The sequence below is a fragment of the Kineococcus aridisoli genome (assembly GCF_050871885.1).
Lineage (GTDB): Bacteria > Actinomycetota > Actinomycetes > Actinomycetales > Kineococcaceae > Kineococcus.
The window spans coordinates 1-46,433 of sequence record NZ_JBJLSF010000033.1; the positions used below are offsets into that span (position 1 = coordinate 1).

A 46,433-nucleotide genomic window follows, 5' to 3' on the forward strand; every position below is an offset into this window, starting at 1 on the left:
GGGGGGGGGGGGCGGGGCCCCGCGGGGCCCCGGCGCGCGGCGCGCGGTGCGGCGCGGCTCAGTGCAGCGCGACGCTCGGCAGCAGCTCGGGGCGCTCGCGGTCGAGCGCGGTGAGGTCGATGACGCCCGGCACGGCCGGCCGGTCCCCGTCGGCCTCGGCCGAGTCGGCCGCCCCGACCAGCAGCTCCAGCACTCGCCGCACGAGGAAGGGCTCCTCGGTGTCGGTGACCTGCAGGCGCTCCAGCAGCACCGGGTCGGAGACCACGACGTGCTCGGTGCGCCGGCCGCCGGCCGTCGTCAGGACCGCCGCGTAGCGGTGCTCACCGTCGGCGCTCACGTCCACGTTCCCCATGGGCGGCACTCTGTCGCCTGGCCGCTCAGAGCGCCAGTCCGAGCGCCAGCAGCGCCCCCGCCACCAGCTCCAGCTGCCCGGTGTCCTTGAGCACGGGGACGAGGTCGCGGCCGGTGGCGCCGCCCAGGACCGTGCGCAGCGGCCGCCGGGCCAGGACGCCGGCGAGCAGCACGAGCAGCACCCACGGGTGCCGCGGGGCCGGGGCCAGGGCCGCGGTGAAGGCGCCGGCGAGCAGGGCGGCGAACAGCCACCGCGTCCGGCGCTCGCCCAGGCGCACCGCCAGGGTGCGCTTGCCGGCGAGCGCGTCGGTCGGCACGTCGCGCAGGTTGTTGGCCACGAGGATCGCGCAGGCCAGGAAGCCCACGCTGAAGGCGCCCGCCACCGAGGTGCCGTCGACGCGGCCGGCCTGCACGTAGGTGGTGCCCATCACGGCGACCAGGCCGAAGAAGACGAAGACGAAGACCTCGCCGAGGCCGGCGTAGCCGTAGGGCCGCTTCCCGCCCGTGTAGCACCAGGCCGCCGCGACCGCGGCCGCGCCGACGAGCAGCAGCCACCACGCCCCGGACAGCGCCACGACGACCAGCCCGGCCAGCGCCGCCGCGGTGAAGCAGGCGAAGGCGGCGTCGCGCACGTGCCGCGGTTCGGCCGCGCCGGAGCCGACGAGGCGGAAGGGGCCGACGCGGTCGGCGTCGGTGCCGCGGATGCCGTCGGAGTAGTCGTTGGCGTAGTTGACGCCCACCTGCAGGGCCAGCGAGACGAGCAGCGCGAGCACCGCCGCGACCCAGGAGACGCCGTCGAGCGCGGCCGCCGAGCCGGTGCCCACGAGCACCGGGGTGATCGCCGCCGGCAGCGTGCGGGGGCGGGCGGCGGACACCCACTGCCGGGGCGTCGCGCGCCGTCCCGGCGGCGGGGAGGAGGGCAGCAGCAGCGGGTCGGCGGGGCGGTCGGCGGGGCGGTCGGCGGGGCGTTCAGCGGGGTCGGACACGAGCGTCCATCGTGCCAACCCCGCCGGTGCGCGGCCGCGGGAGGGGGGTCACAGGCCGCGCAGGAAGTCGTCGTCGTCGTCGGGACCGCGGGGGGTCTGCGGGCGGGGCCGGCCACCGGGACCGCGGCCGGCGCCCCGGGCACCGGCGCCCAACGGGCGGCCGGCGATGACGTAGGCCAGGCCGCCGGCGAGCGGGAAGAAGAGGACCAGCAGGATCCACGCCCACTTCGGCAGGCTGCGCACCTCGTCGTCGGGGGACTGGACCACGCTCACCAGGCAGTAGACCGTGAACGCGAGCAGCAGCAGGGTCGGCAGCACTCGCACCATGCCCCATCTTCTCACCGCGCGCGCTCACCGCGCGCGCTCACCGCGCGGGCGGCACCCCCTCGGCGAGCGCGCGCAGCCGCGCCCGGTCCGGCTTGCCGGGTCCGCGCAGCGGCAGCGCGTCGAGCACGAGCAGCTGGCGGGGAGCGGCGTGCCGGGCGAGCAGGGCGCCGACGTGCGCGCGCACCTGCTCCAGCGTCGGCGCGCGCGGGCCCGCGGGGACGACGGCGGCCACCACGCGCTGACCCCACTGCGGGTCGTCGACGCCGACGACGGCGACCTCGGCGACGCCCGGCAGGCTCGCGACGGCCTCCTCGACGAGGGCTGGCGCCACCTTCAGCCCGCCGGTGCTCACGAGGTCGTCGACCCGGCCGAGCACGCGCACCGGCGCGCCGCCGGGGCCGGGGCCGAGGGCGGCGGTGTCGTCGGTGCGGAAGCGGCGCAGCGCACCCGCGCCGCCCGGGCCGGGTGCGGTGCCGAAGGCGGGGTGGCCGGGCGCCCCCCGGTAGCCGCGGGCGACGACCGGCCCGGTCACCACCAGCCGCTCGTCCTCCAGGCTGCACCCGACCCCGCTCAGCGGGACGCCGTCGTAGACGCAGCCGCCGCACGTCTCCGAGGAGCCGTAGGTGGTGACGACGCGCACCCCGGCGGCGCGGGCGCGGGCCAGCAGCGGGGCAGGGGTGGCCGCCGCGCCGACGAGCACGGCCGCGTGGGCGCGCAGCGCGTCGACGGCCTCCCCGCCGGCGTCGAGCAGGCGCACCAGCTGGGTGGGCACCAGGGAGGTCAGCAGGCGCGGAGCGGTGGCGGCGGCGGTGGCGGCGGCGAAGGCGGCGGCCTCGAAGGGGCCGGCGGGCAGGACGACGGGCTCGGTGCCCGCCCGCACCGAGCGCAGCAGGACCTGCAGGCCGGCGACGTGGTGGGCCGGCAGCGCCAGCACCCACTGCTCCCGCGCCGCGCCGTCCGCCGCCCCGTCCGCCGCGCCGTCCGCCGCGCCGTCCACCGCACCGTCCACCGCGCCGTCCCGCGCACCGCCGAGCCGCTGCGCGGTGGCGGCGGCCGAGGCCCGCAGCGCCCCGGCGGGCAGCAGCGCGCCCTTGGGCGTGCCGGTCGAGCCGGAGGTGGCCACGACGAAGGCCGTCGGGTCGTCCTCGTCGTCCTCGCCGTCCCCGAGCGCCGCGCCGGTGCGCAGCGCGGGGTGGGGGGCCTCGTCGGCGGCGTGCGGGTGCCAGGCGGCCTCGGCGCGGCCGGCGAGGGCGGTGGCGAGCAGGGGCAGCAGGCCGAGGACCGCCTCGCCGCGGGGGACGGGCAGGGGCAGCAGGCGGCGGGCGGCGGGCACGCACGCAGCGTAGGTGTCGAGCAGTGGCCTCTAGAAACTACGATGTGTCGCAGGCGGTGGACGGAGAGCAAGTCATCGCTGGTCACGGACTCGGCTGCCACTGCTCCGAGCGAGCGACGTCACCCTCAATCTCCTGATCGAGCGTGACCACTCAGTCTCGGAGTGTCAGGATGTGCCGGACATCCAGGGGGAGGTGCCGATGAGCGGAGGCGTTCGCGAGCGTCGTCCGCTCGCCAGCGTGCTGTACGACGGGGCGGTGACGGCCGCTGCGCTCGTCACCGTCGTCGTGGCCGCCGCGCAGTTCACCGGCCAGGCGGACGGGAACGCCTGGCGGGAGCTGCTGGTCAGCGTGGTCATCGGCTTCCCGCTGATGCAGCTGCTGACCCGCTTCCCCTTCCAGCTGAACACCCGGCACGCCGGCATCGAGGTCCAGTTCGACATCGGCGTCCTCGTCTTCCTGCTGTGCTTCGCCCGCCCGGCGGTGGCCGCCCTCGCCTGGTGCGTGTGCGTCGTGCCGACCAACCTGCTGCAGCGCAAGAGCTGGGTCAGCCGCGTCTACAACGCCAGCATCGGCGTCCTCTTCCTGCCGGTCGCGCTCGCCGTGCTCACCGCCCTCGGCACACCCGGGCCCACCCCCGAGGGCTGGCGGGCCATCGGGCTGCGCCCGAGCGTGCCCGAGGTGCTCGCCGTCGGCGTCGCCGTCGTCGCCGTCCTCGCCGTCGACGTGCTCGTCTCCGCCGTCTCCGTCGCGGTGCAGGAGCGCACCTCGGTGCGCGCCGAGCTGCTGCACTCCGGCGCCTGGCTGGCGGTCGGCACGAGCGTCGCCGTCGGCGGCCTGGGCTACCTCGGCGGCCTCGTGGAGGCGAAGCTCCCGCAGTGGACGGCGCTGCTGCTCGTCATCCCGATGGTCGTCACCATGCTCGCCACCCGGGCCATGCGCACCACCCGCGACGTCGCCCGCCGCAGCGAGGCCCTGTTCGAGGCCGCCACCGCCCTGCACACCCAGGGCCGGCGCGCCGACCTCGCGCGCGCCCTGCAGAAGCACGCCCGGATGGTCGTGGGCACCCCCGCGGCGATGGTCCGCTCGGTCGGCCCCGGCGAGGACGAGATCGGCGTGCCCGTCGTCGCCGGCGACGGCGTCGTGCTGCACATCACCGCCCCCCGCCGCCGCCAGCCCGCCCAGCGCGCCGCCGACGAGAAGGCCCTGGAGGCGCTCGCCAGCGTCGGCGAGGCCGCCTTCTTCCGCGTCAGCGCCAGCGAGGAGATGCACGGCCTGGCCCGCCGCGACGTCGTCACCGGCCTGCCCAACCGCCTGCAGTTCTCCGAGCGGCTGGCCGCCGAGCTCGAGCGCGCCCGCGAGGCCGGGCGCCTGGACCGCCTCGTCGTCCTCTACCTCGACCTCGACGGCTTCAAGGGCGTCAACGACCGCTTCGGCCACGAGGCCGGCGACGAGCTGCTGCGGCTGGTGGGTTCCCGCCTGCGCGACACCCTGCGCGGCGGCAGCACCGTCGCCCGCCTGGGCGGCGACGAGTTCGCCGTGCTGCTGCCGGAGTGCCTGGACGTGGAGGGGCTGTGCCGGCGGGTGCTCGTCGCGCTGCGCGTGGAGGTCCGCATGCGCGGCCACGTCCTGCGCGTGCAGGGCAGCATCGGCCTCTCGCGCGCCCGCCCCGGCGACGACGTGGGCACCCTGCTGCGCAACGCCGACACCGCCATGTACCGGGCCAAGGCGACCGGCAAGAACCGCTGGGTGGAGTTCCGCCCCGAGCTGCTGGAGGAGGAGATCGCCCGCCTGCAGGTCATCGAGGACCTCCAGCAGGCGCCCGCCGAGGCCTTCGTCGTGCACTACCAGCCCATCGTCGACCTGCAGTCCGACGACCCGGGCACGCCGGTCGTGGGCCTGGAGGCGCTGGTGCGCTGGCGCCGCGACCGCGGCGGCGAGGTGGAGCCGCTGGTGGGCCCGGAGGAGTTCATCGGCCTGGCCGAGCGCTCCGGCACCGTCATCGGCATCGGCGACTCCGTGATGCGCCAGGTCGCCCGCGACGCCGCCGTCGTCCAGCAGCACGCCGGCCGCCGCCTGGACCTCATGGTCAACGTCTCGCCCGTGCAGCTGCGCCACCCGGACTTCACCGAGCGGGTCGCCGCCGCGGTGCGCCAGACCGCCGCCAGCGGCTGCCGGCTGCACCTGGAGATGACCGAGAGCGTCATGATCGACGACGGCAGCGCCGACCGGCTGCGCGACCTCGCCGAGACCGGCGCCCAGCTGACCATCGACGACTTCGGCACCGGCTTCTCCTCCCTGGGCTACCTGCGGCACCGGCCGTTCTCCTCCTTCAAGATCGACCGCAGCTTCGTGCGCGACATCGCCACCGAGCCCACGGCCCGCGCCCTCGTGGAGGGCATGGTGAAGATGGGCCAGGCGCTGGGGCTGACCGTCGTCGCCGAGGGCGTCGAGCACGTGGAGCAGGCCGAGATCCTGCGCGCCATGGGCTGCCAGCTCGCCCAGGGCCACCTCTACTGCCGCCCGCGGGCCCTGGAGGACATCGCCGACGTCCTCGCCGGTCCCGTCGCGCGACCGCTGAGCGCCTGAGGGGCCCCGGGTGCGCCCGGCCGTGCTCCTCGCCGGGTCCGCCCTGGCCGCTCCCGCCGCCGCCGGCTGGCTGGCCTGGCGGCTGCACCGGGAGCGGCGGCAGCTGCGCGCCTGGCGCGCGGCCGCCGAGGACGCCGGCCGGCGGGCCGAGCGGACCCGCGAGCAGCTGGCCGCGGTGGTCGCGGCCGACCCGGTCACCGGCCTGCCCACCCCGGCCGCCTGCACCGCCCTCCTGCACGCCGCGCAGCGCACCGCCGCCCGCGAGGAGCGGCAGGTCGCGCTCCTGCACGTGGCCCTGGACGGCTTCCGGGCCTTCAACGCCGGGCACGGGCGCGCCGCCGGCGACGCCGTCCTGGCCGAGGTCGCCCGCCGGCTGCGCCGGGCCGTGCGCGGCAGCGACGAGGTGGGCCGCCTCGGCGGCGACGAGTTCGCCGTCCTCGTCACCGACCCCGCGGCGGCCGTGGACGTCGCCGTGCGGCTGCTGGCCGTGCTCGCCGAGCCCCACGACGTCGGTGCCCTGCCGGTGCGGATCGCCGCGAGCATCGGCGTCGCGCACCCGCTGCCCGGTGCCGCGCCGCAGGAGCTGCTGCTGGCCGCCGAGCAGGCCGCCGGCGAGGCCAAGGCCGCCGGCGGCGGCTGCGTGCGGGTCTTCGACGCCCTGCCCGCCCTGCGCGGCGAGGCCGAGCGCGCCGCCGCCCGGCGGCTGCGGCGCGCGCTCGCCGCGGACCCCGCGGACCCCGCGGGCCCCGGCGGGCCCGACGGCCGCGTCGAGGTGCACTACCAGCCCAGCGTCGACGTCGACTCCCGCGTCGTCAGCGGCGTGGAGTGCCTGGTGCGCTGGCGGCGCGACGGCCGCCTCGTGGGCCCCGACGAGTTCATCGGCCTCGCCGAGCGGCACGGGGTGGTCGCCGAGCTGGGCCGGGCGGTGCTGGCCCGGGCCGTGCGGGACGCACCCGCGCTGGCCGCCGCGGCCGGGCGCGACCTCGTCGTCGCCGTCAACGTCTCCGCCCCCCAGCTGGAGGACCCGCTGCTGCTGCCCGCGGTGCGCGCCGCCGTCGCCGCGCTCGGCGGCTGCCCGCTGGTGCTGGAGATGACCGAGGGCATGCTCGTCGCCGAGGACCGCGGCACCCAGGACGCCCTCGACGCCCTCGCGGCCACCGGGGCGCACCTGGCCGTCGACGACTTCGGCACCGGCTGCGCGACGCTGGCCTACCTGCGCCGCCGCCCGTTCACCGCCTTCAAGGTCGACCGCTCCTACGTGCGCGACCTGGAGACCGACAGCCGCACCCGCGCCCTCGTCGAGGGACTGGTGCTGCTGGCCGCCACGACCGGCATGGGCCTGGTCGTCGAGGGCGTCGAGACGCCCGGGCAGGCGCGGCTGCTGCAGGCGATGGGGGCCCCGACCCAGCAGGGGTTCCTGCACGCGCGCCCCGGACCGCTGGAGCAGGCGGTCGCCACGATCGCCCGGCTGCGCGAGCGGCTGGGCGCCGCCCGCGCGACCGGGGACCCGCCGCTCAGACCGCGGTGAGCTCGCGGTGCAGCGGTGCGAGCCGGCCGGCGAAGCCGGAGACCTCCTCGTAGGCGGCCGCCACCCCGCAGACGACGTCCTCCTCGAAGGGCCGCCCCATGATCTGCACGCCCATCGGCAGCCCCGCCGCGTCGAGCCCGGTGGGCACGGTGATGGACGGCAGGCCGGTGACGTTGGCCGGCTGGGAGAACCGGACGTACGTCGTCGTCGGCGCCTCGCGCAAGCCGTCCGGCCACACCACCTCGGTCTGGCCGGCGAGCGTCGCGGTGCAGGTCAGCGTGGGCGCCGCGAGGACGTCGATCCGGCTGAAGAGGTCCCGCCAGGCCGCCTGCACCAGCGTGCGGACCCGTTGCGCCTTGAGGTAGTCGGTCGCCAGGACGAACTCGCCGACCTCGAGCAGGGCCCGCGTCTCCTCGGTGAACAGCTCGGGCGTCGCCCGCAGCGCCTCCTGGTGGTAGGCGGTGGCCTCCGGCAGCATCAGCCCCCACTCCACCGCGGCGATCTGCGAGGCCATCGGGATCTCCACCTGCACCAGCGTCGCTCCGAGGGCGCCGAGCGCGGCCACCGCCGCGGCGACGGAGTCGCGGACCTCCTCCTGCAGGTGGTCGGTGAAGTAGTCGGTGGGCACCCCCACGCGGACACCGGTGAGGTCCATGCCGATCCGGCGGGTGAAGTCGACGACCGGGACGTCGACCGACCCGGGGTCTGCCCTGTCGTACCCGGCGATGGCGTTGAGGGTCAGCGCGGCGTCGCGGACCGTGCGCGTCAGGGGCCCGACGTGGTCCAGGCTCCAGGACAGCGAGGCGACCCCGCGGCGCGAGACCCGCCCGTAGGTGGGCTTGAGGCCGACCACCCCGCACAGCGCGGCCGGGATGCGGATCGAGCCGCCGGTGTCGCTGCCCATCCCGACCATGCACTCGCCCGCGGCGACGGCTGCGCCCGAGCCCCCGCTCGAACCGCCCGGGATCCGGTCGACGTCCCAGGGGTTGCGCGTCGTCGGCGTGGTCGCCCCGTAGGCGAACTCGTGGGTGTGGGTCTTGCCGACCAGCACCGCTCCGGCCTGCGCGAAGCGTTCGGCCACCGCGCTGTCGGCGGTGGGGACGTGCTGGGCACGGACCTGCGAGCTGGAGGTCGTGAGGATGCCGGCCGTGTCGTACAGGTCCTTCAACGCGATCGGGATGCCGTGCAGCGGACCCCGGTACGCCCCGCGGGCGATCTCCTCCGCGGCCACTGCGGCCTGGGCCCGTGCGACCTCCTCGGTGACGGTGACGAAGGCGGTCAGGTCCCCTTCGACCGTGTCGATGCGCGCGAGCACCGAGTCGGTGAGCTCGACCGGGGACAGCGCCCCGGTGGCAATCTCGGTGGCGGCGTCGCTGAGGGTCAGCTCGTACGGTTCCACGGTCACTCCCAGGTGGCGGAGAAGGCGGCGGCGGGCGGGGTCTCGCCGAGGGCGACCTCGTCGAGCGGGGCGAGGGTGACCATGGCTGCGGTGAAGGCGGCCAGCGTCGCCTCCGAACGCGCGGCAGGCAAGCCCAGGCCGGTGAGGGAGTCGAGGCCGGCGAAGGTGGCGGCGTCGAGGGATCTGCTCATCGTGTCTCCGGATCGTCTCGGGGCGTGCGGATGACGGGACGCTACGAGGGCCCGGGCACCGGACGGCATCGGTCGATCGACGTATCCGCGGTCACGACGGGCCCGTCGTGTTTCACCGAGGTTTCCGGTGCGAGGCACCGGTGTTTCCGTCGCCGGTCAGCCCTCCGAAATACGTCGACCGACGTATTCAGCGGGTCGCCCGCCGTGCCTAACGTTCCCGGCAGTCCACCCCCGCCACCCCCGCGGAGCCCGGTTCCGCGGGGGAGAGAAACGCCGAGGAGCGCATGGTGCAGATCACGGATCCGTACGGGGAGACCCGTCGACAGCTCGCCGGCACATCCGTCGGCCGGCGCGCCGTCCTGGCCGGCGGCCTCGGCGCGGTGGTGCTGCCGAGCCTGGCCGCGTGCGGCGGCAACGCCGAGGGCGGCGGCACCGGGGGCGGGGAGCAGACCCTGGTCATCGGCATCGAGAGCGAGGCCGACGTCCTGGACCCGCAGGTGGCCGGCGGCTGGGTCACCTACCGCATCAACCGGCAGATCTTCGAGTCCCTCGTCGACGAGGACCTCACGACCCCGTCGGCGCAGGCGCCGGTCCCGGAGCTGGTCCCCGGGCTCGCCGAGTCGTGGGAGGTCTCCCCGGACGGCCTCGTCTACACGTTCCGCCTCCGCCAGGGCGTCACCTTCCACGACGGCAGCGCGCTCGACGCCGAGGCCGTCGTCTACAACATCCGCCGGATGTGGGACGAGACCGCGCCGCAGTACTCGGCCAAGGCCGCCGGCCAGACGGTGTTCATCTGGCGCAACGTCGCCGATGTGCAGGCCCCGGACGCGTCGACCGTGGTCATCACCATGGCGCAGCCGTTCTCCCCGTTCCTGCGCATGCTCGCCCAGGGCGGCAACGGCTCCTGCTGCATCATGAGCCCGCAGGCGATCGAGGAGTTCGGCGAGGACATCGCCGACCACCCCGTCGGCACGGGCCCCTTCTCCTTCTCCGAGCGGGTCCGCGGTGAGCGGATCGCGCTGGTGCGCAACGACGACTACTGGGGCACCGTTCCCCAGCTCGACGGGGTCGTGTTCCGGCCGATCCCCGACGCCTCGGCCCGCGTCGCCGCGCTGCGCAGCGGTGACGTCGACATGATCGCCGTGCCCAGCCCGGACAGCGTCCAGGGCCTGGTCGGCGAGGGGTTCCAGCTGTCCGAGGGCGTTCCCCCGCACGTCTGGTACCTGTCCTTCAACATGACCGACCAGTACACCGGGGTCAAGGAGGTCCGGCAGGCCATCAACCTCGCGATCGACCGCGAAGGGATGGCGAAGAACCTGCTGGCCGGCACGGTGAACCCCGCGTACGACGTCCAGGCCCCTGCCAACGACGCCTACGTCGAGCGCACGGAGACGTACGCCCGCAACGTCGCTCGCGCCAAGGAGCTGCTCGCTTCGGTGGGCCTGTCCGGCGGCTTCTCGACCACGCTGACCACCTCGGTCGACGGGTCCGGTCAGATCGTGCCCGCGCAGATGGCCGAGTTCATCCAGCAGAACCTCGCGGAGATCGGCATCGACGTCCAGATCCAGACCTCCGAGTGGATCTCCTACCTCGGCACCTGGGCCCAGGGCGCCCAGCCGGGCACCGGCATGATGCAGATGTCCTGGGGCATGACCACGCCGTACTGGCTCTACATCGTCACCTCCAGCACGTTGCAGGCGCCCAACGGCCCGAACGTCGGGTACTACTCCAACCCCGCCCTCGACGACGTCATGGCCCAGGCCATCGCGGCGACCGACGAGGAGACGGCCAACACCCTGTGGAAGCAGGCCAACGACATCGTCACCGAGGACGCCGCCCTGGCGCCCGTCGTGAACGACAAGGCGCCCTACGTCCTGGCCGACTACGTCGAGGGGTTCGTCTCGGCGAGCGAGGAGTGGTACGACCTGCGCGGCGTGAAGCTGGCGAGCTCGTGACGGCACTCGCGTGGCGGCCCGTCGCCGGACGGCTGGCCTCGACGGTGCTGATCCTGCTGGGCGTCAGCCTCATCGTGTTCCTGCTGCTGCAGCTGGTTCCCGGTGATCCGGCCAGGACCATCCTGGGCGCGGGCGCGACGCAGGAGTCCGTCGCGGCGGTGCGCGCCGAACTCGGGCTGGACAAGCCCCTGCCGGCGCAGTTCCTGGACTACCTCGGCGGACTGGTCACCGGTGACCTGGGGCGCAGCCTGACCGTCAACCAGGACGTGACGACGCTGCTGCTGCCCCGGTTCGAGAACACTCTCGTCCTCACCGGTGCCGCACTGGTGGTCTGCCTGGTCGTGGGGATCCCGCTGGGCGTCCTCGCCGCCCGGTTCCAGTACGGTCTGTTCGACCGGGTCGCGATGTTCGTCACCCTCGCCGGTGCCAGCGTCCCGGTGTACTGGTTCGGCCTCGTGCTGATCGGCCTCCTGGCCCTGCAGACCGGGTGGTTCCCCACCTCCGGGATGTACAACACCCGCAATCCCGGTGGGGTGCCGGACATGCTCCACCACCTGGTGCTGCCGGCGGTGGCGGCGGCGCTCGTCCCGCTGGCCGTCATCGCCCGCATGGTCCGCAGCGTCTTCGTGGACGTCCTGCAGCAGGACTACATCCGCACGCTGCGCGCGTCGGGGTTGTCCGAGACGGCGATCCTGTGGCGCCACGGCCTGCGCAACGCGCTGCCGCCCATCGTCAACGTCGTCGGCCTGCAGGTCGGCTACCTGCTGGGAGGAGTGATCTTCGTGGAAGTCGTGTTCGGCTGGCCGGGTCTCGGGCAGCAGCTCTACACCTCCATCACGCAGCGGGACCTGCCCGTCGTCCAGGCCGGGACCCTGTTCGTGGCGCTGGCCTTCGTGCTGGTGAACCTGGTGGCGGACGTCACCGTCGGGCTGCTCGACCCGCGCAGCCGGCGGGGGGCCCGCGCATGAGCCCGGCGAACGCGGCGACGAACGCGGCGACGGACGCGGCGACGACCACCGGGGACGCGCCGGGCGCGGTCACCGGCCGGCTCCCGCGGCAGCGCGGGCACCACCGACCCGCCGGCCGCCCGTCGCGGTTCCGGCTGGCCGTCCGCGCGTTCTGCCGGGACCGCGTCGCCGTCGGCGCCCTCGCGGTCCTCGCCGTGGTCGCCCTCGCCTCGGTGTTCGCGCCGCTGCTGGCCCCGCACAGCCCCACGGCCGGCGACGCCACGCTGCGGCTGGAGGGCATCGGAACCCCCGGCCACCCGCTGGGCCTGGACGGGCAGGGGCGCGACGTCCTGTCCCGGCTGCTGCACGGCGGCCGGTACTCGCTGCTCGTCGCCGTGGTCCCGGTCCTCGTCGTCTTCCCGCTCGCCCTGGCGACGGGGATGGTCGCCGGGTACGCCCGCGGGCGGACGGGCGAGGTCATCATGCGGGTCCTCGACGTCCTCTTCGCCTTCCCGCTGGTCCTGCTCGCGATCGCCCTCGCCGCGGTCCTCGGCGCCGGGCTGGGGAACGTCATGCTGGCCATCGGGATCACGCTCGTCCCCTACATGGCCCGGGTCGCCTACACGACCACGGTCCAGGAGGTGGGCAAGGACTACGTCGAGGCGGCCCGCGCCTCCGGTGCCCCCACCCGGGACGTGCTGCTGCGCGAGCTGCTGCCCAACGTCGTCTCCGGCCTGCTCGTGTACGCCACGACGCTGGCCGGGCTGATGATCGTCGTCGCCGCCGGGCTGAGCTTCCTCGGCGTCGGCATCGTCCCGCCCACCCCCGACTGGGGGATCATGACCTCCGACGGCGCCTCGGTGCTGCTGGAGGGCAAGTTCCACGTCGCGACCATCCCGGGGCTGGTGATCCTCGTCGTCGCGCTGTCGTTCAACCTGCTCGGTGACGGGCTGCGCGACGCCCTGGACCCGCGCAAGCAGACGAGCTGAGGAGCTGCCGTGCCCACGGAGGAGACCACGGAGAACCTGCTCGACGTCCGAGACCTCAGCGTCGAGTTCCACACCGACGGCGGCGTCGTGCGCGCCGTCTCCAACGTCGACGTCAGCCTGCGACCGGGAGAGGTCCGAGGCCTGGTCGGCGAATCGGGCTCCGGCAAGAGCGTGACGTCCCTGGCCGTCCTCGGGCTGCTCGGGACCCGCCGGGCCCGCATCACCTCGGGCCGCATCCTGTTCCGCGGGGAGGACCTGCTCACCAAGTCCGAGAAGGAGGTGCGGCGTCTGCGCGGCAGCCACATCGGCCTCGTCTCGCAGAACGCGCTCAGCGCCCTCGACCCGTCGTTCACGGTGGGGGCCCAGCTGGTGGAGGTCGTCCGGCGCCACCAGGGCGTCGACCGGGCCACGGCCCGGACCCGGGCGCTGGAGTCGCTGGAGCTGGTGCGCCTCCCGGACGCGGCGCGCCGGCTGCGGGCCTACCCGCACGAGCTGTCCGGCGGGCAGCGCCAGCGCGTCGTCATCGCCCTCGCGCTGGCCTGCCGGCCCGAGCTGCTGCTGGCCGACGAGCCCACGACGGCGCTGGACGCGACGGTGCAGAAGCAGGTCCTGGACCTGCTGCTGCGCCTGAACGACGAGCTCGGCACAGCGGTGCTGCTCGTCACGCACGACTTCGGGGTCGTCTCGCACGTCTGCGACACCGTCACCGTCATGCGGCGTGGCCGGGTGCTGGAGGAGGGGGCGGCCGGCGCCGTCCTGCGCTCCCCGCAGCACCCGTACACCCAGGCCCTGGTCAAGGCCGTCCCGCGGCTGCACCTGTCCCAGGCCGAACGGTCGGTCCCACGCCAGGAGCGGCGTCTGCACGAGTTCGCCGAGGTGCTGGCCTCGGTGGGGGAGGAGAGCCGGTGAGCCCTCGGAACCGTCCGACGGAACGGGGCAGGTACGACGACGTCCTCGTCGTCCGCGACCTGCGCAAGGTGTTCCCGGCACGTGGCGGGGGTCGCGACGTCGTGGCCGTCGACGACGTGTCCTTCGACGTCCGGCGCGGGCAGACCTGGGGCCTGATCGGGGAGTCGGGGTCCGGCAAGACGACCACGGGCCGGATGGTCCTGGGCCTGGAACCCGCGACGGGCGGCTCGGTCGACTTCGACGGCACCGAGATCGTCCGGGCCCGGCCCAAGACCTTGCAGGCGCTGCGGCGCCGCGTGCGGATGGTCTTCCAGGACTCGGGCTCCGCGTTCAACCCGCGGCGGCCCGTCGGGGACCAGATCGCCTACGGGCTCCACCGGTACGGCATCGCCTCGGGCGCCGAGGCCCGCGCCCGCACGGTGGCCCTCGTGGAACGCGTGGGCCTGGAGGCCTCCCACCTGGACCGCTACGTCCACGAGTTCTCCGGCGGCCAGCGGCAGCGGCTGGGCATCGCCCGCGCGCTCGTCACCGACCCCGACTTCGTCGTGCTCGACGAGCCCACCGCCGCGCTGGACGTCTCCGTGCAGGCCCAGGTGCTCAACCTGCTCAAGGACCTGCAGGCAGAACGCGGGCTGACGCTGCTGCTCGTCACCCACCACCTGGCCCTCGTGGAGCACATGTGCGACCACGCCGGCGTCCTCGAGCACGGGCACCTGGTGGAGAGCGGCCCCGTGGACCGGCTGCTGACCGATCCGCGCACCGACACCACCCGGGCCCTGCTCGACGCCGTGCTCGAGCCCACCGCCTGACCGACTCCCTGACCGACTCCCTGACCGACCGCCGAACCGACGACCTGGAGGAGACTCGTGACCACCCCCGTCCCCGGACCGCTCACCCCGCCGGACGCGGCGACCGTCGCCGCGCTGTCCGACCACTACGGCTTCGGCCTGACCGGGGCCGAGGTGGCGGAGTTCCAGACCGCCGTCGCCGCCGGCCTGGTGTCCTCGCACGTGGTGGAGCGCCTGCACCGCGAGGCGCAGCCCCCCGTGCCGCAGCGCGAGTGGCAGGTCCCGGTCGACGACCCGCTGGGCGCCTGGGCCGTGACCACCTCGATCGAGGGCGCCGCCGACGGCCCGCTGGCCGGGCGGACCGTCGTCGTGAAGGACAACGTGGCCGTCGCGGGCGTCCCGATGGTCAACGGGTCCTCCGTCCTGGAGGGCTTCGTCCCCGGCCGCGACGCCACCGTGGTGACCCGGCTGCTGGCCGCCGGGGCCACCATCACGGGCAAGTCCACCTGCGAGAACCTGTGCTTCTCGGGCGCCAGCTTCACCTCCTGGCCCCGGCCGGTGGGCAACCCGTGGGACCCCTCCCGCAACGCGGGCGGTTCCTCCAGCGGCAGCGCGGCCATCGTGGCCACGGGCGAGGCCGACCTGGCGGTCGGCGGTGACCAGGGCGGCTCGGTGCGCATGCCCGCGGCGTTCAGCGGCATCGTGGGTCACAAGCCCACCCACGGCCTCGTCCCCTACACCGGCGCCTTCCCCATCGAGTCGACGATCGACCACCTGGGACCGATGACGCGCACGGTGGCCGACGCCGCGCTGATGCTCGGGGTGATGGCCGGCCCGGACGGGTTCGACGAGCGCCAGCCCACCACCGTGCCGACCGTGGACTACGTCGCCGCCCTCGACGACGACGTCAGCGGGCTGCGCGTCGGTGTGGTGTCCGAGGGCTTCGGGCACCCGGTCTCCGAGACGGAGGTCGACGACGGCGTCCGCGAAGCGGTGCAGACCCTGCGGGCCGCGGGCCTGACCGCCCAGGAGGTGTCGATCCCGTGGCACCTGGACGCCTTCCACGTGTGGAACGTCGTCGGCACCGAGGGCGCCGCCTACCAGATGCTCGACGGCAACGGGTTCGGCATGGGCTCGCAGGGCCTCTACGACCCCGAGCTGATGGAGTTCTACGCCCGGAACCGGGTGCAGCGGGGAGCGGAGCTGTCCCGGACCGTGAAGTTCGTCGGCCTGTCGGGCCGGCACACGTTCCAAGCCGGCGGCGGGCGCTACTACGCGATGGCCCGCAACCTCGCCTACACCGCCCGCGCGGCCTACGACGAGGCCCTGGCGCGCTACGACGTGCTCGTCATGCCGACCGTGCCCTACGTCGCGCGGCCGCTGCCCGAGCCCGGGTGCTCGCTGGCCGAGTACCTCGACACCGGACTGTCGATGATCGTCAACACCGCTCCCTTCGACGTGACCGGGCACCCCGCGTGCACCGTCCCGGCCGGCCTGTCCCGAGGGCTGCCCGTCGGCATGATGATCGTGGGCAGGCGGTTCGAGGACGCCACCGTGCTGCGCGTCGCGCACGCCTACGAGACGGCCGTCGGTGGTTTCCCGGCTCCGCCGGTGCGCACCGCGGCGGCGGTGTGAGCACGGTGACGACCGGGGCGCCGGACCTGGTGGGGCGGACCCTCACCACCGTCCTCGGGCACGAGCGCGAGTTCGCGGCGCAGTTGCACGCGCTGAGCCACCGCGGCGCCGTGGACGAGGTGGAGGTCGCCGAGGAGGACCTGCCCCGGCGCCGGCTGCGGCTGACCTCCCGTGCCGGCACGACGTACGCCCTGTCGCTGCCCCGCGGGGCCCGGCTCGCCGACGGCTCCGTGCTGCGGCTCGACGGGGAGGGGGCCGTGGTGGTCCGGACCCGCGCAGCGGGACGGCTGCGGCTGCGGCCGCTGGACCCGGGGGCGGCGCTGCGGCTCGGCTTCCTCGCCGGGCACCTGCACTGGGTCGTCGAACTGGCCGACGACCCGGACGGCGGCGACCTCGAGGTGGTCCTGCAGGCCCCCGTCGAGGAGTACCTGGCCCGGCTGCCGGAGCTGCTCGACGCGGGCCGCGTCGAGTGGGCCGCGGTGGGACGTCCGTGAGGTGGACCCCGCCGCCCTGCTGAGGGTCCTCGCCCTGGGCGACAGCGCCTTCCCCAGCGGAGGCCTGGCCTTCTCCGGAGGCCTCGAGGCGGCGGTGCACGCCGGGCACGTCCTCGACGAGGACGGGCTGCGCACCTTCGTCGTGGCGGTCCTGCGGGGGCGCTGGGCGCTGACGGAGCGGGTCTTCCTCGCCCGCTGCGCCCGCGCTCCCGGACTGGCCGGAGCCCTGGCCGTGGACCACGACGTGGAGACCTCGGCCACCGTCGAGGAGCTGCGCCGGGCCTCCCGGCGGGCCGGGCGCGCCGCGCTCGGCACCCACGTCGCCCTCGGCGTGCCGGAGGCGGTCGAGTTCGCCGCGCTCGTCGACGCGGGCCGCTCACCCGGGCACCTGGTGACCGTGCAGGCCGTGTGCCTGCGGGCAGGCGGCCTCGACCCGGACGAGGTCGAGGCCGTCAGCGCCTGGAACCTGGTCAGCCAGCTCGCCGCGGCCGGCCTGCGGCTGGGGCTGTGCGGTCACCTCGGTGCGCAGCGGGTCATCGCCACGGGCAACGCCGTGGCCGCCGAGGTCCTGCGCGGCCCGTCACCCCCTGAACCCTCCACGTCCACCCCGCTGCTCGACGTCCTCGCCGCGCGCACGGTCGGCGACGGCCGGATGTTCGCCGGCTGACCCCTCTCCCCACAGGACGGAAACGTGAACCTCACCCCCACCGAGATGGAACGGCTCACCCTGTTCACCGCGGCCGAGTTCGCCCGCCGGAACCTGCGCGAGGGCGTTCTGCTGAGCCTCCCCGAGGTCGTCGCCTACATCAGCGACGAGGTGATGCAGGCCGCCCGCCGCGACGAGGACTACGTCGACGTCCGCGACCGGGCCGGGCGGTTGCTGCGCGCCGACCAGGTCGAGCCCGGGGTGGCGCAGATGTGCCGGGTCGTCATGGTCGACGCCCCGTTCGCCGAGGGCACCAAGCTCATGGCCGTCTTCGACCCGGTCCCGGTCGTGGAGGGCGCGGTCACGCCGGGGGAGGTGGTCGTTCCCGACGGCGCCGCGGACCTGGAGCTGTTCCCCGATGCCGACCGGGTGCGGGTGGCCGTCGTGAACTCGGGGGACCGGGACGTGCAGGTGCGCAGCCTGACGCACTTCTTCGAGGTGAACCCGGCGCTGCAGTTCGACCGGCGGGCCGCGTGGGGTCGCCGGCTCGACGTCCCGGCCGGCTCGGGGGTCCGCTTCGAGCCGGGGGTCGTCGTCGAGGTCGACCTCGTCCCGTTCGCCGGGGACCGGGTCGTGCACGGCTTCGCGGGACTGGTCGACGGACCGCTGGACGCCCCCGGCGCCTACGAGGAGGCCGTCCGGCGCGCCACGGCCCAGGGGTTCACCGGGTTCACCGGGTCCGACGCGTGAGCACCGTGAACCGCGCCGAGCGCGTCGCCGTCCACGGACCGACCACGGGAGACCTGGTCCGGCTCGGCGACACCGACCTGCTCGTCGAGGTCGAGGACGACCTCACCCGGCCGGGCTGGGAGCTGCTGGCCGGGGCGGGCAAGACCGTGCGGGACGGGGAGGGCTACCGGCCCACCGCGACCTGGCGCGACGGGGCGCTCGACCACGTCATCACGGGCGCCCTCGTCGTCGACGCCGTGGCCGGCGTCGTCGTGGCCGACATCGGGATCCGCGACGGCCGCATCGTCGGGATCGGCAAGGCCGGCAACCCCGACCTCATGCCGGGGGTGCACCCCGACCTCCTCGTCGGCCACCTCACCACACCGATCCCCGCGCACGGCATGGTCGTCACGGCCGGCGGCATCGAGACGCACGCCCACCTGATCTCCCCGCAGCAGGCGGACCACGCGTTGTCGACGGGGACCACGACGCTCATCGGCGGTTCCCCGGGCCCGGCGTTCGAGGTGGGCTCGGGCAGCCGGCACAACCTCGGCCGGTTCCTGCAGGGGGCCGACGACCTGCCGGTGAACGTCGTCGCCTTCGGCCGGGGGAGCTCGCACGCCCCCGCGGTCACCGAGTCGGTGCGCGGCGGCGCGGGAGCGGTGAAGATCCACGAGGACTTCGGGGCGAGCCCCGCCGTGATCGACGCGACGCTGCGCGCGGCCGACGCGGCGGACTTCGCCGTGCACCTGCACACCGACTCCATCAACGAGTTCGGCTTCGCCGAGCGCACGCTGGCCACCATCGGCGACCGGACGATCCACATGTACCACGTGGAGGGTGCCGGTGGCGGGCACGCCCCGGACGTCATCCGCTGCGTGGGCCTGCCCAACGTCGTCCCGGCCTCGACGAACCCGACGAACCCCTTCACCCCGGCCGCGCTGGAGGAAGGGGTCCCGATGACGATGATCGCGCACCTGATGGACCCGTCCTCCCCGGTCGACGTCGCCTTCGCCGAAGCGCGGATCCGGCCGGGGACCATGGTGGCCGAGGACTTCCTGCACGACTCCGGCGCGATCTCCATCTTCGGCAGCGACACCCAGGGGATGGGGCGGGTCGGCGACAACATCGCGAACTGCTGGCAACTGGCCCACGTCATGAAGGAGCGCGTCGGGCGACTGCCGGAGGAGACCACCCGGGCCGCGGACAACGAGCGGGTGAAGCGCTACGTCGCCAAGTACACCGTGAACCCGGCGATATCCATCGGGGCCGGGGACCTGCTGGGTTCGATCGAGGCCGGCAAGCTCGCCGACCTCGTGCTGTGGCCGCGGGAGTCCTTCGGGGTCAAGCCTGCGATGGTGCTCAAGGCCGGGTACGTGGCCTGGGCCGCCCTCGGAGACGCCAACGGCAGCATCTCCTCCTCCGAGCCCGTGCTGCAGCGGCCCAACTGGGGAGCGCTGGGCCGCGCCCCGTCGCAGCTGGGCCTGAACCTCGTCTCCCGGCTGGCCCTGGAGGACGGGGTCGCCGACCGCCTCGGGCTGCGCAAGGCGTGCGTCCCGATCGACTCCGTCCGCGGGCTGCGCAAGTCCGACATGGTCCGCAACGACCACCTGCCGCACGTCGAGGTCGACCCCCGCACCTACCAGGTGCGCGCCGACGGCGTGCTGCTCGACGCCCCGCCGGCCCGGCGGGTCCCGCTCAACCGGAGGTACCTGCTGCGATGACCGTCCTGGAGAACCCGCCGCCGACGACGACCGCTGCCCGGGTGGGGATCGGTGGGCCGGTCGGCAGCGGCAAGACCGCCCTCGTCGAGCGGTTGCTGGCCGAGTTCGCCCGGCGCGGGCGCAGCGTCTGCGTCGTCACCAACGACCTGGTCACCACCGAGGACGCCGAGCGCGTCCGCGCGTCCGGGCTCATCGACCCCACCCGGGTGCTGGCCGTCGAGGCCGGCGGCTGCCCGCACACCGTCATCCGCGAGGACCCGTCGCTGAACCTGGCCGCCGTGGAACGGCTCGAGCGCGAGCACCCCGGCACCGAGCTGGTGCTGCTGGAGAGCGGTGGGGACAACCTGGCCTCGACGTTCTCCCGGGACCTGGTCGACTTCTGGGTCTTCGTCATCGACACCGCCGGGGGCGACGACATCCCGCGCAAGCGCGGACCGGGGGTCGTCCGGGCCGACCTGCTGCTGGTCAACAAGACCGACCTCGCCCCGCACGTGGGGGCCGACGTGGCCCGGATGATCGCCGAGGCGCACCAGGTGCGCGGGGGCAGGCCGGTCCTGACCTCCGACCTGCGCTCGGGGGCGGGGGTGCGCGAGGTGGCCGACCTGCTCGAGCGCGAGGTCCTGTTCGGGTGAGCGAGGAGGCTCCGAGCCACCTCGACCTGGAGTTCTCCGGCGCGGGAGGACGGGTGCGCCTGGACCGCCGCGTCGCCCGCTGGCCGTTCGTGGTGGGCCGGGTGTTCCCCGCCGCCGGGACCACCGGCGCACCGAGCGGCCGGCTCGTCGTGCAGCAGGCCGGCGGAGGCCTGCACGACGGCGACCGGTGGCGGCAGCGGGTGTCCGCCGGCGGGGTCGTGGTCGAGGTCCGCGGTCAGGGCGCCGTCCTCGTGCACCCGCCGGCGTCGGGACCGCCGCGCGGGGTGGTCGAGGACCTGTGGCTGGGAGCGCGGGCCGGAGCGGTGCTGGAGCACTGCTCCGAGCCGCGGCTGCTGCTGCCCGGCGCGCGGCTGCACACCCGGACGACCGTGGAGGCGGCCGCGGGGGCCGCGGTCGTCGTCGCCGAGTCGGTCGCCCGGCACCCGGCCACCGGCCCGGTGGACGGCGGCGCCACCACCGAGCTGCGGGTGCACGGGGCCTCGAGGGAGCTGCTCGCCCTGGACCGCACGGACCTGCCGCCGCGCGGCGCGGAAGGCGGGGTCTGGGATGCGGTGGGGACGGTCGCCGTCCTGGTCGGGGACCGGTCGTCGTCCTGCCCCGTCCTGCCCCGCCCCGACCTGCCCGAGGTCACCGGCGCCGTCCTGGCCGCGACGCGCCTGCCCCGCCGGGCCGGTCTCCTGGTGCGGTGGTGCGCCCGCGACGTCGCGGCGGGGCGGCGTGCCGAGGCCGTCGCCCGCGCAGCCGCCACCGCGCTGCTCGCCGGGCTCGCCGCCGACCGGTCGGCGAGGTCAGAGCAGCGCGAGCACCCCCTCGCGCAGGGCGAGGACAGCGGCCTCGGTGCGGCTGCGCACACCCAGCTTCGCGAGCACGTGCTCCACGTGCGTGGAGACGGTGCGCCGGCTGGCGTGCAGGTCCCGGGCGATCTCCTCGTTGGACGCCCCTGAGGCCAGCCCGGTCAGGACCTCCACCTCACGGCGGGACAGGCCGCCCGGGACGGGCGCCGGTTCGCACCGCACCACCGAGGCGATGCCCGGCGAGGAGGACGGCTCGCCCCGCAAGCGCCAGGGCAGCCGGTGACCGGGGACCCACGCGAAGCCGCCGGCGCGGTCCCGCAGCCGGCGCGCGGCCTCCAGCAGCTCGTCGGGCACCTGCGCGGCCCGGAGCGCCGTGCAGTCGCCGGCGTTCGAGACGGCGATGCGCAGCGGCTGGTGCTCCGGGTCGGCGGGCGGCTCGTCGCCGGAGCCGGCCAGCACCGTCGTCCACCGCGGTGAGACCAGCCGCAGCACCTCGACCGCCGGGTCGTCGGGGTGGGCGGCGGAGTCGGTGTTCAGCGTCAGCATGCCCGCGTACCCGCCGTCGGGCCGGAAGAAGGGGGCGGTCATGCCCTCGCGGTACCCGTGCGGGCGCAGGCTCTCCCGGTACAGCGGGGACCGCTCGGCGGGGAAGGGCAGGTCCTGCCAGCGGGTCGGGACGCGGCGCGCCGACGTGACGTGCCACATCGGGTCGCGCAGGTACACCGGTCCGTTGAGGTCGGCCAGCGTCTGCGCCTGGTAGCCGGCCTGAGCGACCAGGACGTGCCGGGTGCCGTTCCAGCGGGCCAGCGACGCCCCGGTGTAGGGCACCAGGGCGTGCAGCTCCGCCAGGGCGTGCTCAGCCCTGGTGCGGGCCGGACCCGTCGCGCTGCAGGCGGCCGCGATGCGTCCCGCCGCCCGGCTGGCCTCGGCCCAGCCCACCGGTCAGGCCTCCCTCAGGTGCAGTCCCTCGCGGTGCGCGCGGGTCGCGGCCTCGGTCCGGGTGCGCACCTGCAGCTTGGCGAGGACGTGCTCGACGTGCGTGGACACCGTCCGGGGGCTGGTGTGCAGGGCGGCGGCCACCTCCTGGTTCGTCAGCCCGTCCGCCACACCGCGCAGGACCTGCAGCTCGCGGCGCGAGAGCCCGCCGGGCACGGGGCGCTGCGCCAGGCGTGCGGTGACGGGCAGGGCGGGGACCGCCTCGTCGACCGCCACGTGCCACGGCCACCGCTGCCCGCGCTCCCAGACCAGGAAGCGTCCCGCCACCTCGGCCGGTCCCCCGGACAGCGCGGTGCGCAGCTCCTCCGAGGGCGACCACCCCGCGTCGAGCGAGGTGCAGTCGCCCAGGCCGGACAGCACGACGCGGTGCTCGGGGAACTCCCCGGCGGCCACCGCCCCGGACGGGGCGTCGCTCCCGGCGACCAGGGCCCGCACCACCTCGGCGAACCGCGCCGACAGCAGGTGCACCATCTCCACCGCCGCGTCGTCGGGGTGGCGGGCCGAGTCGGTGTTGACGTTGAGCAGGCCGACGTAGGCGCCGTCGGTGGCGAACAGGGGTGCCGCCATCCCCTCGGAGAAGCCGCACGGGGCCAGCGTCCGCTCGAAGAACGGCGAGCTCTCGGGGGCGAAGGGCAGGTCGCGCCACCGGGTGGGCCGTCCCCGGCCGAGGACCACCTGGCCGATCTTGTCCGCCAGGAACCCCTTCCCGTTGAGGCTCTCGGCGGTCTCGTCGCGGTACCCCGACCCCGCGACGGTGACGTGCCGGCCCCGGGTCGGGTCCCAGGCGCCGAGCGTGGTCCCCGTGTAGGGGATCAGCGTGCGCAGTTCGGCGAGGGTCTCCTCCGCGCGCGTGGCCGCGGACGACGCCCCGGCGCTCGCTCCGGCGATCCGGCCCGCGGCCGCCGCCGCCCCCATCCAGTCCATCCTCGGACGGTAGGGCCGTCGCGCGGCCGTCGGCGGAGCGCAACGTGGACGTGATGCAGGTTTTACACGTGCGTTCCACGGGCGCCGGGCAGGGGACGGACCCGGGCGCTCAGAAGTACCAGGGGAAGGGCGACCAGTCCGGCTCCCGCTTGCCCAGGAACGCGTCGCGGCCCTCGACGGCCTCGTCGGTCATGTAGGCCAGCCGCGTCGCCTCCCCGGCGAACACCTGCTGGCCGACCATGCCGTCGTCGACGGCGTTGAAGGCGAACTTCAGCATCCGCTGCGCGGTGGGGGACTTGCCGTTGACCTCCGCCGCCCACTGCAGCGCCGTGCTCTCCAGCTCCGCGTGCGGGACGACGGCGTTGACCATGCCCATCTCGTGCGCCTGCTGGGCGGTGTAGGGGCGGCCGAGGAAGAAGATCTCGCGGGCGAACTTCTGGCCTACCTGGCGGGCCAGGTAGGCCGAGCCGAAGCCGCCGTCGAAGGAGCCGACGTCGGCGTCGGTCTGCTTGAAGCGGGCGTGCTCGGCGCTGGCCAGGGTGAGGTCGGCGACGACGTGCAGGCTGTGCCCGCCGCCGGCGGCCCACCCCGGCACGACGGCGATGACGACCTTGGGCATGAACCGGATGAGCCGCTGCACCTCCAGCACGTGCAGCCGCCCGCCCTCGGCCTTCGCCCGCGCGGTGTCGACGCTGTCGGCGGTCTCGCCCTCGGCGTACTGGTAGCCGGAGCGGCCGCGGATGCGCTGGTCGCCGCCGGAGCAGAAGGCCCAGCCGCCGTCCTTGGGGCTGGGGCCGTTGCCGGTGAGCAGCACGCAGCCGACGTCGGGGGTGCGGCGGGCGTGGTCGAGGGTGCGGGCCAGCTCGTCGACCGTCCCGGGCCGGAAGGCGTTGCGCACCTGCGGGCGGTCGAAGGCGATGCGGACCGTCCCGCGGGCGGGGCCCTCGACGACGCTGCGGTGGTACGTGATGTCGGTGAGGTCCTCGAAACCGGGCACCTCCGCCCACGCCGCCGGGTCGAAGGTCTCGCTCACACCGGGAAGGGCCGACACACCCCCGACCCTAGCCCGGGGATGCTGGAGGGGTGCTGCCACCGCTGACCGACCTGCTCGAGGCCGCCTCCGTCGTCCGGCTGCCGCTGCGGCGCCGCTTCCGCGGCATCACCGAGCGCGAGGCCGTCGTGCTGGAGGGCCCGGCCGGCTGGGGGGAGTTCGCCCCGTTCCTGGAGTACGGGCCCGCGGAGTCCGCGCGCTGGCTCGCGGCGGGGGTCGAGGCGGCCTGGCGGGGGCTGCCCGCTCCCCGGCGAACGCGCGTGGAGGTCAACGCCACCGTGCCCGCCGTGCCCGCCGACGACGTGCCCGCCGTCCTCGCGGCGTTCCCGGGCTGCCGCACGGCCAAGGTGAAGGTCGCCGAGGCCGGGGCGCCCTTCGGCACCCGGCTGGCCGAGGACCTCGCCCGGGTGCGGGCGGTGCGCGAGGTCCTCGGCCCGGCGGGGCGGGTGCGGGTGGACGCCAACGCCGGCTGGAGCGTGCCGCAGGCGCTGGAGGCGCTCACCGCGCTCGGCGAGGTGGGGCTGGAGTACGCCGAGCAGCCGTGCGCGACGCTGGAGGAGATGGCCGAGGTCCGCCGCCGGCTGGCCGCCGCGGGCACGCCGGTGCCGCTGGCCGCCGACGAGAGCGTGCGCAAGGCGGAGGACCCGCTGCGGGTGGCCGGGCTGGAGGCCGCCGACGTCGTCGTCGTCAAGGTCGCGCCGCTGTCCGGGGTGGCGCGGGCGCTGGAGGTCGCTGCCGCCTGCGGGCTGCCCGTCGTGGTCTCCTCCGCGCTGGACACCAGCGTCGGGCTGGCGGCGGGCACCGCGCTCGCGGCCGCGCTGCCGCAGCTGCCGCACGCCTGCGGGCTCGGCACGGCGGCGCTGCTGGCCGCCGACGTCAGCGCGCGGCCGCTGCTGCCGGTGGACGGCGCGCTGCCGGTCGGGCCGGCCCGCGCCGACCGGGAGCTGCTGGAGCGGCACCGGGCCGACCCGGGGCGCGAGGCGTGGTGGCGCCGGCGCATCGCGGACTGCCACGCGGTGCTGGCCGCGGGCGCCGGCGGCTGAGCGGCCTCAGCGGCCCCTCAGCGGCCCCTCAGCGGCCCAGTTGCTCCGCGGTCCGCACGTAGTTGCTGATGCGCGCGGTGCACACCCGCCGGCCCTGCTCGTCGGAGATCACGACCTCGTGGCTGCACAGCGTGCGGCCCAGGCTGATCGCCGTGGCCACCCCCGTCACCACGCCCTCGCGCACCGAGCGGTGGTGGGTGGCGTTGATGTCGGTGCCCAGCGCCAGCCCGCCCGGCCACACGTGCAGCAGCGCGCCCACCGAGCCCAGCGTCTCGGCGAGCACGCAGCTGGCCCCGCCGTGCAGGTAGCCGGCGACCTGGGTGTTGCCCGCCACGGGCATCGTGGCGACGACGCGCTGCGGGCTCATCTGCACGAACTCGATGCCCATCCGGTGCAGCAGGCTCCCGCCGCTCCAGGAGGCCAGCACCTCCTCCATCGAGGGGCCCGCCGGGGGAGTGGTGTCCACCCGCGGCAGGTTGCCACAGCGCGCGGGGCGCACCATGGAGGGGTGAACCCCTCGACCGCCCTCGCGACGGTCCTCGTCGACGCGCTCGTCCGCCTGGGCCTGCGCCACCTCGTGCTCAGCCCCGGCTCGCGCAGCGCGCCGCTGGCCTACGCCGCCGCCCGCGCCGCCGACGCGGGCCGGCTGGCGCTGCACGTGCGCGTCGACGAGCGCAGCGCCGGCTTCCTCGCGCTCGGCCTGGCCCGCGCCGGGGAGCTCGTCGCCGTCGTCACCACCAGCGGCACCGCGGTCGCCAACCTGCACCCGGCCGTCCTGGAGGCCTCCCACGCCGGCGTGCCGCTCGTGGTGCTCTCCGCCGACCGCCCGCACGAGCTGCGCGGCTCCGGCGCCAGCCAGACCGCCGACGCCCAGGCGCGCATGTTCCTGCCGTCGGTGCGCTACAGCGCCGACCTGCCCGCCCCCGTCGACCCGCTGCGGCAGGCGCCGGCCTGGCGCTCGGTGGTCTCCCGGGCGGTCGCGGCCGCGCTCGGCGCGCGCGGCGACGGCCCCGGTCCCGTCCACCTCGACGTCGGCTTCTCCGACCCGCTGACGCCCTCCCCGCAGGACCTGCCGGACGGCGAGCGCGGCCTGACCCGGGTCCCCGCACCGCCCGCGGCGCTCCCGGTCGCCCTGGCCCGCGGTCCGCGCACCCTCGTGCTGGCCGGGGACGCCCCCGACGCGCGCACCGGCGCGGCGGCCCGCGAGCTGGCCGAGGCCGCCGGCTGGCCGCTGCTGGCCGAGCCGAGCTCGGGCGCCCGCGCCGGCGAGCGGGCCGTAGGCCCCTACCGGCTGCTGCTGGACGCCGCCGACCCCGACGGGCCGCTGGGGGCGGTGCAGCGGGTGGTCCTCTTCGGCCACCCCACGCTCTCGCGGCCGGTGACGCGGCTGCTGGCCCGCGACGACGTCGAGCTCGTCGTCGTCAGCCCGTCCGGGACCTGGCCGGACGCCGGCTTCCGCGCGGCCCGGGTGCTGCCCGCGGTGCGCGCCGAGGGCCCGCCCGGGGCCGCCGAGCAGGAGTTCGCCGCCCGCTGGGACCGCGCCGGCAAGCTGGCCGCCGACGCCGTGGACGCCGTCCTCGACGGCGAGCGGGAGCTCAGCGGGCCGTGGGCGGCCCGCGAGGTGGTGCGCGCGTGCGCCGCGGACGGCTCCGGGTTCGTCGTCGCCGCCAGCAACCCGGTGCGCGACGTGGACCTGGCCGCCCGCCCCGCGGAGGTGGCCACGGTGTCCAACCGCGGGCTGGCCGGCATCGACGGCACGCTGGCCACGGCGTGCGGCGTCGCGCTGGCCCGGGGCGCCACCCGCCTGCTCGTGGGGGACCTGGCGTTCCTGCACGACGTCAACGCGCTGCTGCCGGTGCCCGCCGAGGCCCGCCCGGACCTGACGGTCGTGCTCGTCAACGACGACGGCGGCGGCATCTTCGAGACCCTCGAGCACGCCACCGCCGTCGACCGCTCCACCTTCGAGCGGGTCGTGGCGACCCCGCACGGGGTCGACGTCGCCGCGCTCTGCGCGGCCTACCGGGTGCCGCACGTGCGCCCCGCCACCCGCGAGGAGGCGGCCGCCGCCCTCGCCGCCCGCCCGGCGGGGGTGCGCGTGGTCGAGCTCGTCGTGGACCGCGCCGCCGTGCGGGTGCGCTCCGAGCGCCTCGCGGCCGCCGTGCGCGCCGCCGTCCTGGAGGGCTGAGCCCGCCCGGGGTGGTGCGTGCGGGGAGGGTGGGCGGGATCACGGCCTCCGGCGCCCCCCACGGGTGGGGGCGGGTGCCCGGCGGCTGCGAGACTGGAGGGGTGGGAACCGGCGACGTCACGGCCCAGCGCGAGCTGGCCGACCTCAGCAAGCGGCCGCAGCAGGTGGCGGCGATGTTCGACGACGTCGCCGAGCGCTACGACCGCACCAACGACGTGCTGTCCGCCGGGCAGGACCGGCTGTGGCGCCGGGCCGTGCTGCGCGCCGTCGACGCCCGGCCGGGCGAGCGGGTCCTCGACCTGGCCGCCGGCACGGGCCGCTCCAGCGAGCCGTTCGCCGACCGCGGCGTGCTGACGGTGCCGTGCGACTTCTCCGCCGGGATGGTGCGCGCGGGCAAGCGCCGCCGCCCCGACCTCGGCTTCGTCGTCGGCGACGCGACGCGGCTGCCGTTCGCCGACGGCGCCTTCGACGCGGCGACGATCTCCTTCGGCCTGCGCAACGTCGTGGACGCCGACGCGGCGCTGCGGGAGATGGCGCGGGTGGTGCGCCCGGGCGGGCGGCTGGTGGTCTGCGAGTTCTCCACCCTGCCGAACCCGCTGCTGCGCAAGGCCTACGAGCTGTACCTGCACCACGGCCTGCCGCGGGTGGCGCGGCTGGTCAGCTCGCACGCCGACGCCTACGGCTACCTGGTGGACTCCATCGACGCCTGGCCGGACCAGCCGGCGCTGGCCCGGCGCATCGCGGCGGCGGGCTGGGAGCAGGTGTCCTGGAAGAACCTCTCACTGGGCGTCGTGGCGGTGCACCGCGCCGTGCGCAGCGCCTCCTGAACGGGCGAACTACACTCGGGTCGACTTCGTGAAAACCTTCACAAGCAGCGGGAGGGAGTGACGGTGCACCAGCAGGACGCCGACGTGCTCGTCGTCGGGGCCGGGCCCGCGGGCTCGACGCTGGCGCGGCACCTGGCGAGCGCGGGCCGCCGCGTGCTGGTGCTGGAGAAGGCCGCCTTCCCGCGCGAGAAGGTCTGCGGCGACGGCCTGACCCCCCGCGCGGTGCACGAGCTGGACCTGCTCGGGCTGCCCACGCCCGCCGCCGACGGCTGGGTCCGCAACCGCGGCCTGCGGCTGCTGGGCGGCGGGGTCCGGCTGCAGGTGCCCTGGCCGGAGATCACCGACTTCCCCGCCCACGGGCTGGTGCACACCCGCTCCCGCTTCGACCAGGCCCTCGTCGAGCACGCGCGCGCGGGCGGTGCGAGCGTGCTCGAGCGCACCTCGGTGACCGGGCCGGTCCTCGACGAGCGCACCGGCCACGTCGTCGGCGTGACCGCCCGCCCCGTCGACGACGCCGGCCGCCGCGCCGGGGAGGAGACCACCTACCGGGCGCCGGTGGTCGTCGCCGCCGACGGCGTCGGCAGCCGGCTGGCGCTCGCCCTGGGCCTGGCCCGCCGCGAGGACCGCCCGCTGGGCATCGCCGTGCGCACGTACTTCACCAGCCCCCGCTCCGACGACGACTGGCTGGAGAGCTGGCTGGAGCTGCGCGAGGGCGACTCCTCCACCGGACCGCTGCTGCCCGGCTACGGCTGGGTCTTCGGCGTCGGCGACGGCACCTCCAACGTCGGGCTCGGCGTCCTGGACGCCGACGCGGGTTCCGGCGACATCGACTACCGCGACCTGCTGCGGCGCTGGACGGCGGCGATGCCCGCCGAGTGGCGCTTCCGCGAGGAGGACCAGGTCGGGCCGATCCGCGGCGCCGCCCTGCCGATGGCCTTCAACCGCACCCCGCACTACACCCGCGGGCTCGTCCTCGTCGGGGACTCCGGCGGGATGGTCAACCCCTTCAACGGCGAGGGCATCGCCTACGCCATGCAGTCGGCGCGGCTGGCCGCGCGCGCCGTCGACGACGCCCTGGCCGCCGCGGACGCGCGCGGGCGCGAGCGGGCGCTGCAGTCCTACCCGGCGGCGGTTCGCGCCGACCTCGGCGGGTACTACACGCTGGGCCGCGTGTTCGTCTCCCTCATCGGCCACCCGGAGGTCATGCGGATCGCGACGCGCTTCGGCCTGCCCCGGCCCGGTGTGATGAAGCTCGTGGTCAAGCTCCTGGCCAACCTGGCCGATCCGACGTCGAAGGACGCCACCGACCGCGTGGTCGTGGCGCTGAAGCGATTGGCCCCTGCCGCGTGAACACATCCCTGAGCGTGACGACCGGTGCGCTGCCCACGACCGACCCGGCGCTGGAGCTCGCCCTGCGCGAGGGCCTCGACGTGGTCGAGGCCCGGCTGCGCGCGGCCGTCGGCAACACCGACCCCCTGGCCGACGCCGCCTCCCGCCACCTGGTGGAGGCCGGCGGCAAGCGGGTGCGCCCGATGCTGACGCTGCTCGGCGCGCACCTGGCCGACCCGGTGCGCGCCGCGGTGGCTCCCGAGGTCCTCGACGCCGCCGTCGTCTGCGAGCTGACCCACCTGGCCTCGCTGTACCACGACGACGTCATGGACTCCGCCCCCACGCGCCGCGGAGCGCCTGCGGCGCACCACGTCTGGGGCAACAACGTGGCGATCCTCACCGGCGACCTGCTCTTCGCGCGCGCCTCCAACGTCGTCGCGGGCCTGGGGCCGCAGGCCGTGCGGGTGCAGGCGGAGACCTTCGAGCGGCTGTGCCTGGGCCAGCTGCACGAGACCGTCGGCCCGCGCCCGGACGAGGACGCCGTCGCGCACTACCTCGACGTCCTCAGCGACAAGACGGCCTCGCTCATCGCCACCGCCGGCCGCTTCGGCGCGATGTTCGCGGGCGGCTCGGCGCAGGTCGTGGAGGCGGTCGTCCGCTACGGCGAGGACGTCGGCGTCGCCTTCCAGCTGGCCGACGACGTCCTCGACCTCACCAGCGAGGCGGGCGACTCGGGCAAGCGCCCGGGCACCGACCTGCGCGAGGGCGTGCCGACGCTGCCCGTGCTCCTGGTGCGCCGCGCCGCCGCCGAGGGCGACGCGGCGGCCGCGGAGGTCGTCGCGCTGCTGGACTCCGGCCGGCTGGGCGACGACGCCGTCCTGGCCCGCGCCGTCGAGGCGCTGCGGGCGCACCCGGTGACGGCGCAGGCCCGCGCCACCGCCCGGCAGTGGGCCGAGCGCGCCACCACCCACCTGGCCGCGCTGCCGCCCTCCCCGGCGCGGCAGGCGCTGGAGGCGTACGCGGGGACGGTCGCCGACCGCGTCAGCTGAGCCCGCGCGGAGGGCTCAGCCCTTCTCGTAGCTGCGCAGCGCGTTGCCGAGGCCGAAGAAGGTCGGCGCCCAGTGGCCGACGAAGATGCCCCAGCGGTCGGCCCGGTCGATGCCGGCGTCCTCCTTCTCCTTGGAGATCGTCCACGCCAGGAACGACAGGCCGATGCTGGCGAACCCCGCCGTGTAGGCCCACTCGGACTTGACGCCGAGGTCGTGCAGCTTCTCGATCATGGTGGCTCCTCCGCTCGTGCCGGGCCGCCCCGGCGCGGGCGGTTCCCTCGGTGAGCACATCCGACCGCTGCACGGCGATCACCGCCACTCGGGACGATCACCGACGAGGGGTGCGGGGGTGACGGTGCGCGGCGGCCCGGGGACCGCGCGTGGCGGTGGTGGCGCCGTCCCGGTGGTCCGCGGCGGGATCGGCCCGCAGGCCGGTCGGGCCCGGCCAGCATGGCGCGGTGAGCGCGCGCCCGACCCTGCCCCCCGACCGCGGCCCCGGCGCACCGGTGACGGGGCGGGTGCCCGCGCAGCGCGTCGCCGGCACCGGCACCGGCCGGGAGGGCGCGCGCGGCGGCGGCCGCCACCGCGGGGACGGGCGGGTGCGCTGGCGCGGGCCGCGGCTGCTCTCGCGCGGCTGCACGGGCGCGGCGCTCGTGTGCAGCGCCGTCGCCGTGCTGCTGAGCGCGCAGGCCCGGCCGGCGGCGATCGCGGTCGCCGCCGCCGGGCTGGTGCTGGCGCTGGCCGGCGCGGCCGCCGACCGGGAGCTGCGCGGGCGCCTGCGCGGACGCGGGAGCGGTCCACGGGGTCGCTGAGCCGACCGGCCGGCCGGTGCGCTCAGCGCTCCCGGTCGCGGTCCCTGTCCCGGTCGCGGTCCCTGTCCCGGGAGGGCTGCACCCGCTTCGGCTCGCCCGCCACCTTCGGGTAGTTCGGCGGGTAGGGCAGGTCGCCCAGGCCGCCGGCCTCGTCGCGCGCGGCGAGCTCCAGCAGCGCCTCCAGGGAGCCCGCGCGGTCGCGGCGCCCGGCCCACAGGTCGCCCACGGCCGCGAAGCGCTCGGGGAAGGTCGTCAGCGTCAGGTCGTCGGGGCCGACGTCGCTGTCCAGCTCGGCCCACGTCAGCGGGGCCGACACCGTCGCCCGCGGGGTGCGCCGCAGCGAGTACGCGCTGGCGATGGTGCGGTCGCGGGCGTTCTGGTTGTAGTCGACGAACACCTGCGCACCGCGCTCCTCCTTCCACCACGCCGTCGTCACCCGCCCACCGGCCCGGCGCTCCACCTCGCGGGCCAGCGCGATCGCGGCCCGGCGGACCTCGGTGAACGTCCAGCGCGGCTCGATCGCCGCGAACACGTGCAGCCCGCGGCCGCCGGAGGTCTTGGGGGAGCCCTCCAGGCCCACCTCGCCCAGCAGCGGGTGCAGGACCTCGCGGGCCACCTCGCGGGCCTGCTCGAAACCCGTCCCCGGTTGCGGGTCCAGGTCGACGCGCAGCTCGTCGGGGTGCTCCACGTCGGGGGCGGTGCAGTGCCAGGGGTGGAAGGTGATGGTCGACTGCTGCGCGCCCCAGACGATCGTCGCCGTGTTCGTCGGCCGCATCGCGTCCGCGCTGCGCCCGGAGGGGAAGGTGATCCGCACGGTGTCCACGAACGGCGGCGCGAACCTCGCGATCCGCTTCTGGTACACCTCCTCGCCCTCGATCCCGTCGGGGAAGCGCTGCAGGTACGTCGGCCGGTCCCGCACGGCCTCCAGCAGCGCGGGCGCGACGAGGCGGTAGTGCTCGACCACGGCCCGCTTGGAACCGCGCTCCCCGAGCTGTGGGTAGTACGCCTTGTCCGGGGAGGTGAGGCGGACGGCGATCCCGTCGACGTCGAGCTCCTCGGCCGGTGCCCCCGCGGCCATCAGCGCGTCCCCGACAGGACGTCGGCCAGGTCGTAGTCGGCGGGGACCTCCAGCTGCTCCAGCGTGCAGGAGGCCGGTTCCCGGTCCGGCCGCCAGCGCAGGAACCGCGGCGAGTGCCGGAACCGCCGGCCCTCCAGCTGGTCGTACTCGACCTCGCACACGAGCTCCTGGCGCACCGGCACCCACGAGGAGTCCGCCCGCGCGTGCCAGCGGTTGGGCTCGCCCTCCTCGCGCACGTCCTCGCCCAGGCGCAGCGCCGACAGCTGCTCCAGCAGCTCCGCGCGCCGCGCCGCCGTGAACGCGCTCGCCCCGCCCACGGTCACCACGCCGGAGCCGGTGTGCAGGCCCAGCAGCACGGAGCCGACGCCGGGCACGCTCTTGTGCTCGCGGTAGCCGACGACCACGCAGTCGGCGGTGCGCCGGTGCTTGACCTTCGTCATGACCCGCTCCCCGGGCAGGTACGGCGAGTCCAGGGGCTTGGCGACCACCCCGTCGAGCCCGGCGCCCTCGAAGGTGGAGAGCCAGCGCACGGCCAGCGCGGTGTCCGCCGTCGCGCTCGTCACGTGCACGTCCGGCCCGCACCCGGCGAGCGCGGTCGTCAGCAGCTCCCGGCGCTCGCCGCACGGGCGCTGCCGCAGGTCCTGCTCGCCGAGGGCGAGCAGGTCGAAGGCGACGAACTGCGCGGGCGTCTCGCGGGCCAGCGCGGCGACGCGGCTGGCGGCCGGGTGGATGCGCTGCGACAGCAGCTCCCAGGACAGCCGGCCGCCGTCGGGGGCGGGGACGAACAGCTCGCCGTCCACCACGCAGCGCGGCGGCAGCTGCGCGCGCACGGCCTCCACGACCTCGGGGAAGTAGCGCGTCAGCGGCTTGGTGTTGCGCGAGCCCAGCTCCACCTCGTCGCCGTCGCGGAAGACGATGCAGCGGAAGCCGTCCCACTTCGGCTCGTACAGCCACGCCGGGGCGCCGGCCGGCTGGGCGGGCACCGCCTTCGCCGCCGTGGCCAGCATCGGCTCCAGCGGCGGGCGCACCGGCAGGTCCATGGCGCCACTCTGCCGCAGCGGGCCCTCCTGCTCCACCGCCCCGGTTCTGCTCTACTGCCCCGGTGACGACCCCCGGAACCGCTGCGCTGAGGACCGTGGTCCTCGACGACGACCCCACCGGCACCCAGTCGGCCACCGGGGTCCGCGTGCTGCTCGACTGCGACGCCGACCTGCTGACGGCCGCGCTGCGCCACGCGGGCAGCGTCTACGTGCAGACCAACAGCAGGGCCGTCGACGAGGCGAGCGCGGTCGCCCTCGTCGGCCGCATCCGCGACGACGCGCTGGAGGCCGGCCGCCGGCTCGGCGCCGAGGTGCGCTTCGTGCTGCGTGGCGACTCCACGCTGCGCGGGCACGTGTTCGCCGAGACCGACGTCTTCGCCGCCCCCGGCGACGTCGTCCTGCTCGTGCCGGCGTTCCCGGCCGGCGGGCGCACCACCGTCGGCGGGGTGCACCTGGTGCGCACGGCGGCGGGGGAGCAGGTGCCGGTGGGCGCCACCGAGTACGCCGCCGACCCGGTCTTCGGCTTCCGCAGCTCCTCGCTGGCCGACTACGTCGCCGAGAAGTCCGCGCGCACGCCGGTGCCGGTGCCGCTGGACGTCGTGCGCGACCCGCGCGCCCTGCTCGAGCGCTTCCTCGGCGCGCCCGCCGGGTCGGTGCTGGTCCCCGACGCGGTCGACGACGAGGACGTGCGGGCGCTGGCCGCCGCCGTCGACGCCGCCCGCGCGCACGGGCGGCGCCCGGTCGTGCGCTGCGCCGCCCCGCTCGCCGCCGAGCTGGCGGGGGTGGCGAGCACCGGCCCGCTGCCCCGCCCGGTCCTGGCGAGCCCGCCGCGCGTGCTCGTCGTCTGCGGTTCGCACACCGAGGGCGCGCGGGCGCAGCTGGAGCTGCTGGCGCGCGAGCACGGCCCCGCCGAGGTCGTGGGCACCACCGCCGCGCTGGCCGACCCGGCCGCCGCCGGGCGCGAGGCCGCCGCGCGCGCGGCGGCCCGGCTGGCGGGCGCGCCGCTGGTGGCGGTCGCCAGCGAGCGCGTGCGCTCGGCCGGGCACGGCACCCTCGCGCACGGCGAGAAGGTGATGGCGGCGCTGACCACGGCCGTGCGCGAGCTGCTGCCGCTCGTGGACGTCGTCGTCAGCAAGGGCGGCATCACCGCCGCCGAGGTCGCCCGCACCGGCATCGGCGCCACGAGCGCGCTCGTCGTCGGGCAGGTCGCCCCGGGCGTCTCGCTGTGGCGGATGACCGCCGCCGACGGCCGGCAGGTGCACCAGGTCGTCGTGCCCGGCAACGTCGGCGGCCCCGACGCGATCACCGACGCCGTGGCCTCGCTGGGCCGGTGAGCGGCGCCCGCGGGGGTCAGGGGGCCGGGACGGGGGCCGGGCGGGGGCGGGAGTGGCGCAGCGCGTCCGCCGTGAGCACCGCCAGCGCGACCCAGACCAGGCCGAAGCCGATCCAGCGCGAGGGCGGCATCGACTCCCCGAGCACGAACGCGGCGACGAACTGCAGCACCGGGGTGACGTACTGCAGCAGCCCGATGACCGTCAGCGGCACCCGGCCGGCGGCCACGGCGAACAGCAGCAGCGGCACGAGCGTGGCCGGCCCGGACAGCACGAGCAGCACCGTGTGCCAGCCGCCGGGGTCGGTGAAGGTGCTGCCGCCGCGGGCTCCGAGCACCGCGAGCGCCGCCGCCGCCGGCAGCAGCAGCGCCGTCGTCTCCAGCGTCAGCCCGGACAGGGGGTCCACCCCGCCGCCGGCGCGCGCCAGCCGGTTCTTCAGCAACCCGTAGGAGGCGAAGGAGACGGCGACCGTCAGGGCCATCCACGGCAGCCGGCCCAGGTCGGCGGTGATGACGACGACGGCCACCAGCCCGGTGCCGACGGCCACCCACTGGCTGCGCCGCAACCGCTCCCGCAGCACGAGCACGCCCAGCAGCACGGTGATGAGCGGGTTGACGAAGTAGCCCAGCGAGGCCTCCAGCACGTGCCCGGTGACCACGGCCAGGCCGTAGACGCCCCAGTTCACGGCGATCGCCACGGCGGCCAGGGCCAGCAGCCCCCGCTGGCGGGGGGAGCGCACGACGGCCAGCGCCCGCGCCCCCCGGCGCAGCGCCACCACGAGCACGACGCAGAGCACGAAGGTCCACACCACCCGCTGGGCGAGCAGCTCCAGCGCCCCGGTGGGCTTCAGCGCGTGGAAGTAGAAGGGGAACAGTCCCCAGACGGCGTAGCTGGCGAGCCCGGCGAGGACGCCGGTGCGGGTGCGGGGCTGGTCCACACCGGGCATCGTCGCGTCGGGCGCCCGCCGCCGCGGCGTTAGGCTTGCCTACGCACGTCCGCACGAGAGATCACCGCACCCACCACGAGAGGGACACCCCCCGCTGTGAGCGATTCGAACCGTCCGCTGCGCGTCGCCGTCGTCGGAGCCGGACCGGCCGGGATCTACGCCTCGGACATCCTCTCCAAGGCCGACCTGGGCGCCACGGGGTTCGACGGGGTGTCGATCGACCTGTTCGAGCGGCTGCCCGCGCCCTTCGGCCTCGTGCGCTACGGCGTCGCGCCCGACCACCCGCGCATCAAGCAGATCGTCGTCGCGCTGGAGAAGGTCCTGGGCCGCGGTGACGTCCGGCTGCTGTCCAACGTCGACTTCGGCACCGACGTGACGCTGGAGGACCTGCAGCGCCACTACGACGCCGTCGTCTTCTCCACCGGCGCGATCAGGGACGCCGCGCTGGCGATCCCCGGTGTCGAGGCCCCCGAGAGCCACGGCGCCGCCGACTTCGTCTCCTGGTACGACGGCCACCCCGACTACCCGCGCACCTGGCCGCTGGAGGCGTCGACGGTGGCCGTGCTGGGCGCCGGCAACGTCGCCCTCGACGTGGCGCGGATGCTCGCCAAGCACGCCGACGACCTGCTGCCCACCGAGATCCCGGACAACGTCTACGAGGGCCTGAAGGCCTCCAAGGTGACCGACGTCCACGTCTTCGCCCGCCGCGGTCCCGCGCAGGCGAAGTTCTCCCCGCTGGAGCTGCGCGAGCTCGGCCACGTCCCCGACGTCGACGTCCTCGTCGACCCCGAGGACTTCGAGTTCGACGAGGGCTCGATGGCCGCGATCCAGAAGTCCAACCAGACCAAGCAGGTCGTCAAGACCCTCACCGACTGGACCCTCAAGGAGGGCGAGTCGACCGCCTCGCGGCGCATCCACCTGCACTTCCTGCACGCCCCGACCGAGGTCCTGCTCACCGACGGGCACGTCAGCGGCCTGCGCACCGAGCGCACCCGCCTGGTCGGCGACGGCACCGTCGAGGGCACCGGCGACTTCCACGACTGGGACGTGCAGGCCGTCTACCGGGCGGTCGGCTACTTCGGCTCCCCGCTGCCGGGCATCCCCTTCGACGACCTGGCGGGCGTCATCTCCAACCACGAGGGCCGCGTGCTGACCCCCGAGGGGGAGGGCCTGCCCGGCGTCTACTGCACCGGCTGGATCAAGCGCGGCCCGGTCGGGCTCATCGGGCACACCAAGTCCGACGCCTCCGAGACCGTCCGCCACCTGGTCTCCGACGCCGCGCAGCTGCGCCGCGCCCCCGAGCCCGACCCGCAGGCGGTCCTGGACACGCTGACCGCCAAGGGCGTGGACGTCCTCACCTGGACCCACTGGGAGGTCCTGGACGCCTACGAGCGCTCGCTGGGCGCCCCGCACGGGCGCGAGCGGGTCAAGGTCGTCTCCCGCGAGGAGATGGTCCAGCGCTCGCGCGAGGCCATCGAGCAGGCCGAGCAGCCCGCCGAGAGCGGGGCCTGAGGTGCGGGTCGTCGTCTGCGTCAAGCACGTCCCCGACATCCAGTCGCCCCGCGCCTTCCGCGAGGACCGGCTGCTGGCCCGCGGCGGGGACGACGACACCCTCAACGAGCTCGACGAGGACGCCCTCGAGGCCGGGCTGCGCACCGTCGAGGCGGCCCGGGCCGCCGGCGACGAGGGCGAGCACGAGGTCACCGTCCTGACGGTCGGGCCCGCGCACGCCGTGGAGGCGCTGCGCCGCGGGCTGGCGATGGGCGCCACCAGCGCCGTGCACGTGGGCGACGAGGCGATCGCCGGCTCCGACGCCCTGGCCACGGCGCGCGTGCTGGCCGCGGCGGTCGCCCACCTGCACGCCGAGCGGCCCGTCGACCTCGTCGTCGCCGGGATGGCGGCCCTGGACGGGCTCACCTCGCTCGTGCCGGCGGCGCTGGCCGAGCTGCTCGGCTGGCCGCAGCTCACCCTCGCCGACGAGATCGCCGTCGAGCCGGGCGAGCGGGGGCCGCTCGTGCGGGTGCGCCGGGAGACCTCCACGCAGGTGGAGGTGCTCACCGCCCCGGCCCCGGCCGTGGTGTCGGTGACCGACCAGGCCTTCCGCGCCCGCTTCCCCGACTTCAAGGGCATCCTCGCCGCCCGCAAGAAGCCCGTGACGACGCTGGCGCTCGCCGACCTGGGCCTGGAGCCCGCCGCCGTGGGCCTGACCGGTTCCACCACCCGCATCACCGAGGCCGCGCCGCGTCCCGAGCGTCCCGACCGGGTGATCGTCACCGGGGGCGCCGAGACCGTCCCCGCGCTCGTGGACTACCTGGCGCAGAAGGGCTTCCAGTGACCGGCACCGCGAACGGCGCGGAGGGCGACGTCGTCCTCGTCCTGCTCGACCACCTCGACGGGCGGCTGCGCCCGACCTCGCTGGAGCTGCTGACGCTGGCGCGCGCGCTGCCCGGCGCGCAGGTCCACGCCGCGTGGATCGGGCCGGGCCCCGACGGGGCCGCGCTCGCGGCGGTCGGCGCGCACGGCGCCACGACGCTGCACCGCGTGCAGGTCTCCGGCGCCGACGAGCGCACCACCGCGGCCGCCGTCGACGCCCTCGTCGCGGTGGTCGGGGCCGCCGGCCCGTCGCTGGTGCTCGTGGCCTCCACCTTCGAGGACAAGGAGGTCGCCGCGCGCCTGGCGGTGCGCACCGGCGGCGGCGTCGTCACCGGCGCCCACGCCGTCGAGCGCACCGACGACGGCTGGCTGGCGCGCAAGACCGTGCTGGCCGGCTCGTGGGGCACCGCCTGCGCCGTGCCCGGCCGGCTGGCCGTGGTCGCGGTGTCCCCGCACGCCGTGCAGGCCACCGCCCTCGAGGGGGCGGCGCCGCCCGCGGTCGTCGAGCACCGCGTCGAGGCGTCCGCCGCCGCGCGCGCCGTCACCGTGGTCTCCCGGGCGCCCCGCCCGACGGGCGACCGCCCGCCGCTGGCCGAGGCGGAGGTCGTCGTCGTCGGCGGCCGCGGCGTGGAGGGCGACTTCTCGGCCGTGGAGGAGCTCGCCGACGTCCTCGGCGCGGCGGTCGGCGCCACCCGCGTCGCCACCGACGAGGGCTGGATCGGCCACGAGGCGCAGGTCGGGCAGACGGGCGTCACGATCAGCCCCCGGCTGTACGTGGGCGCCGGGGTCTCCGGCGCCGTGCACCACCGCGGCGGCATGGACGCCTCCTGGACGGTGGTCGCGGTCAACAGCGACCCCGACGCCCCGATCTTCGAGTTCGCCGACTACGGCGTCGTCGGCGACCTCACCGAGGTCCTGCCGGCGCTGGCCGCGGAGATCCGCCGCCGCCGCGGCTGAGGCGCCGCCGCGCCCGCCCGGCCCCCGGGCGGAGCGTGGCGGCCCGTCGCCGGGCGTGCGACCCTGGTCGCACCGGGCGGCCGCCGTCCGGCGAGGGGGTTCAGCACCGAGCTCCCGCCCCGCGGAGCACCGGTGCGCGACCGGCGCCCCGCGGACGCGGCGGTCCCGCCGCCGTCGTCGAGGAGCCCACCGTGCCGCACCCGCCACCCGCCCCGCCCCGCCACACCGCCCTGCCGCACCCGTGGACGTTCACCGTCGACGTGGCCGCGGGGCGCTGGCGCTGGAGCGCCCCCCAGGACCGCGAGCCCGTGGCGGGGTTCCCCGCCACCAGCGAGGAGGTCGCGGCCCGCGGGCCGGCCGGCCTGCGGCTGGTGCAGGCGGTCGAGCGGAGCGCGGCCGACGGCGAGGCGTTCACCCTCTCCCTGCGCACCGACGAGGGCGGCCGGCCCGCCTGGTGGCTGGCCCACGGCGGCCCCGGCGGCCCCGGCGAGGTCACCGGCAGCGTCGTGGAGACCACCCCCGCGATCGAGAACGCCGTCAGCGAGCGCACCACCGAGCAGGTGCGCACCGCCCTCGCGGGCCGCGAGGTCATCGACCAGGCCAAGGGCATGCTCATGCTCGTCTACGGCATCGACGCCGACGCCGCGTTCGGCCTGCTGCGCTGGTACTCCCAGCACAGCCAGGTCAAGCTCGCCGAGCTGGCCACCCGCCTGACGACGGCGGCCGCCGAGAGCACCTTCGCCGGCGGCACGCAGGCCCGCGCGGCCGTCGACGACCTGCTCAGCAGCGTGCTCGGCGACGCGGCGCCCCCGGCGGGCGCCGGCAGCGGCGCCGCGCTGCGCACCCGCCGGCGCGCACCCGCCGCCCCCGGCGCGCCGTGGGAGCTGCACGTGGAGGGCGAGCTGGACCTCGCGACCGCGCTGGACTTCGCGGACGCGCTGGCCGAGGTGGAGTCGCGCGCCCGCCCCGGCGACCAGGTCGTCGTCGACCTGACGGCCGTGGAGTACCTCGGCTCGGCGGGGATGACCGTCCTGGTGGGCGCCGACCGCCGCGGGCGCCGGCGCGGCACGCCGCTGCGCGTGGTCCTGGGCCGTTCCACCACCGTCCTGGACTTCCCGGGGCTGCGGGAGCTGACGGTCGTGCAGCCGGAGCGGCACGCCGAGCGCTCCGGCAGCCGCGCGGGCGGCTAGCTGGCCCCGGCCGGCCGGCCGGCCGGGGCCGGGGACGGGCGCCCGGTGGCGTCCCGGCGCGGCAGCGAGGCCAGGTCCAGCACCGCGGCGGCGATCGAGGAGTCCGCGGCGACCAGCCGCACCCCGTCGGGGCCCAGCCGCTCGAGCACGTCGACGAGCACCTGCACGCCGGCGCTCGCCAGCGGGGCGGTCGCCGACAGCTCCACCGTCACCGGCAGCGAGCCGTGGCGGGCCAGCCGCAGGACCTCCTCGCGCAGCCCCGGCGCGCCGCCGGCCTCCAGCGGCCCCTCGACCCGCAGCACCGGCCCGGCGGCGCCCACCGCGGCGCTCCAGCGCAGCTCGTCGGGCACAACCCGCGCCCCGGCCGGTGCGGGGAGCGCGGAGGCGCCGGCGTCGAAGGCGACCGGCCGGTGCAGCCGCCGCGCCAGGCGGACCGTGGTGCCCGCGGCCGTGGCCTCGACCCGCACGCGGCCGCCCTCGATGCCCATGAGCGCCAGACCGCGACCGCGGTCGCCGGGCAGCGCCGCCGGCTGGCGCCAGCGCCCCCGGTCGGTGACCGCCAGGTGCAGCACGCCGTCGTCGGCCAGCTCGCCCGACAGCTGCACCGTCCCCGTCCCGCCCCCGGCGTAGGCGTGCTCGACGGCGTTGGTGACGGCCTCCCCGGCCGCCAGCTCCACCAGCTGTCGCTGGCGCGGCTCGACCTCCAGCCCCTCCAGCCAGGCGCGCAGGCCGCGGCGCAGCACGAGCGGCGCCGTCGGGACGGCCGGGGCCGCCAGGCGCAGCGGGGCCGGGGCGGGGCGGCGCTGGGCCGCCAGGACGGTGACGTCGTCGACGAGCGGACCGCCCTCGCGCACGGCGCGGGCCGCCCGCTCGCACACCCGCTGCACCGCGCGCCCCGCCGCGCCGGCACCCGCGTCCCCGGCCAGGGCCCCGGCCACCAGGCGCAGCGGGTCGCCCGCGACCCCCTCCAGCAGGCCGTCGCTGTGCAGGACCAGCAGTTCCCCGTCCTCCAGCCGCGCCGTCCCGGTGCCCCCGCCCGCCGGTCCGCCCAGCGGCGCCGCACCCGTGCGCGGCAGCGGGCGGGCGCTGCCGTCCGCGGCGACGAGCAGGGGGGAGGGGTGGCCCAGCGTCCGGTACTCGACGTCCCCGGCGGCGGTGTCGACCACGGCGACGCAGGCGGTGGCGGCCCGCGCCCCCGGCACCCCCGCGGCGAAGGTGCGCAGCGCGTCCAGCGCCGCGTCCAGCCCCGCGCCCGCCCCCAGCCGCTCGGACAGCACCGTGCGCAGCTGGGACATGACGGCGGAGGCGACGACGCCGTGGCCGACGACGTCGCCGACGACGAGCGCGACGCGCCCGTCCGGCAGCGCCAGCGCGTCGAACCAGTCGCCGCCGGCCGCCTGCTCGGCACCGGCCACGAGGTACTGCGCGGCCAGGTCCAGGCGGGGCAGCAGCGGCAGCTGCGCCGGCAGCAGCGCCCGCTGCAGCTCGGCCTCGACGTCGCGGGCCCGCGCGTAGCGGGCGGCGGTCTCCTCCGCGGCCCGCACCCGCACCAGCGCGACGTCCAGCCGCGGCAGCAGGTCGGCCACCACCCGGACCTCCTCCTCGCCCCAGCCGCCGGGCCCGGGGCGGCGCAGGTCGGCCAGCAGCCGCCAGCCGACGGAGGTGCCGTGCGGGGCGTAGGGGACCAGCAGCCGGTCGCCCCCGGGGCCGGTCAGCGCGACGGGACGCCCCTCGCGCAGCCGGGCGCCCACGTCCTGCGCTCCGCCGGCGCCGGGCTCCGGCCCGCCCTCCGCGAGGTCCGGCACGTCCTCGCCGGGACGCACCAGGCGCCAGGAGGCCAGCCCCAGCCGCCGGTGGACGCGGTCGCCGATCGAGCGCAGCAGCTCCTCGGGGGAGGCCAGGCGGGCGAAGTCCCCGGCGACGGCGGCGTGGAACTGCGCGTCCGCCTCCCGCCGGACGTGGTCGGTGACGTCGGCGTTGGAGCCGGTGAGGCCGAGGAAGGTGCCGGCCTCGTCGAAGCGGGCCACGGTCGAGGTCTCGATCCAGCGCCACTGCCCGTCGGCGCGGCGCACCCGCGCGACCGCCCGGAACGCGCGCTGCTCGGCGGTGGCGCGGTCGAACTCGCGCAGGTACTCGTCGGCGTCGTCCGGGTGCAGGACCGCGCGCCAGCCGGTGCCCGTCATCACCTCGCCGGGGACCTGGAAGAACTGCCGGCAGTACTCGTTGACGAACGTGCAGCGGCCCTGCGCGTCGGTCAGCCAGACGGTCATCGCGACCGTGTCGGCGGTCTGGCGGAACAGGCGCCAGTCCGCGCGGGCGGCGTCCTCCACCTGCCGCGCGACGGGGTCCGCCGGCCGGCGCAGGCCCTCCCCGGGCACGTCCTCGCGCTCGCGGTCGTCGTCGGTCCCCACGAGGACCCAGGGTGGCCGACGCGCCGCCGGACCCGCCACCCGGCCCCCCGCGCCCCGCCACCGGTGCGTTTGCCGCGCTTCCGGGGTGTGCCGTAGGTTCGGCCCAGCCATCCAGAGCGACTGAGAGACCTGGCTCGTCGACGTCGCAGCAACCACCCGCGAGGGAAGGTGCTACCGCCAGGACCGATGGGAGAGAAGCGTCCTGTGAGCACCCTGCGCGTCCCCGCCACCGCCGCACGCCCCAGCGAGCCCGCCGTCCGCCGCCGCGCGGCCCTCGGCAGCTTCGTGGGCACCACGATCGAGTGGTACGACTACTACCTCTACGGCACGGCGGCCGCCATCGTCCTGGGCCCGCTGTTCTTCCCCAACGTCGGCGGCGCCGTCGGCGTCATCGCCTCCTTCGCCACGTACGCCGTCGGTTTCGCCGCCCGCCCGCTGGGCGGCGCGGTCGCCGGTCACGTCGGCGACCGGGTGGGCCGCAAGGCCGTCCTCGTGGCCTCGCTGCTGGTCATGGGGATCTCCACGACGTTCATCGGCCTGCTGCCCACGTACGCGCAGATCGGCGTGTGGGCCCCCGTGCTGCTCGTGGTGGCCCGGCTGCTGCAGGGCTTCTCGGCGGGTGGGGAGTGGGGCGGGGCGGTGCTGCTGTCGGTGGAGCACGCCCCCACCGGCCGGCGGGGCCTGTTCGGCGCGATCCCGCAGATGGGCTCGGCGGCGGGCATGGTCCTGGCCAGCGGGGGTTTCTGGCTGACCCGCTCCCTCACCTCCTCCGAGGCGTTCATGTCCTGGGGCTGGCGCATCCCGTTCCTGGCCAGCGCGGTCCTCGTCGTCGTCGGCCTGGTCATCCGGCTGAAGGTCACCGACTCCCCGGCGTTCACGGCGCTGCGCGAGGCCGACGGCCTGGCCCGCCGGCCCGTCGCGGAGGTGCTGCGCACCAACAAGCGCGGCGTGCTGGTGACCACCGGGATGCGGCTGGGGCAGAACGGCGGCTACGTGCTCTACACGGTGTTCGCCCTGACCTACCTCACCAGCGAGGTCCGCGAGGACGGCGCCGACGTGGGCCTGCTCGCGGTGCTCGTCGCCTCGGTGCTGAGCCTGGCCGCGACCCCGCTGTGGGGGATGCTCTCGGACCGCATCGGCCGCAGGCCCGTGTACCTGTTCGGGGCGGTCCTGACGGCGGTGTTCACCGTGCCCGCGTTCCTGCTCTTCGACACCGGCTCGACCGTCCTGATCGTCGCCTCGATCGTCGTCGCCATCAACCTCGGCCACGACAGCCAGTACGGGGCGCAGGGCGCGTTCTTCGCCGAGCAGTTCGACCAGCGCACCCGCTACAGCGGCGCCTCGCTCGGGTACTCGATCGGCGCGGTGCTCGGCGGCGGCCTCACCCCGCTCATCGCCGCCTCGCTGCTGGCGCTCGGGAACGGCTCGCCGTGGCTGGTGGCGGGGTACCTGTCGCTGCTGGCCGTGCTGAGCACCGTGGCGGCGGCGTGCACCCGCGAGACCGCCCACCGACCGCTGGAGGGACTGACCCGGTGAGCACCACGAGTTCGACGAGGCCGCTGCGCCTGAACGCCTTCGCGATGGCCTGCGTCGGCCACCAGGCCGCCGGCCTGTGGGCCCGCCCGGAGGACCGCAGCGCGGACTACCGCACGCTGCGGCACTGGACGGAGCTGGCGAAGCTGCTGGAGCGCGGTGGTTTCGACGCGCTGTTCCTCGCCGACGTCCTCGGCACCTACGACGTGTACGGCGGTTCCCGGGACGCGGCCGTGCGCGCGGCCGCGCAGGTCCCCGTCAACGACCCGCTGGGGGCGGTGTCGGCGATGGCGGCCGTCACCGAGACCCTGGGTTTCGGGCTGACGGTGACGACGACGTACGAGCAGCCGTACTCGCTGGCCCGACGGCTGACGACGCTGGACCACCTCACCGACGGCCGGGTCGCCTGGAACGTCGTGACGGGCTACCTGGACTCCGCCGCCAAGAACCTGGGGTTCGAGCGGCAGGTCGCGCACGACGAGCGCTACGACGTCGCCGAGGAGTACCTGGAGGTCTGCTACAAGCTGTGGGAGGGCTCCTGGGAGGACGGCGCCGTCGTGCGCGACGCCGCCCGCGGGGTGTACGCCGACCCGGCGAAGGTCCACGACATCGGCCACCACGGCCGCTACTTCGACGTGCCCGGCGCGTTCCTGTGCGAACCCTCGCCGCAGCGCACCCCGGTGGTCTTCCAGGCCGGCTCCTCCCCGCGCGGGCAGGAGTTCGCCGCCCGGCACGCCGAGTGCGTGTTCATCATCGCGCCGACCGCCGCGCACGCGCGCCGCACGGTGGACTCCCTGCGGGCCAAGGTCGAGCAGGCCGGGCGCGACCCGCGCTCGGTGCTGGTCTACGCGGGGCTGACGGCCCTCGTGCGCTCCAGCGACGCCGAGGCGGACGCGCTGCTGGCCGACTACCGCGCGCACGCCAGCCGCGAGGGCGCGCTGGCGCTGTTCGGCGGCTGGACCGGGGTGGACCTCGCCGGGCTCGCCCCGGACGCGCCGCTGCAGCACGTGAGCACCGACGCCAACACCTCCGCGCTGGCGGCCTTCACCCGGGACGCCGACCGCGAGTGGACCGTCGACGACCTCGCCCGGTTCGTCGCCGTCGGCGGTCGCGGACCCGTGCTCGCCGGCTCGCCGGCCACCGTCGCCGACGAGCTGGAGCGCTTCGCCGAGGAGGCCGACGTCGACGGCTTCAACCTCATGTACGCGACGATGCCGGGCACGTTCGCCGACGTCGTGGACCACCTCGTCCCGGAGCTGGACCGGCGCGGGCGCACGGCGCCGAAGGCGGCTCCCGGCACCACGCTGCGCGAGCGGCTGGGCTCGGGCGACGGGCCCCGGTTGGCGGGCACCCACACGGGCGCAGGCTTCCGCAGGTGAAGGCTCCAGTCTTCTAGATCACCTGCCGATGCTCCGTCCGTGCTCACCCGACTGCGCGACGTGAAGGTCGCCTCCAAGCTCTTCGCCGGTTTCGGCGTCGTCTGCCTGCTGCTGGCCGTCGTCGTCGCGGTCGGCATCAACCGCCTGCAGACCGCGCAGGCCAACCTGCACGTGGTGTCGACGTCCGGCGTCGCCTCCGTGGACACCATCGGCGATGTGCGGTCGGCCTACCTGCAGGTGCGCATGGACATCACCAACGCCGCCCTGGCCACCTCCCCGCAGGCCGTGGACGACTCCCTCAAGGCCATGACCGCCACCGACGCGGCGCTGGACGAGGCGTGGCAGCAGTACCTGGCCAGCAGCCCCGGCTCGCCCGCCGCCGACCGCGACACCTTCGAGCAGGAGCTGGCGGAGTACCGCTCGGTGCGCGAGCAGCTGGTCACCCTGGCCGAGGCCGATGACCGGGACGGCTACATCGCCTACCGCGCCAGCACCGTCGCCCCCGTCGCCCAGCAGATCACCGAGACGCTCACCACGCTGACCGAGGCCGAGTCGGCCGCCGCCGCGGACCTCGCCGCCGAAGGCTCCGCGCAGGTGCGCGCCGCCGTCGTGGTGCTGCTGGTGCTGGGTGCGGTCGCGGTGGCGGTTGCCGTCGCGGTGGCCATCGCGGTCTCCCGCTCCATCGCCGGCCCGCTGGCCAAGACCCTGGCCGTGGTGCGCGGCCTGGCCGAAGGCCGCCTGGACCAGCGGGTGGGCATCACCACCGGCGACGAGGTCGGCCAACTGGCCGGTGCGGTGGATGCCACCATGGAGCGCCTGGCGGCCACCATGCGCCGCATCGCCGGCAACGCCGGCACCCTGGCCTCCTCCTCCGAGGAGCTGACCACCGTGGCCACCCAGCTCTCCAGTGGCGCCGAGGAAGCAGCCACCCAGGCGCAGGTGGTCTCCGCGGCCACCGAGGAGATCAGCGCCAACATCGCCACCGTGGCCGCCGCCGGGGACCAGATGTCCTCG

The 46,433-nt window shown here is 76.1% G+C and carries 42 protein-coding genes, 1 pseudogene and 1 riboswitch; of the genes and pseudogenes, 28 read left to right on the forward strand and 15 right to left on the reverse strand.

The window, feature by feature from the left end:
* Nucleotides 1-58 precede the first annotated feature (58 nt).
* The 4 genes from ACRYM2_RS11015 to ACRYM2_RS11030 form a co-directional block, all read right to left on the reverse strand.
* Complete coding sequence (locus ACRYM2_RS11015; protein ID WP_432522293.1) at nucleotides 59-352, reverse strand: hypothetical protein; 294 nt, start codon at nucleotides 350-352, stop codon at nucleotides 59-61.
* A 25-nt stretch (nucleotides 353-377) separates the two neighbouring features.
* On the reverse strand, nucleotides 378-1,274 hold the full coding sequence (locus ACRYM2_RS11020; protein ID WP_432522370.1) for a 1,4-dihydroxy-2-naphthoate polyprenyltransferase: 897 nt from the start codon (nucleotides 1,272-1,274) through the stop codon (nucleotides 378-380).
* 111 nt (nucleotides 1,275-1,385) lie between these two features.
* Nucleotides 1,386-1,664, reverse strand: a complete 279-nt coding sequence (locus tag ACRYM2_RS11025) for a PLD nuclease N-terminal domain-containing protein (RefSeq protein WP_432522295.1) — start codon at nucleotides 1,662-1,664, stop codon at nucleotides 1,386-1,388.
* 37 nt (nucleotides 1,665-1,701) lie between these two features.
* Nucleotides 1,702-2,997, reverse strand: a complete 1,296-nt coding sequence (locus tag ACRYM2_RS11030) for an AMP-binding protein (protein WP_432522297.1) — start codon at nucleotides 2,995-2,997, stop codon at nucleotides 1,702-1,704.
* A gap of 199 nt (nucleotides 2,998-3,196) precedes the next feature.
* Between ACRYM2_RS11030 and ACRYM2_RS11035 the strand changes: the two genes are divergently transcribed.
* Complete coding sequence (locus ACRYM2_RS11035) at nucleotides 3,197-5,584, forward strand: putative bifunctional diguanylate cyclase/phosphodiesterase (protein ID WP_432522299.1); 2,388 nt, start codon at nucleotides 3,197-3,199, stop codon at nucleotides 5,582-5,584.
* Between the two features lie 10 nt (nucleotides 5,585-5,594).
* On the forward strand, nucleotides 5,595-7,112 hold the full coding sequence (locus ACRYM2_RS11040; RefSeq protein ID WP_432522301.1) for an EAL domain-containing protein: 1,518 nt from the start codon (nucleotides 5,595-5,597) through the stop codon (nucleotides 7,110-7,112).
* On the opposite strand, the gene ACRYM2_RS11045 is transcribed toward ACRYM2_RS11040, so the two are convergent.
* Both ACRYM2_RS11045 and ACRYM2_RS11050 read right to left on the reverse strand, forming a co-directional pair.
* Entirely contained in the window at nucleotides 7,099-8,511 is a 1,413-nt protein-coding gene (locus tag ACRYM2_RS11045) for an amidase (RefSeq protein WP_432522302.1), read from the reverse strand. The genes ACRYM2_RS11040 and ACRYM2_RS11045 overlap by 14 nt on opposite strands.
* A 2-nt stretch (nucleotides 8,512-8,513) precedes the next feature.
* Nucleotides 8,514-8,702 (reverse strand): hypothetical protein, encoded by a 189-nt coding sequence (locus ACRYM2_RS11050; RefSeq protein WP_432522304.1) that lies wholly within the window; start codon nucleotides 8,700-8,702, stop codon nucleotides 8,514-8,516.
* 287 nt (nucleotides 8,703-8,989) lie between these two features.
* Between ACRYM2_RS11050 and ACRYM2_RS11055 the strand changes: the two genes are divergently transcribed.
* The 12 genes and pseudogenes from ACRYM2_RS11055 to ACRYM2_RS11110 form a co-directional block, all read left to right on the forward strand.
* A complete protein-coding gene (locus ACRYM2_RS11055; RefSeq protein ID WP_432522306.1) occupies nucleotides 8,990-10,657 on the forward strand; it encodes an ABC transporter substrate-binding protein in 1,668 nt (555 codons plus the stop codon).
* Entirely contained in the window at nucleotides 10,654-11,625 is a 972-nt protein-coding gene (locus ACRYM2_RS11060) for an ABC transporter permease (protein WP_432522308.1), read from the forward strand. Before ACRYM2_RS11055 ends, ACRYM2_RS11060 begins: the two co-directional genes overlap by 4 nt.
* Nucleotides 11,622-12,593, forward strand: coding sequence for an ABC transporter permease (locus ACRYM2_RS11065; protein WP_432522310.1), 972 nt, complete (start codon nucleotides 11,622-11,624; stop codon nucleotides 12,591-12,593). The genes ACRYM2_RS11060 and ACRYM2_RS11065 overlap by 4 nt, the downstream gene beginning before the upstream one ends.
* A 9-nt stretch (nucleotides 12,594-12,602) precedes the next feature.
* Nucleotides 12,603-13,502, forward strand: a complete 900-nt coding sequence (locus ACRYM2_RS11070; protein WP_432522312.1) for an ABC transporter ATP-binding protein — start codon at nucleotides 12,603-12,605, stop codon at nucleotides 13,500-13,502.
* Complete coding sequence (locus tag ACRYM2_RS11075) at nucleotides 13,499-14,311, forward strand: ATP-binding cassette domain-containing protein (RefSeq protein ID WP_432522314.1); 813 nt, start codon at nucleotides 13,499-13,501, stop codon at nucleotides 14,309-14,311. The genes ACRYM2_RS11070 and ACRYM2_RS11075 overlap by 4 nt, the downstream gene beginning before the upstream one ends.
* Nucleotides 14,312-14,368: 57 nt before the next feature.
* A complete protein-coding gene (locus ACRYM2_RS11080) occupies nucleotides 14,369-15,925 on the forward strand; it encodes an amidase (protein ID WP_432522316.1) in 1,557 nt (518 codons plus the stop codon).
* Nucleotides 15,922-16,419, forward strand: a complete 498-nt coding sequence (locus ACRYM2_RS11085) for an urease accessory protein UreE (protein WP_432522318.1) — start codon at nucleotides 15,922-15,924, stop codon at nucleotides 16,417-16,419. Before ACRYM2_RS11080 ends, ACRYM2_RS11085 begins: the two co-directional genes overlap by 4 nt.
* A 1-nt stretch (nucleotide 16,420) precedes the next feature.
* A complete protein-coding gene (locus tag ACRYM2_RS11090; RefSeq protein WP_432522320.1) occupies nucleotides 16,421-17,086 on the forward strand; it encodes an urease accessory protein UreF in 666 nt (221 codons plus the stop codon).
* 24 nt (nucleotides 17,087-17,110) lie between these two features.
* Entirely contained in the window at nucleotides 17,111-17,815 is a 705-nt protein-coding gene (gene ureB / locus ACRYM2_RS11095) for an urease subunit beta (RefSeq protein WP_432522323.1), read from the forward strand.
* Nucleotides 17,812-19,518, forward strand: coding sequence for an urease subunit alpha (gene ureC, locus ACRYM2_RS11100; RefSeq protein ID WP_432522325.1), 1,707 nt, complete (start codon nucleotides 17,812-17,814; stop codon nucleotides 19,516-19,518). The genes ureB and ureC overlap by 4 nt, the downstream gene beginning before the upstream one ends.
* Complete coding sequence (gene ureG, locus ACRYM2_RS11105) at nucleotides 19,515-20,150, forward strand: urease accessory protein UreG (RefSeq protein WP_432522327.1); 636 nt, start codon at nucleotides 19,515-19,517, stop codon at nucleotides 20,148-20,150. Before ureC ends, ureG begins: the two co-directional genes overlap by 4 nt.
* Nucleotides 20,147-20,929, forward strand: a pseudogene (locus tag ACRYM2_RS11110) (urease accessory protein UreD); the annotation flags it as partial. The gene ureG and the pseudogene ACRYM2_RS11110, both read left to right, overlap by 4 nt.
* A 30-nt stretch (nucleotides 20,930-20,959) precedes the next feature.
* Here ACRYM2_RS11110 and ACRYM2_RS11115 read toward each other — a convergent pair.
* From ACRYM2_RS11115 to ACRYM2_RS11125, 3 genes are all read right to left on the reverse strand, one after another.
* Nucleotides 20,960-21,904: a response regulator transcription factor gene (locus tag ACRYM2_RS11115; RefSeq protein ID WP_432522329.1), complete on the reverse strand. Its 945-nt coding sequence runs from the start codon at nucleotides 21,902-21,904 to the stop codon at nucleotides 20,960-20,962.
* A gap of 3 nt (nucleotides 21,905-21,907) precedes the next feature.
* Entirely contained in the window at nucleotides 21,908-22,885 is a 978-nt protein-coding gene (locus ACRYM2_RS11120; RefSeq protein ID WP_432522331.1) for a helix-turn-helix transcriptional regulator, read from the reverse strand.
* A gap of 109 nt (nucleotides 22,886-22,994) precedes the next feature.
* On the reverse strand, nucleotides 22,995-23,918 hold the full coding sequence (locus ACRYM2_RS11125; protein ID WP_432522333.1) for a 1,4-dihydroxy-2-naphthoyl-CoA synthase: 924 nt from the start codon (nucleotides 23,916-23,918) through the stop codon (nucleotides 22,995-22,997).
* Nucleotides 23,919-23,968: 50 nt separating this feature from the next.
* Between ACRYM2_RS11125 and ACRYM2_RS11130 the strand changes: the two genes are divergently transcribed.
* Nucleotides 23,969-24,979 (forward strand): o-succinylbenzoate synthase, encoded by a 1,011-nt coding sequence (locus ACRYM2_RS11130; RefSeq protein WP_432522334.1) that lies wholly within the window; start codon nucleotides 23,969-23,971, stop codon nucleotides 24,977-24,979.
* A 28-nt stretch (nucleotides 24,980-25,007) separates the two neighbouring features.
* On the opposite strand, the gene ACRYM2_RS11135 is transcribed toward ACRYM2_RS11130, so the two are convergent.
* Nucleotides 25,008-25,415, reverse strand: a complete 408-nt coding sequence (locus ACRYM2_RS11135) for a PaaI family thioesterase (RefSeq protein ID WP_432522371.1) — start codon at nucleotides 25,413-25,415, stop codon at nucleotides 25,008-25,010.
* 72 nt (nucleotides 25,416-25,487) lie between these two features.
* On the opposite strand from ACRYM2_RS11135, the gene menD reads away from it, so the two are divergent.
* The 4 genes from menD to ACRYM2_RS11155 all read left to right on the forward strand — a co-directional run bounded on the left by menD (nucleotide 25,488) and on the right by ACRYM2_RS11155 (nucleotide 30,369).
* On the forward strand, nucleotides 25,488-27,164 hold the full coding sequence (gene menD / locus ACRYM2_RS11140) for a 2-succinyl-5-enolpyruvyl-6-hydroxy-3-cyclohexene-1-carboxylic-acid synthase (protein ID WP_432522336.1): 1,677 nt from the start codon (nucleotides 25,488-25,490) through the stop codon (nucleotides 27,162-27,164).
* A gap of 101 nt (nucleotides 27,165-27,265) precedes the next feature.
* On the forward strand, nucleotides 27,266-27,991 hold the full coding sequence (locus tag ACRYM2_RS11145) for a demethylmenaquinone methyltransferase (RefSeq protein WP_432522338.1): 726 nt from the start codon (nucleotides 27,266-27,268) through the stop codon (nucleotides 27,989-27,991).
* 57 nt (nucleotides 27,992-28,048) lie between these two features.
* Complete coding sequence (locus tag ACRYM2_RS11150) at nucleotides 28,049-29,341, forward strand: geranylgeranyl reductase family protein (RefSeq protein ID WP_432522340.1); 1,293 nt, start codon at nucleotides 28,049-28,051, stop codon at nucleotides 29,339-29,341.
* The gene (locus ACRYM2_RS11155) at nucleotides 29,338-30,369 is read left to right on the forward strand and encodes a polyprenyl synthetase family protein (protein WP_432522342.1); all 1,032 of its coding nucleotides are present in this window, start codon (nucleotides 29,338-29,340) and stop codon (nucleotides 30,367-30,369) included. Before ACRYM2_RS11150 ends, ACRYM2_RS11155 begins: the two co-directional genes overlap by 4 nt.
* A 15-nt stretch (nucleotides 30,370-30,384) precedes the next feature.
* On the opposite strand, the gene ACRYM2_RS11160 is transcribed toward ACRYM2_RS11155, so the two are convergent.
* Nucleotides 30,385-30,600 (reverse strand): hypothetical protein, encoded by a 216-nt coding sequence (locus ACRYM2_RS11160; protein ID WP_432522344.1) that lies wholly within the window; start codon nucleotides 30,598-30,600, stop codon nucleotides 30,385-30,387.
* Nucleotides 30,601-30,827: 227 nt separating this feature from the next.
* Here ACRYM2_RS11160 and ACRYM2_RS11165 point away from each other — a divergent pair, with 227 nt between their 5' ends.
* Nucleotides 30,828-31,181, forward strand: coding sequence for a hypothetical protein (locus tag ACRYM2_RS11165; protein ID WP_432522346.1), 354 nt, complete (start codon nucleotides 30,828-30,830; stop codon nucleotides 31,179-31,181).
* 22 nt (nucleotides 31,182-31,203) lie between these two features.
* Here the strand turns inward: ACRYM2_RS11165 and ACRYM2_RS11170 are convergent, their stop codons facing one another.
* On the reverse strand, nucleotides 31,204-32,259 hold the full coding sequence (locus tag ACRYM2_RS11170; protein WP_432522348.1) for a DNA polymerase domain-containing protein: 1,056 nt from the start codon (nucleotides 32,257-32,259) through the stop codon (nucleotides 31,204-31,206).
* Entirely contained in the window at nucleotides 32,259-33,299 is a 1,041-nt protein-coding gene (locus ACRYM2_RS11175) for an ATP-dependent DNA ligase (RefSeq protein WP_432522349.1), read from the reverse strand. The genes ACRYM2_RS11170 and ACRYM2_RS11175 overlap by 1 nt, the downstream gene beginning before the upstream one ends.
* A 62-nt stretch (nucleotides 33,300-33,361) precedes the next feature.
* Here ACRYM2_RS11175 and ACRYM2_RS11180 point away from each other — a divergent pair, with 62 nt between their 5' ends.
* Nucleotides 33,362-34,633 carry a four-carbon acid sugar kinase family protein gene (locus tag ACRYM2_RS11180; RefSeq protein WP_432522351.1) on the forward strand — a complete coding sequence of 424 codons (1,272 nt, stop codon included), beginning with the start codon at nucleotides 33,362-33,364 and terminating at the stop codon, nucleotides 34,631-34,633.
* A 16-nt stretch (nucleotides 34,634-34,649) separates the two neighbouring features.
* Here ACRYM2_RS11180 and rarD read toward each other — a convergent pair whose 3' ends face one another.
* Nucleotides 34,650-35,576, reverse strand: a complete 927-nt coding sequence (gene rarD, locus ACRYM2_RS11185) for an EamA family transporter RarD (RefSeq protein ID WP_432522353.1) — start codon at nucleotides 35,574-35,576, stop codon at nucleotides 34,650-34,652.
* 96 nt (nucleotides 35,577-35,672) lie between these two features.
* Here rarD and ACRYM2_RS11190 point away from each other — a divergent pair, with 96 nt between their 5' ends.
* From ACRYM2_RS11190 to ACRYM2_RS11205, 4 genes are all read left to right on the forward strand, one after another.
* The gene (locus ACRYM2_RS11190) at nucleotides 35,673-37,088 is read left to right on the forward strand and encodes an FAD-dependent oxidoreductase (protein WP_432522355.1); all 1,416 of its coding nucleotides are present in this window, start codon (nucleotides 35,673-35,675) and stop codon (nucleotides 37,086-37,088) included.
* A gap of 1 nt (nucleotide 37,089) precedes the next feature.
* Nucleotides 37,090-37,911, forward strand: coding sequence for an electron transfer flavoprotein subunit beta/FixA family protein (locus ACRYM2_RS11195; RefSeq protein ID WP_432522357.1), 822 nt, complete (start codon nucleotides 37,090-37,092; stop codon nucleotides 37,909-37,911).
* Nucleotides 37,908-38,906, forward strand: a complete 999-nt coding sequence (locus ACRYM2_RS11200; protein ID WP_432522359.1) for an electron transfer flavoprotein subunit alpha/FixB family protein — start codon at nucleotides 37,908-37,910, stop codon at nucleotides 38,904-38,906. Before ACRYM2_RS11195 ends, ACRYM2_RS11200 begins: the two co-directional genes overlap by 4 nt.
* A gap of 191 nt (nucleotides 38,907-39,097) precedes the next feature.
* Complete coding sequence (locus ACRYM2_RS11205) at nucleotides 39,098-40,096, forward strand: ANTAR domain-containing protein (protein ID WP_432522361.1); 999 nt, start codon at nucleotides 39,098-39,100, stop codon at nucleotides 40,094-40,096.
* Here the strand turns inward: ACRYM2_RS11205 and ACRYM2_RS11210 are convergent.
* Entirely contained in the window at nucleotides 40,093-42,507 is a 2,415-nt protein-coding gene (locus ACRYM2_RS11210) for a SpoIIE family protein phosphatase (RefSeq protein WP_432522363.1), read from the reverse strand. The genes ACRYM2_RS11205 and ACRYM2_RS11210 overlap by 4 nt on opposite strands.
* Nucleotides 42,508-42,611: 104 nt before the next feature.
* Nucleotides 42,612-42,700, forward strand: a riboswitch (SAM riboswitch).
* Here ACRYM2_RS11210 and ACRYM2_RS11215 point away from each other — a divergent pair.
* The 3 genes from ACRYM2_RS11215 to ACRYM2_RS11225 all read left to right on the forward strand — a co-directional run.
* Nucleotides 42,694-44,043, forward strand: coding sequence for an MFS transporter (locus ACRYM2_RS11215; RefSeq protein ID WP_432522365.1), 1,350 nt, complete (start codon nucleotides 42,694-42,696; stop codon nucleotides 44,041-44,043). It overlaps the preceding riboswitch by 7 nt.
* On the forward strand, nucleotides 44,040-45,419 hold the full coding sequence (locus tag ACRYM2_RS11220) for an LLM class flavin-dependent oxidoreductase (RefSeq protein WP_432522367.1): 1,380 nt from the start codon (nucleotides 44,040-44,042) through the stop codon (nucleotides 45,417-45,419). Before ACRYM2_RS11215 ends, ACRYM2_RS11220 begins: the two co-directional genes overlap by 4 nt.
* Before the next feature lie 39 nt (nucleotides 45,420-45,458).
* On the forward strand, nucleotides 45,459-46,433 hold a 975-nt coding region (locus tag ACRYM2_RS11225), incomplete at its 3' end, for an MCP four helix bundle domain-containing protein (protein WP_432522368.1).

Coding starts and splice junctions, on each gene's coding strand:
- ACRYM2_RS11015 (WP_432522293.1), bottom strand. CDS start 352: ATGGGGAACGTGGACGTGAGCGCCGACGGTGAGCACCGCTACGCGGCG.
- ACRYM2_RS11025 (WP_432522295.1), bottom strand. CDS start 1,664: ATGGTGCGAGTGCTGCCGACCCTGCTGCTGCTCGCGTTCACGGTCTAC.
- ACRYM2_RS11035 (WP_432522299.1), top strand. CDS start 3,197: ATGAGCGGAGGCGTTCGCGAGCGTCGTCCGCTCGCCAGCGTGCTGTAC.
- ACRYM2_RS11050 (WP_432522304.1), bottom strand. CDS start 8,702: ATGAGCAGATCCCTCGACGCCGCCACCTTCGCCGGCCTCGACTCCCTC.
- ACRYM2_RS11065 (WP_432522310.1), top strand. CDS start 11,622: ATGAGCCCGGCGAACGCGGCGACGAACGCGGCGACGGACGCGGCGACG.
- ureG (WP_432522327.1), top strand. CDS start 19,515: ATGACCGTCCTGGAGAACCCGCCGCCGACGACGACCGCTGCCCGGGTG.
- ACRYM2_RS11120 (WP_432522331.1), bottom strand. CDS start 22,885: ATGGACTGGATGGGGGCGGCGGCGGCCGCGGGCCGGATCGCCGGAGCG.
- ACRYM2_RS11135 (WP_432522371.1), bottom strand. CDS start 25,415: ATGGAGGAGGTGCTGGCCTCCTGGAGCGGCGGGAGCCTGCTGCACCGG.
- ACRYM2_RS11160 (WP_432522344.1), bottom strand. CDS start 30,600: ATGATCGAGAAGCTGCACGACCTCGGCGTCAAGTCCGAGTGGGCCTAC.
- ACRYM2_RS11170 (WP_432522348.1), bottom strand. CDS start 32,259: ATGGCCGCGGGGGCACCGGCCGAGGAGCTCGACGTCGACGGGATCGCC.
- ACRYM2_RS11175 (WP_432522349.1), bottom strand. CDS start 33,299: ATGGACCTGCCGGTGCGCCCGCCGCTGGAGCCGATGCTGGCCACGGCG.
- rarD (WP_432522353.1), bottom strand. CDS start 35,576: ATGCCCGGTGTGGACCAGCCCCGCACCCGCACCGGCGTCCTCGCCGGG.
- ACRYM2_RS11215 (WP_432522365.1), top strand. CDS start 42,694: ATGGGAGAGAAGCGTCCTGTGAGCACCCTGCGCGTCCCCGCCACCGCC.